Raw genomic sequence first — 57,671 nt, 5'->3', positions numbered from 1 at the left:
GAAATGTATGTCGAAAATACCGATGCGCAAACCAGCTGGACTTTACCTTTTACCAATCATAATGCTGCATTTGGTGCCTCATATTTAAAAGAAGAGCTGGACGATTACACCAGTAACCGCATTAGTGACTTAACCCATGTTGAGAACGAGCAGTGGTCGGTGTTTGCCGAAGATGAGTGGGCAGCAACCAAGCAGTTTAAACTCACTACCGGTCTTCGTTATGATCATGATGGCAATTTTTCAGGCCATTTCAGCCCGCGTTTATATGGTGTGTATACAGCAACTAAGTCGTTGACGGTAAAAGGCGGTATCTCTACAGGCTTTAGAGCGCCGAATATTCGTCAATCTACTGCAGCGTGGGGGCAAGTGAGCCGAGGTGGTAATATTTACGGTAACCCAGATTTAAGCCCTGAAAAATCTGTAAACTACGAAATGGGTATCTATTACGATGCAAACCGTGATTTATCGCTTTCAAGCACCGTATTTTACAACGAATTTGAAGACAAAATTACCCGTATTTCGTGCCCACTCACCCAGTGTACTGATGGACCAAACCAGTTTGGTTCGATGCCAACGACCTATGTCAATGTGGATGAGGCCGTTACACAAGGTTTTGAGTTATCAGTATCTTACGACATTACCAGTGAGCTTGATGTTAGTGCCAACTACACCTACACCGATTCTGAGCAAAAAACCGGTGAATACAAAGGCAGCCCACTTAACCAATTACCAAAGCATATTTTACAAACTTCAGTTAATTGGCGCCCGGTTGATAAGCTAGGTACGTGGCTGCGTGTACATTACCGTGGTGAAGAAAGTCAGCCGACAACAGGTCCGTCACAAGACAGCTTAATTGCGCCAGATTACACCTTGGCTGATATCGGTGGTAACTATGATCTAAGCCGCAGCATTAAGTTAGGGTTTGGTGTTTATAATTTATTTGATAAAGAAATCACCGAAGCTGAATACGGATATGTTGAAGATGGTCGACGTTATTGGCTATCAGTCGGGTTTAATTTTTAAGCCTACTCCTTAGCAAAAGCAAAGCCAACGAGTTACGTTGGCTTTGTTAATAAAATTAACTTTAGTTTTGAAAATAACAATAAATCCAGTGATGCTACCTTTGGGTTTTTTTTTAATGGTTGTATAGCACTATAGTTATAGTTCGCTTTTTAAATAGTTCTACTACATTGGGTTAGTCATCAACTGACAGACAACAATGATAACGACTATAAAGGCGATATATGCAAAAAGTAACACAATTATGTAAACGAAAATCAGCGTCGTTTACTCCGCTCGCAGTGCTCTGTGCTGCTATTTTCTCACAGCCAAGCTTTGCAGGGAGTTGGCAGCAAAATGTCAGCATTGGCGGTTTTAATAATGTTCATATTTACACTCCTGATACGCAATCAAGCATAGGCAATGGCCATTCTTTGATGCTGGTACTGCATGGCTGCGTACAACCCATTAATAACTACTTAACTGCGAATCTTGAAGATGCAGCCGAAGCCCATGGCATGGTAATAGCCGTTCCTGATGCGATGAATAAAGCAGGCTATAGCTGCTGGTCATATTGGCAAGGAGCAATCAATCGCAGCTCTGGCGATTATAAAAATTTAATTAATTTAGCCAATGCATTAAGTTCTGACGTGGCGCGAAAAATTGATCCCAAACAAGTGTATATTGCAGGTTTATCATCTGGGGCTGCAATGGCTGCACAAACGGCTTGTGTTGCGCCTGATGTATTTGCCGGAGTTGCACCAAGCGCTGGGCCAACCATCGGCACAAGTTCAAGTGGGGCAATTTCGACCTGTGAAACAGTGTCTGAAAACACCTTTGTATCCCGCTGTGAAAGCTATGCTGGCAGTTATAAAGATCATTTTGCCACACAAATAGCGGTGATTGGTCACGGCACTGCCGATACCACAGTGAATACTTGTTATAACCAGCAAAACGCAGATGGCTTTGCTGCCCTTTATGAGGTTAATCAACTTTCAGGCACAACGACCATAAGTGATGATGCAACACGTACCGCTGAGCAGTCACTTTGGCAAGACAATCGGGTTGCTATGCTGTGGTTTAATAATTTGAATCACTCGTGGTCGGGCGGACAAGGTGCGTCTGGCGATTATGTCGCGGCAAACAGTATTAATTTTGCAACCTATCTCGGTGAGTACTTTGCGGCTAATAATAAACGAGTTGATCGTAATGCAGGCCCTGAAATTAGTAATTTAACTGCCACAGACAGTAATAACCAGCTCACTATTAGTGGCAGTGCAGTCGACCCAGAAGGCAGTGTAACCAATGTTGATATTAACGTGTATAGCCTAGCCGGTGGCGCGGCAAGCTTAATTGAGTCACTGAACGTGCAAGTCGATGCGAATAATACATTTAGCGGGGTGACAAGTGCACTCAGCGATGGACTTTATGAAGTGCGTGTCAGTGCCACAGATGACGAAGCGAAACAAGGTGATGAAGCTAATCTTACGGTACGCGTTGGGCCAGAGCCTGCGGCTACAGCACCACTACTGAGTGATACTGCGGCAAGTGTAAACGGGCAGTGCGCTTCAGTAACTGGCACGGTGATTGATGATAATCAAAACTTAAGTACTGTCGTGGTCAGTTTTAGCAATGGTGATGTGACAGCTACAGTGAATGGGCTTGAGTACTTTGCTGAACAATGCAATCTGGCTGGTGGCAATAATAGTGCAGTGATCACCGCAACTGATGATACTGCGCTGACATCAACAGATAGCATTAGTTTTGTCATCGATGCTGGTGTAACAGGCGATTACAATCTTCATATCAACGAAGGCCATATTAGCTGGGGCGAAGGTTACTCTGCCTGTTATTTAGCGTTTGGAACTGCTGCCTTTACTATGCGCGAGTATTCAGCGGGCACCAATCAATGTCAGTGGATTGCTGATGATAATTCAAGTTGTGCAGGGCCATTACAGGCATGCAAAACCACCACTGAACCGACTAATGACGCAGACAACGACGGTGTGCTCGACGGCGCAGATAATTGCCCAAATGTAGCGAATGCTGATCAAGCTGATAACGATAATGACGGGATTGGTAATGTGTGTGACAGCACTCCTGATGGTGAAACGAGTGACTCTGACAGCGATGGTGTTAGTGATAGCCTAGATAACTGCCCGCTGGTGGCCAATAGTGATCAACTGGATAGTGATGCAGATGGTGTGGGTGATGCGTGTGACTCAACACCGAATGGTGATTACCAATGCACTGAAACCACCTCAAGCAACTATGCACATGTGCAAGCAAATCGCGCAACCACGAATGGCTCTTACGCCTATGCTGTGGGCTCAGGTGATAACCTAGGTCTTTATAACACCTTTTATACCAGTACCTTAGCGCAAACTAGTGCTGGGTATTATGAATTAGGTAATTGCCCTAATTAATAAATGTGTGTCGCCCATGTGGGCGACATAGCTTTAGTTACTCTTATATTTAAACCATTACCGCCTACGTTAAAAATGATTACAGGGTTACCAGTGGAATTGTTGAAACAACTAGTCACGACGCTTTTTGCTGTTTTCAACAATATTTAAATGCTTCAAATTTGTTTACTAATTTAAGCTGGTTGGCATGATTGGTCATAAAGATGATTTTAGTGTTCTTACCAATTTTGTGTTTTTATGTTGCACGCTCATCTCAAAATTTTCTCAAACTTATCAATTCCCGTAAATAATCAAATAAAATTAACTAATTAAGTTTGTAAAGAATTTTACTTGATAGCTTTTATTTTTATCGGGACAGACTTTTTGAATATTGGTCAATATTCTTTTCTTTTTTTGTAACGCCAATTGGTTGACAATACAATTTATTGGTAATAACTTATGTTGTTATTGGTAACCTTGTTGTGCCAGTTTGTGTAAGTGCTGCTATTAAGATGTAGTGCTGTGAGATTTAAAAAATTTAACTAGGCGCACTTTTCGAAATGGTTAACTTCATTCAAAAGTGTCAATTTATTTAGGAGTTCTACATGTCAAAACCAACGATCGGTTTTATCGGCCTTGGCCTAATGGGTGGCAATATGGTCGAGAATCTACAAAACAAAGGCTATCAGTTGATTGTGATGGATCTTAATAAAGAAGCCGTTACAAAATGTGTAGAGCGAGGTGCTCAAACAGTATCGACAGGTAAAGAGTTAGCCGCTGCTTCAGACATTGTTATGCTTTGCTTAACAACATCAGATATCGTGGAAAAAGTAGTTTATTCAGATGAAGGTTTATTGGGTGGATTAAAAGAAGGATCTGTTTTAATAGATTTTGGTACATCAATTCCTGCCTCAACTAAGAAAATTGGTAAAGACCTTGCTGCAAAAGGCGTAGGTATGATTGATGCACCTTTAGGGCGTACTCCAGCGCATGCAAAAGATGGCTTATTGAATATTATGGCTGCAGGTGACTTAGAGACGTTTAATAAAGTGAAGCCTGTATTAGATGATCAAGGTGAAAATGTGTTCCATTTAGGGGAGCTTGGCGCAGGTCATACAACAAAGTTAATTAATAACTTTATGGGTATGACAACGGTATGTGCGATGTCTCAAGCATTTGCTGTTGCTGATCGTGCCGGCGTAAATCGCCAACAACTTTTCGACATTATGTCTACGGGACCATCAAATTCACCTTTTATGCATTTTTGTAAAAACTATGCGGTGGATGGAGTGAGTGATCTTGGGTTTTCAATTGCAAATGCAAATAAGGACTTAGGTTACTTTTTACAGATGGTAGAGGATCTTGGCACTGTGTCAAAAATTGCTGAAGGCTCATCGGCGAATTTACAAGCGGCATTTGATGCGGGAATGGGTCAAGGCAATGTGCCTGAGATTTTTGATTATTTCAAAAGCTTAGTTAAGTAAAGCCATTTGCCAAAGCGCTTCACATCGTGAAGCGTCTGAACACACATAATAAAGCTGATGGCGTTTTTCGTCGAAATATCAGTAAAAATGAGTTAACTATGCGATTGATTAAACTAAATATAATAAAGCTTAGCCTAGTTATTCTTGGTTGTTTTTCGACAACGATTGCAGCCAAAGACTACTTAATAGACAACAAACAAGCTTACGCAAAAATAGCCAACACGTTACAAGCAGGTGATACCGTAATTTTACAAAATGGGGTGTGGCATGACTTCGAAATTGTTTTATCTGGTCAAGGCTCTAAACAATTACCGATTAGATTAAAGCCGCAAACTAAAGGTAAGGTTATTTTATCTGGGCAGTCAAACCTTCGTTTAGCAGGGCAGTATTTGCATGCCAGCGGCCTTGTATTTAAAAATGGTTATACCCCGACATCCGCGGTTATTGAGTTTCGTAATGGTAAAGAACTCGCATTTAATTCGCGTGTCTCTGAAATGGTAATCGATAATTATAACAACCCAGATAAGCGCGAATCTGATTATTGGGTAGCGCTTTATGGTCAGCATAACCGTTTTGATCACAACCACTTGGAAGGTAAACGAAATAAAGGAGTAACAGTTGCGGTTCGGTTGAACTCTGAACAAAGTCAGCAGAATTACCATCAAATTGACCATAACTATTTTGGCTATCGTCCTGTATTTGGCTCTAACGGTGGAGAAACGTTACGTATTGGGACGAGCCACTACTCGTTGTCCGATTCGCACACATTAGTTGAGAACAACTATTTTGAACAAACCAATGGTGAGGTCGAAATCATTTCGATTAAATCAGGTAAGAACCATATTCGAAATAACGTTTTTTATGAAGCTCGCGGCACACTTACACTGCGTCATGGGAATGGAAATATCATCGAAGAAAATATTTTTTTCGGTAATGGTGTAGAGCATACTGGCGGCATTCGCGTTATCAACAAAGATCACATTATTCGTAATAATTATCTCGAGGGATTAACGGGATTTCGTTTTGGCAGTGGCTTTACGGTGATGAATGGTGTGCCTAATTCACCCATTAACCGCTATCACCAAGTTGAAAACGCGCAAATTGAAAACAATACCTTTATAAATGTTGAACATATTCAGCTTGCTGCTGGCAGTGATGCTGAACGCAGTGCTGTACCAATTAATAGTGTGATGAACAATAACCTGATCATTAACGACTCGCAGCAACCGTTCACAGCTTTTGATGATATTAGTGGCATTAAGTTTAGTAACAACATTGCCAATACAGCCGTATTACCATCGCTTAGCAAGGGAGTAAAGCAAAAGCAAGTTAAGTTAAAGCGTAATAAAGCGGGCTTACTTTACCCTGTTTCAGAGTCAGTTTTTGCGGGTGCTAAGGCTGATTTAACTGTACTGAAAAAAGCAGACACAGGAGTGAGCTGGTACCCTAAAAGCCCTGCAATTGTGGCTTTTGATTCGGGAAAAACCCATCGAGTGGAAAATTCTGCGAAGGATCTCCTGCTTAAAATTGAACAAGCGCACTCTGGTGATGTACTTGAACTATCAGCAGGAGACTATGACCTCGCAAAACTGGTCGTGATTGATAAAACCCTTTCTTTTAAGGCGGCTCAAGATGGCGCTGTGAATTTGACTTTTGAGCGCTCTAGTTTGTTCGAAATTCATGATGGCGGCAGTTTAAAATTAGAAGGGTTAGTTATATCTGGTAAAAACAGCCCAGACTCAGCGGGTAATTCGGTTATTCGTACTAAAAAATGGGGCATGGTTGAAAACTACCGTTTGATTATGGAGCGTTGCCAATTAATTAATTTAGATATTAATCATACCTTTGATTTTTTTAAAACGGGTAAAGGTGCACTAGCGGATGAAATCACTTTAATTAATAACCAGTTTAGTCAGGTTACTGGTGATATCTTGCGCCTTGACAGCGAGATTGAAAACTTAGGTGTGTATAACGCAGAGTATGTCACCTTAACAAATAACCATTTTGATAATGTTAGCGGTGCGCTAGTTAAGCTTTATCGTGGCGGCACTGATGAAAGTACGTTTGGTCCACACTTTTTGTTAAATAATAATACACTGAACTCAGTGGGTTTAGGGAAGCGAAATCAAACTAATGCCAGTGTTTACTTACATGGTGTGCAAGTTACCGAAATCGCCGAGAACGCGTTTACCAATTCTGCGCCGATTGTCGTTGAACATACCGTTGGTGAACCGCAAACGCGTATTATCTCAAACACGTTCACTAATACAGCAAAACCACACATTAAAGAGCTAAATATTGCAGGCTCGCATACGGCTATTTTAAAAAATAACCAAGTGATTCAGAAGTAGGGAGCAAGCATGAAAATATTTAAATTTTACACAGGCTTAAAAATAGTGGTAACTGCTCTGGCTATTACCACATGCAGTGCTTTTGCGACGCACCCAAATTTAGTAATCACCCAATCTGATGTTGAGAAGATGCGCAGTGCGCTTAACCAATCGGGTCGCTTTAATGATCGGTATCTTGAGCTAAAGCACCAAGTAGATCAGCAACTTGCTTTTGGGGTTGTTGTGCCGTTACCTAAAGATGGTGGCGGTGGTTATAGCCATGAGCGTCATAAAAAGAATTATCAGCTGATGTATGGCGCTGGCATAATTTACCAGTTAAGCCAAGAGCAAAAATATGCCGATTTTGTGCGCGATATGTTACTTGAATATGCCGCACTCTATCCAACGTTAGATGTGCACCCCAAACGTAAAGTTAAGTCGCAAAACCCAGGAAAATTATTTTGGCAAAGCTTAAATGAAGCTATGTGGTTGGTATACACAATTCAAGCTTATGATTTGATCATTGAGACACTAACAGATCAAGACATTAATGACATTGAGCATAAGCTATTAAGACCTGTGGCACTCTTTTTATCACAAGGACAGCCTTCTACTTTTAATAAAGTACATAATCACGGCACTTGGGCTACAGCTGGAGTTGGCATGGCAGGCTACGTGTTAGATGAGCCACAGTGGGTTGAAAAGGCGCTGTATGATTTAGATAAATCTGGTAAAGGTGGCTTCTTAAAGCAGCTTGATATGCTTTTTTCACCCCAGGGGTATTACAACGAAGGCCCCTATTACCAGCGCTTTGCGTTACTCCCTTTTGTTACGTTTGCCCAAGCTATTGCACATAACGAACCTGAGCGAAAAATTGCACACTATCGTGATGGTATTTTGCTAAAAGCCATAGATACTACAATTCAACTAAGCTATAACGGTTTGTTTTTTCCGATTAATGATGCAATTAAGAGTAAAGGGGTCGACACCATTGAACTTGTGCATGGTGTGACGGTTGCTTACGGTTTAACGGGTGATACAGGCTACTTAGATATTGCTCAACAACAAGGGCAAATTATTCTTTCGGGAGATGGTTTAGAGGTTGCAAATGCGTTAGATGAAGGATTAGCAACACCCTATCAGTTCAGGTCCGTCGCATTTGGAGATGGCAGCCAAGGAGATGAAGGGGCGCTTGTGATCATGCGCAGCAAACCCAATGGCGAACAGGCATTACTCTTTAAACCTGCTTCTCAGGGATTAGGGCATGGCCACTTCGATAAGTTAACCTGGCAGTTTTACGACAAGGGACAAGAAATTGTTTCTGATTATGGTGCTGCGCGTTTTTTAAATGTTGAAGCCAAATTTGGGGGTCGTTACTTACCGGAAAATAACACCTATGCAAAACAAACCGTAGCGCATAATACAGTCGTTGTGGACGAAATCAGTCATTTTAATTCAGATGTAAAGCAAGGAAACAAACATGCTCCAACGCTAAATTTCTTTGAAACCTCGGAATACGGCAGTGTATCGAGTGGTCAAATAAATACAGCTTACGAAGGGGTTGAGCTTGAGAGAACGCTTGCTTTGGTCGAACTTAAAGAACTAGGTAGTACTATTGCTATTGATTTATACAGTGTCAACGCATCACAACCTCACCAACTAGATTTGCCTTTGCATTATAAAGGGCAATTTATCGATAGTAATTTTGATTTAAATACGCAGAGTCAACAGATGACGGCGCTGGGTAAAAAGAATGGTTATCAACATCTTTGGTTAAGAGCCCAAGCTCGTCCTGAGAAGGGGTTAGCTAAGGTCACATGGTTAAATGAAAATGGCCGCTTTTATACTTTATCAAGCTTAGTGAATGGCGAAGAGTCGTTTTTATTCACGCAAGTTGGTGCAAACGATCCTAATTTCAATCTACGCAATGAACATGGTTTTATCCGCCGAGTGAAAGGTGTAAATAGGCATCAATTTATTTCAATACTAGAGCCTCATGGTGAATATAACCCGAGCAAAGAATATACCCTCGTTGCACAAAGCCGATTATCTGCCTTGTCACACACACAACTGGGGGAGCTTACGCTTATTGAGTTAACTGTGGCAGATAAGCCTTATTTAATTGCCATTAATAACAACAAAGGCGCTAGTAAAAGATCATTTAAATATAAAAATCAATCATATTCATTAGACGGCCACTTAGGCGTTTATTTGATGACCAACATTTAGGAATAGTTGCCATGACTAAACAAAGTGAACATTTTACATTTGCAAGCGACGCTGAAGTTGAAGACCTAGGGAATGGCCTAAAACGTCAAATGCTTGGTTATAACGAAGAACTAATGGCCGTTAAAATTTGGTTTGCACAAGGTGCTATTGGCTATAACCATGCTCACCGTCATTCACAAGTTACTTATGTTGTTGAAGGTGAATTTCATTTTAATATTGATGGTGTTACCAAAGTATTAAAAGCAGGTGATAGCTGTTTTATTCCTCCTTTTGCAGATCACGGTGCAACTTGCCCAACGGGAGGTATTTTAATTGATACCTTTAGCCCAGCTCGTGAAGACTTTTTAGAGGATGAATAATATGAAACTTCAAGGTTTACGCTGGTGGGTAATTGCTCTAATAGCACTGGCAACTATTATCAATTATATCGATAGACAAGCGCTTAGTGTGCTATGGCCTGATATTGTTGAAGAACTGTTTCCTGATGAATCAGCTTTAGAGCGAAAGCAAATTTATGCCAATATTTCGATTGTTTTTGTATTTGCTTATGCATTTGGGCAAGCAATTTTTGGCAAAATTTTTGATTGGGTTGGTACGCGTCTTGGTTTTGTTTTATCAATAGGTGTGTGGTCGCTAGCAACCGTGGCTCATGCATTTGCCCAAGGAGTAATGAGCTTAAGTCTTTTTCGCGCTATTTTAGGCGTTGCAGAAGCTGGGAATTGGCCGGGAGCTGCAAAAGGCAATGCTGAATGGTTTCCAACTAAAGAACGTGCCTTAGCACAAGGAATTTTTAACTCTGGTGCTGCAATTGGCGGCATTATTGCAATCCCTCTTATTGCTTATTTGACTGTCTACTTTAGCTGGCAAATGGTGTTTGTTGTGGTAGGTGTTATGGGCTTTTTATGGCTAGTGCCTTGGCTTATTCTAGTGAAAGCTCCACCAGGCTCTCACCCATGGATCAGCGAAGAAGAAAAGCAATACATCTTAACCGGGCAACGTCAGTCTACAGCCGATAACGCCAATGATGAAGAATACAACCCAAGCACGACTGAGCTTTTAAGTCGTAAACAAAGCTGGGGCGTTATCATTGCATCAGCAGCAATTGACCCTATTTGGTGGTTGTTTGTTTTTTGGATCCCAATTTACCTCAATGAAGTCTATGGCATGGATGTTAAGTCAATTGGAATTTATGGTTGGGTGCCCTATGTAGGCGCTATGTTTGGTGCATGGTTTGGTGGTTTACTTGCGCAAAACCGTTTAAAAGCCGGATGGAGCACGGATAAAACACGTAAGCTCACCATTACATTAGGCTGCTTAATTATGTTGCCAGCCTTAATTGCCATGGCAAACCCAGGCGCGCCCGTAGTAGCTGTATTGATTATGGCTGTGATTTTATTCGGTTTTCAAACAGCGATTGGTAATGTGCAAACGCTACCGAGTGACTTATTAGGGAAAAAAGCCGTCGGCACCTTATCGGGTATTTCTGGTATGGCTGCAAAACTAGGTGCTGTAGGTCTAACGTCATTGGTGCCTTACTTAACTGCCGGCGGTAATTACACACCTGCATTTGTGATTGGCGCATCGCTTGCGATTATTGCGATGATGGCTGTTTGGCTATTGATCCCAAAAATTGAACCACTAAGCAGTAAAAAGTAACCCAAATAAAGGCTTTTTAGATTCTCTAAAAAGCCTTTTTAATTACAGGATAAAATAATGAAAAAAATCTTCTTTTTGGGTGAATGCATGGTTGAGCTAAAAGCTATTTCAGATAGCACGCTAAATCAATCATTTGCTGGCGATGTTTATAATTCAGCGGTGTATTTAAAGCGTTGTTTTAGCTCATTTGAATGTGGGGTTATAAGTGCTATCGGTACGGATGCGCTCAGTATTAAAATGCGGCAGCGATTTGTCGAAGAAGGCCTCGCGACACAGCTTGTCTTCAAACATGCTAATAAAGTCCCCGGTATTTACTACATTGAAACTGATGAGCAAGGGGAGCGCAGTTTTACCTACTGGCGACATGACTCAGCAGCCCGTAAAGTGGTGGATTTTTTTAACCCAAGTGTTGAAGAAGAATTAGCCAGTGCAGATATGCTGTTTATCTCGGGTATTTCATTGGCTGTCATTGAACCAGCAAGCCGAGATTTATTTTGGCAAATCGTGCAGCGGATAAAAAAAGCGAGCGTTAAAATCGTTTTTGATCCCAATTATCGAGCCCGGTTGTGGCAGGGTGAGCAAGAAACTAAAGGGCAATACACTATTGCATTCGAACTAGCTGATATTTGTCTACCAGGTATTGAAGATTTAACGACACTTTATGAGCTTCATAGCGCACAAGCCGTTATGGACTATTTAGCGCAATTTAATATCGCAGAAGTCGTTGTTAAAAATGGCCCAAGCTCTGTCTTTACAAAAATAAATGGTCAATTGTTTGAGCATCAAATTATACCAGTTACGCATGTTGTCGACACCACATCAGCAGGCGATGCATTTAATGGTGCTTACCTAGGTGCCAGAATGGCAGGTATGGATGAACATAAAGCTGTACAGCTTGCTGCAAAAGCCGCTGCTGTGGTGATCCAGCAGCCAGGAGCAATAACACCAAAAGAACACTTTGTGAAGGCCATGCAGAGTACTTAATTTCAAAACTACCTTTTAACTGCTCGTTAGCAGCAACTTGATCTTTACCAATTAATTTAAAGAGAGAACGAACATGATCCGCTTTTCTGAACTGATGTCAGGGCAAACACTGCTGCCTCTTATTCAAGCTGAGACACCTGAACAAGGGGTAAAAATAGCCAAAGCAATGGCTGATGCAGGGCTAGGGCTGGTTGAAGTTGTACTTAGAACGAAGGCTTCATTAGCGACTATTTCAGCGATAAAACAACAATTGCCCCAACTCACGGTTGGTGCAGGGACGGTTATCAACGAAGGTATTCTGCAGCAAGCAATTAAAGCAGGTGCAGATTTTATTGTTACACCTGCTGTGTCAGCAAACTTACTTCAAGCGTTAAAAAAATGTGGTTTACCGGTTGTTCCCGGTGTGTCTAATACTGCAGACATTTTACTGGCATTAGAGGCCGGCTTTACTGAGCAAAAGCTATTTCCAGCTTCTCTATCAGGAGGGCCGGCGTTTATAAAAGCTGTGTCGAGTGTGTTCCAAGATGTTCGCTTTTGCCCAACAGGTGGCGTGAATGAGCATAATAAAGATGAATATTTAGCATTAGATAATGTGATTGCAGTAGGAGGCACGTGGATCGCTAAACAACAATGGGTTGAGCAACAAAACTGGCAAGCGATTACCGATGCATGTATTGCAGCGAATAAAGCATAACGGAGGCTGAAATGTCGTTGTTAGATACAGCTGTTAAAGCAGGGGTGGTTGTTGGTAGGGATGTTGCAAAATTATATGATGATGCTAGAGAAAACCACTATGCCTTACCGGCAGTGAATGTGGTGGGTACATCATCAATCAATGCAACACTGGCAGCTGCAAAAAAGGTGCAGTCTCCGGTTATTATCCAGTTATCAAATGGGGGCGCACAATTTTTCTGTGGTAAAGACTGTGGCTTGGAACCGCAACATGCTGCGATTTTAGGTGCTGTCAGTGCCGCACACTATGTGCATGGTGTTGCAGCGCATTATGGTGTGCCAGTTATGTTGCACACAGATCATGCCGCCAAATCATTACTACCTTGGATAGATGGCTTACTAGATGAGGGAGAACGTTACTTTGCAAAAACGGGCAAACCTTTGTTTAGCTCTCATATGATTGATTTATCTGAACAGTCTTTAGAGGAAAATATCGAAACATGTGAACGTTACTTAGTTCGTATGGCAAAAATAGGAATGACACTTGAAATCGAGCTGGGCTGCACTGGGGGCGAAGAAGATGGGGTTGATAATAGTCACCTTGATAGTTCAGCGCTTTACACCCAACCAGAAGATGTTGCTTATGCCTATGAAAGACTCAGTAAAATTAGTCCTAATTTTATAATTGCCGCCTCGTTTGGCAATGTGCACGGCGTGTATAAACCGGGCAATGTGGTATTGACCCCGCTTATCTTAAAACAATCTCAGCAGTTTGTAGCCAAGAAATTTAATTTGCCACATAACAGTTTGAACTTTGTGTTTCATGGCGGGAGCGGTTCAGAACCAGCAAAAATTACTGAGTCGCTAGGCTATGGTGTGGTAAAGATGAATATCGATACTGACACACAATGGGCATGTTGGGATGGGGTGTTAAATTATTACCGCCAACATAATGCCTATCTGCAAGGTCAAATTGGCAATCCAGACGGCGACGATAAGCCAAACAAAAAATATTATGATCCAAGAGCTTGGTTGTACCAAGGCGAGCAAGCAATGACAAAGCGTTTATTGCAATGTTTTAGTGATTTAAATTGTATCAATAGGTACTTACCATGCAACGATTGATCCCCGTATTAAAGAAAGATGCTGTCGAGACTGAACTGATTTTGTTGATCAGAACTATTTTAGCGGCATGTAAAGAAATTGCTTTTCGCGTGAGTCAGGGAGAGTTGGCTGGGGTACTTGGCTCCACCTTGGATGAAAATATCCAAGGTGAGGTGCAAAAGAAGCTCGATGTAATCGCAAACCAATTACTTAAAGACATGTTACTTGAAGAAGCATCGGTTGCGGCTATTGCATCTGAAGAAGAAGATCATGCCGTAGCTGGTAACGCTAAAGGCCACTATATCGTTGCTTTTGACCCCCTTGATGGCTCTTCAAATATTGATGTTAATGGCCAAATTGGCACTATTTTTACTATTTATCGCAAACGTGATGATGTTCCCTTTGATAGCGATGCACAATTCTTACAGGTTGGTGAAAGTCAGATATGCGCAGGTTATGTTTTATATGGAGCATCGACGTTATTAGTTATGAGTACGGGCGGACCAACTCGCTGCTATACCTTGGATTTAACCCATGGAGGCTTTTTGCTAACAAAACAGCAGATGCAGGTTGCAAATACACGTAATGAGTTTGCTGTAAACATGGCTAATTATCGCTATTGGCATGCTACGGTACAGCATTACTTTGACCAGCTTCTATACGCTGATGAGCAATTTGACAAAAGCGCTATGCGTTGGAATGCAGCCATGGTAGGAGATGTACACCGGATTTTAACGCGAGGTGGCGTTTTTATGTACCCAGCAGATCGCCGAGTGGGTAATGAGAATGGTAAAATACGACTACTATATGAGGCAAACCCATTGGCAATGTTAATTGAAAATGCACAGGGACAAGCCACTACTCAAGGGCAGAGAATTATGTCGATAATACCAACTAATTTACATCAACGAGTACCCGTAATTATTGGCTCACCTGGGCAAGTAAAAGGGTTTAATCAGACTGTTTTTGAATAAACTGATTTAGGGAGTAGATTATGTTAGGACTCATTCGCGGATTAGCACTAGGGGCTTGTTAGTCTATTCGAACTGACTAAACCACCTAATGATAAAAGCGCTTTGTATTGTTTGGAAAAATTCATTATTTATCGTTGGGATAACTGAAGTGGAATTAAGTTAGGCTACTTTTACGCTGATGCAAACATTGAGTTTGAAGGTAGCACTTGTTTTGATACTTTTATTACCGATGAGAATGGAAACACAATTAACTAAGGCAACCATGGTGTCGTAAATAAATATGGGTTTCACTTATTTGCTGGAGTGATATTTAAGTATTAACCTATTATTTAAGGGTAATACAAGCCTGCACTAAGACATGTTATTTTGAGGTATAAAACTAGTCGCTTCTTGCGTTAAAAAATACTATCAATGGCCACGTAGGTATAAAAAGAGCGTATATTCGCTCTTTTTTTTGCTTTAATTTATTGGTTAACCAATTTTGGGGTGTTTTTACACGGAGAACACATTTAAATTGTTATTGATATGTGTTTTCATGTATATTAAAGGTGTTTAAGTTTTTGTTTTATATGTTTTTATTTGTTTTTGATGGTTGTAAAAGTTATTGGTAATAATTTTTGTTGAATATTTTTTAAATAAAGTTATTACCAAAAGGTTGATCTTTTTTGTGGTGGGTGTAATTATTTGGTTAACCTTTTGTGGGGCGGTTAGCAAATTTACAACAACAATCATTTACATTATGCGTTTGAATACACAGGAAACACTATGAAACACACACTCTCTAGTATTACGTTAGCGATACTCTCAGCAAGTACACTCAATGTTGCATTTGCGCAGCAAGAACCAAGTCAAACAAAAACGGAAGAAGAATTTGAAGTGATTGAAGTCTCAGGTATTAGACAGTCACTTACTAACGCACTAGCGGAAAAGCGCTCAGCGGACAGTTTAGTTGAAGTCATTCAAGCCGTAGACATAGGTAAATTACCAGATCAGAACTTAGCTGAAGTGCTAGAAAATGTTACTGGTGTTCAAATTACTCGCCAAGCAGGTGTTGGTACAGGTGTTCAAATTAGGGGAACTAATGCTAATAGAACAGAGATAAATGGTGTCTCTACTGTTGGCTCAGGTTCAGGTCGCACGGGCATTAGCTTTGAAGATGTGTCTGCCTCAATGATTTCTGCTGTTGAAGTTATTAAGTCACCGGAGGCGAAGACCATCGAAGGCTCGGTAGGTGGAACAATTAATCTACGTACAATTCGCCCTCTACAACTCAATGAGACACTTGCTGCAATTCGTGTTCAAGGTGAAGATAGTAGTTTATCTACCGATGGTATGAAGCCTAGAGTCTCAGCATCATGGGGCGATAATTGGGAACTATCTTCTGGTGGTGAGTTTGGTGCTGTTTTTAGTGCAAGTTATGCGGAGCAGGATGTCACGGCTTTTAGACCTCGTGCAGATAGAGATAACTCTGTAGCTGCCGAGAGTGGAGCTCAAAGCGCTCAATCATTTGACTTTCTACCAATTCAGTTCTTGATCCAAGATTACGATAATTACGAGTCCGAAACCGTAAACTTTGCAGGTACACTTGAATGGGCGCCAAATGATAGTACTAAATTTTTCTTTGATGCTGTTGTAAATGATCAAGATCGCCGTCAAGAAAGCTCTCGTGTTCAGGCTTCTGGTGTGAGTGATCTTAGGAATGTATCTGTTCCAACGGAATTTGAAACGATTCATTTTGGCACCTTAGACGGTCAAGACCTTGGTAGTATTGAGGCTGCTCTAAAGGGCGTTATTCCAGTAGAAGATGGCGGAGCAGATCCAAATCTTCGATTCTCAAGTGATACAAACTCACGTCAAACTGATAGTCAGATTTTCCGTTTAGGCGGCCAGTGGCAAGGAGATGATCTATTTGTTAGCGTTGAAGCATCTACATCTCGTTCAGATTCAACGACTCCAAGTTTCAATACAACATTGAATTTTATTAACCCGAATGTTGCTACAAATGACTCTAATGAAAATGGAACCCCCTTTGAGTATGACTTAAGTGGTGGCGCTCTATCCTTTGGTATAGCCCAAAGTGAAGCGAATGCGCCAACCAGCTCACAGTTACTCGACCCTGCAAATGTCGTCTTACGTGATGTAAACCAAGGTCGTGACACAACTGAAAATCAAGAAGATGCATTTCGCACTGATTTTGTTTATTACCTCGACGGTATCGTTACATCAGTTGATTTTGGTTATCGTTACAACAAATCTACAAGTACTTCAGACCAAATTCGCAACAATGTTGGTCTTCGTAAAATGGCTGACAGCCCATCGGGTGACCTATTCGCAGAACTTTTAGTTGCTGGCCCAGATAATTTTAATGCTGCAGATGGCCGCAAGCTATACATTAAAGATTTTTTACTTATTAACCCTGAATTAGCAGGTTCAAATCCAGACTACGTATTAAGCGTTTTAAATGATGCAATTGCGGCTAATAATGCCATTACCGGTTCTGATCGCGCACCAATCAGCTCGCCAACTTCACAAGTAAGTGCGTTTTTTGATATTGAAGAAGTTACTCATGCTTTGTATGCACAAGCTAATTTTGAGTACGAAATGTTTAGAGGTAATATCGGTGTTCGATATTTACAGACAGATATTACCTCTGTAGGTAATTCTGTCACTGTCGATGATGAAGGGAACCAAGTAGTATCGCAAATTGTTTCTGAAGCAGATTATGATTTTATTTTACCGCGCCTTAACCTAAGCGCGAATGTCTCTGAGGATGTGATTGTTCGTTTAGGGTGGTCAAAGGATATTCGTCGTCCAGATTACGATGACCTATCGACTTCAGTTTCATATAGCACAAGTCCGAACAGCGCGGTGTCAATTGGCAACCCAGGTCTTGAGCCAGAGGAAGTAACTTCGTTTGACATCTCTACTGAGTGGTATTTTGCCCCTTCAGCATTAGTGAGTGTTGGCTACTTTCATAAAAAACGAAAAGATTTACATGTAACTCGACAAGTTGACCCTTATGAAGACCCAGCTACAGGCTACCGTGATACCACAGGACCTGTTTGTGAAGAAGGTGGTACTTTTAATCCGATCGCCGATATTAATGTATTTGGCCCGGAACCAGGTGTTGGGCTTTGTGTGCCAACACAAACTACGATTAATGATTCAGATACGCGAACACAGCAAGGTGTAGAACTGGCATTTCAATATGACTTGTCAGAGTTTGAGAATGATTTAGGTTGGGCTTCAGGTTTTGGCGTCATGGCTAACTATACCTATCAAAAGTCTTCTGGAGGAGAGGCTATAGATACGGCTACGAGTAGAGCTAATGCCATTTTCGCATTAACAACGGGTATTGAAGATATTACCGTTTCTGCTAAGCAGCCATTAATTGATCTTTCTGAAAACGCGTATAATTTTACTTTATATTATGAAAAATATGGGTTTTCAGCTCGTGCCCGTTACACGTGGCGTGAAGGTTATCGTTCAGAAGACTTTGGTAGTACATCAAGCTATCCTTGGGGTTTCCCAGTTGTTCAAGAAGATCGTGGACAATTAAATGCGAGTGTTAGCTATGATGTGACAGAACAACTTAATTTAGCTGTTGAAGCTGTGAATTTAACTGAGTCAGAAGTTAGCCAGTCATGTGTCAATGAAGGGGCTTTACTCTGTTATCAAGGTTTAACTGACCGTCGTATTACATTTGGGGTAAGTTATAAATTCTAACAGTTCGATTTAGAAAAAAAGCAAGCTGAGTAGCTTGCTTTTTTATATTTAATTAGGGGTGCTTGAAACTTCTAAAGAATCCGCCTTAAAGTTCTGCTTATCTTTATTGAGTTAAATGTGAGATCGAATACAAACCACGAGTCTCATTCGTTTTTCTTCTGATCTCTTCAAGTGCTTTCTTTTCACTTGCCGCAAATAGTGAGTTAATTAAACGATTAAAGTGGTTGTGCATTGCTTTACGAGCCGCAGATGAATCCTTATTCGCAATTGCCTCGTAAATACTTGTGTGCTCTTGAAGGCGTTGCTCATCACTTTGCGAACAAACATCTTCATAGGCAGCGATTATTTGCGGCTCAGAACGCCTTAATTTCCATAAGTTCTGAATAGACATCACAATGGCATTATTTCGAGTCGATTTAGCAATAATTTCATGAAAACGCTGATCAGCTTCAATTGCCATATCGGGCACTTTCATATCTTCTAAACTTTGCTTTAGCGCAGCAAGTTCTGGTTCTTGAATTGTCGCAGCTGCTAATGCTGCTGCTTCAGCTTCAACCAAAGCACGAGCTTGGGTTAGCTCAAATGCACTGATTGGTTGATCTACAGTCTCTACTTTGCAGTTATCGGTAACAAATACACCAGAGCCAGTTTTAACTTCTACACGGCCACGAACTTCTAACGCGATAATTGCCTCACGTATTGTTGGTCGGCTTACTTGATGAGTGTCGGCTAATTCGCGTTCTGCAGGTAAGCGACTCCCTACAGGGTAGATCCCACGATCTATCTGAGACTCTAATTTATCAACAACGGTCCAAAAACGTCTCCGTCTTTTCATTATATCTCTCCCGATCTTCAAATTAGTCATATCTATAAAAACGATTTTGAGTCTTAGATAACTAATGCGAAGAACGCTTATTAATTGGTAAGTTTTCTGGTAAAACAATAATTATAATTGGTAAATTACATACCTAAGCTAATCTTGTCAATTTGCTTTTATAAATAACTGAAAGTGCTGATAGGTAGTGGACTTTTCAATACACAAACTGATTCTAAATTTTAGTAATTGGCAATAATAAAACCGGAGCAATCAATGCAAAACTATGAAGGGTATCTTTTTGATATGGATGGCACATTGGTTAATTCTGAGCCGCTTAAAGCAAAAGCTATAGCAATGACATGCTTAGAATTTAACGTAAAAATCAAAGCTGAAATATATAAAGAAGTAATGGGGCAAAGTTGGCAAGCTGTACTTGAATATATTTTTAGCCACGCAAAAATTAGCAAAGTACCAGAAAGCTTCAACCCGTGCTTTGAAAAAAACTACAAAACGTTATTGAGAGCAGAGCTAAAATTAAATAATGGAGCTAAAAAGCTCTTAAACGATGTTAAGAAAAATGAAAAAAAATGTGCCTTAGTAACCTCAGCGTCGCAGTGGATGGTCGATACTGTTTTATCATTAATAAATTTAGAGGATGTTTTTGATGTGATAATTACTAATGAACAAGTGACAAATTTAAAGCCTCACCCAGAAGCGTATCAACTCGCATTAAAAAAATTAGCTATAACCAGTAAACAAGCCATTATTTTTGAAGATTCTAGGTCTGGAGTAATTGCAGCACAAGCAAGTGGCTGTGAAGTAATAGGCTTTCTGCACAACTATAATCAAAAGCATAATCTTGTGGAGTTAGTCCCGTGTATTGATAGCTTTAACAACTATAGTTTGACTGACAGATAGATAAGTGTCGCCTACGAAGACGACACTGTTCTAAATAAGGTTTAAAACTTATAAGTCAGGGTGAGGCTACCGTTTGTTGGTGCGCCATAATAACCTACAGTTTGCAAGCTATTGATGTACTGCTCATCAGTAATATTATTAACGTTAGCTTGTATTGCTACTTGGTCATTAATATTCCAACGCGCGAAGGCGTTTAGCAGCGCGTAACTACCTTGCTTAACATTGTAATCAGTACTTTCGATTTTAGATTGCCAACGGCCATTTAAACCAACCACCACTGCATCTGTTAGTGCATAATCCACTGTTACACCGACAACATCGCGAGGTGCCCATTTATTCGTGTCATCACCATTTTCATCTGTAACATCAATATGTGTATAAGATCCGACGATATTCATAGCGTCGGTGATTTTACCTGTGACTTCAAATTCATAGCCTTCTGACTCAATAGACACGCCTTCATAGTAATAAATACCATCTTCAGTGAGGCCCGCATATTGCGCAAAGTTATCTTGCTCAGCAGTAAAATAGGCAAATGTTGTCATTAGAGCATCATCAAACCAAGAAGCCTTAACACCGGTTTCAAAGTTAGTGCCTTTGGTAGGTGCTAAGTATTGGCCGTTGTAATCAGCTTGCTCTTGCGGCTGATAAATGTCTGAGTAACTAGCATATAAGTTTAAATCATCGTTTAACTTATAGGTAAAGCCGATATATGGGCTTGTTTCGCTTTCGTCATTATCGATAGATGCACCGGCATTCATGCCTGAGCGTTCAAATTCAATAGCGTTAAAACCAACCACGGTAAATAATTTATCAGTAATATTTAACTGAGCAGAGCCAAAGTAACGGGTTAGCTTTTGTTCAATATCTGAATAAAGAACCGGTGTTAACCAATCCGGTTCTGGAATCGCATCTAAATCGTACGGAAACGCAGGCGTTGGTCCATAAGCCGGTGTATTGTCAAAATCAAACGGGTGTTGATACATCACATCATCACTTTTTGCATGGCTTACACCAAAGCTTGCTTGGTGCTCTTTACCAAACAATTCAAAGGCACCAAATGCTTTGATTTCAAATAAATCAGCATCTACTTCGCTGTCGTAACGACCCGGCCAACCACTTAGGCCAAGGTTTGTGTCTTTATCAATGCTGCCGCTGGCATAAAACAGTTTGTCTTGCTCTTCAAAGCCACGGAAGTTGTAGCTCGCTTGGAGTTGCCACGCGTTTGCAAAAACATAGTTGTATTCAACAAATGCAGAGGTGTTAATGGTGTCCCACATTGTCCATTCTTGGGTGGTTGTGTCGCTGACATCCCATTTAGCTTGTGTGCCATCTGTGTAGTTATAAACAAGGCCGCCCCAAGTATTGCCATCGGTGTCTGCATCTTGATATGAATAACCAATAGTAACCGTTGAGTTATCTGTAAGCTGACCATCTACTACCGCAGAGAAAAACTCGCGGTTGTTCTCAAGTCCATCGAGATATGACTCTTTATCTTCTGCGGCAGCCACAAAGCGTGCAGCCCAACTACCTGATTCGGTTAATAATAGTGAATAGTCAGCTTGTAAACGTTTAAAATCCCAAGAGCCAACAGAGACACCGATTTCGCCGCCGTTTTCGTTTTTAGGGCGTTTGCGCACATAGTTAAGCGTACCCGAAGCATTACCTACACCAGTAAGTAAGCCATTAGCACCACGAATAACTTCAATTTTTTCATAGCCGTACGCTTCCATTGCGCCAGTGACAATACCCCAGTCATTCGGTAAGCCAACCCCATCGATTTGTGTATTCTTAATTTCAAAACCACGTGATGTATAGTTAGTACGGTTAGTTTCCCATTCTTCAACATTGATACCAGGTGCTAAGCGTAAAGCATCATTGACGTTAAAAGCAGAGTAATTTTTTAATTGCTCAGCAGAGATCACACTAATTGATTGCGGAGTTTCATCAATTTCGAGTGCTAAACCTGTCGCGCCTTCACTAATACGGTTCTGACGTATGCCAACAATTTCGATTTTTTCGACATTGGCCTCTATGTCAGTCGTTTGTTCTGCAAAACTGATTTGAGGGTACAATGCACAAAGAATAGCGGTTGCAATAGGCAACTGAGTGAACTTCATTATGATCTCCAAGGGGTTATGATTTTTATTATTTTAATTGGTATTCAATACGGCATTTTGCTTACGATACGAATTAAAATAATAGTTTTATTTGTAATACAATAACTTTGCAAAATGTATCACAAGTGATAACTATTATCATTATTTATTTGCGGTATTTTTGCGTTTTTTGGGAAGGTGGGTGAGGGCTGCTATTACGCAGCCTTCACTAAAACTTACTGTGCCTTTCCAAGGCATAGTGCAGTTAATAGGCCTGTCAGGAGGAAGCTTGCAATGGCGATGAAAACACCTGCAACTACACCATAAATGAGTGTTAGTAATATTGTTGCAATAATTAGTAAACACGGTGATAAGAGGTTATAGGTTCTTATTGTGCTTCTAAGCAGTAAATTACTACCTAAAAGTAATATTATTGCGGCAATAAGGAGAAGTAAGTTCATACTGTTAACTCCCGTTCTAACTTTTTCGTTTTAGAGATATCTTGAATATTCACTTTACAAAAAGCGCCATATAACACGGTAACGCCGATTACAAAAAAGCTCATATCAACGACACTCACTAACAGGTTAGCTGCGCTAAAAGCGTGACTAGATGAAAGTATTAGATTAAGAGGTAAGATGGCCGAACATGCTACACCAATGACAATAAGCGTGATTTGTAAAAAACGCTGATAGTTTAACGGTAATAGAGCCAATAAAGACCATACTAACCAGCTATAAAAGAATAATGGAGCAAATACCTTGTTATGCAAGGTACTATCGACCAGGTTATTTAATAGTATTTGAGCAGGGAATAAAATAGCACACGCTAATACAAGGCCACCGCAAGTACCAATGATAACTCTGTTCCAGCGCTGATACGCTTGTTGACTGAGTGTGGGGTTATTGCCCCGGCTGCGTTTGGCAAGCCACATCATCATACCTGAGAGCGGTAACAACGCAGTGCTCAGCCCTAGCAATACCCAAACTAATTTAACAAACACGCCTGCAAAATTACCAAAATGAAGCGGAAACAATAACTCTAGTACTTTAATTGATGCCCCTGGTATATCGCCAAAACTGCTCATTGATTTTACAAATTCACCAGAGCCATGGTATTTCAACAATTGTGAAGCCACTTGCTCACCACCAATTAGTCGCATGTAGACTTCTGCATTTGCATCATTATGCGCCATTATAGTGAGATCAATTATCTTTGCTTTTGGGTAGCGTACTTGTGCATCTAGCAAAATAGCATTTATATCTGTGGCTTGAAATTGTTCGCTGATAATGGGTTCTGGAATGGCGGTGAACTTTTCAATCAATTTCTCTTGATCGCCGCCAAAGCTAACAAATGCCGCTGCGGGTAGCAAAATAACGGTAGCAAGCCCTAAAAAAGCACCTGTAAAACCAATGACTGCATGGAATAAGCTGCCCCAAATCCCCATAATTTTATGGCCATCGTTAATAATGACATCAAGCGGTTTTTTGCGCCTAAATGTGAATAGCTCCTTAAAAAATTGTCGATGTATAAATAAACCAGTCACTGTAGAAACAAGCAACGTTAACCCTAAGAATCCGGTTAAAATTAAGCCTATAGGCCTACTTAAATGTAGGTCTGCATGAAAATGCCCGATAAATGATGGGGCATCTGTTTTTCTGTGTTCGTAAAAGTAACTCGTTGCCCCATAGTATTCATTCACTAATTGATAATTACGCGGATCAAACTGATAAGCATAAGCAGCCGCTTCGCTGTAGTTTTCATCTCCATGGTGTGATTCAAACAATACGGTTAGTAAATGTGTATTGTGCCCCGTTGGTAAATACACATGAATATTTTCGCCAAACTCTTTCGGTACAGTTTTATGGTATGTATTTATTATATCTGTGATTTTTTCGCTTGGAAGTGTACTGAGTTGATGTAGCTCTGGATTTGCCCAAATCTTTAGTTCTGGGCGGCTTAACACTGCTAACGCACCAGTGAAGCAAACAATAAACAGCAAGATGGCAGTCACTATACCGACCCAGCTATGCATTAAGAAAAGTTTTTTCAAGCTGATTGATTTCATGACTGCCCCCCAGTCAATGCTAAGTAGCTCAGACCACCATGACTTATCAAAATAAATAACATCAATGCAAAAGGGTGCCACGCTTTTTCAGCCATATAGGCATAGATAAACAAGGCTGTCCAAATTAAAGGAAACAACATTATTGGAATAAGTATTTGTTCTTCAATCGCAAATGGAAGGTATGTTGTCATTCCTGGGATCATTACAATCGCAGTCAGCAAGGCAAGTAAACAAGCCATAAAATGGCGCCGCTTAGTTGCAGAGAAGGTGTGGTTTTTAGTCATTTTTATGCCCCTCAAAAAGGCGGCCTTAGCCGCCGCATTTTATTAAAAGTTTACTTCGAAACGAATACTCGCGGTTCTTGGTGAGCTTAATGTTTGATTGTTAAAACCAGCTGGTTCAAGTGCAACGTATTGTTCATCAAGTAGATTCTCGATTAGTGCATAAACGCCATAATTATCCCATTGATAACCAACTCGCGTATTTACTAACCAGTAGGCTTCATTTCGTGGATCAATAAAAATGCTGTCACTTGTTTCTTTGGGAATAGACAAGCGTTGTGAGCTTCCTGTATAGCTTGCATTGATATTTGCAACGAAACCTTGTTCGTTAAAGTAATCTAAGCCGACAAGTGCAGTCCACTCTGGTGCCCCAGCGAAAGGACGGCCTTGGTAATCTTCGTCTGAGCCATTGACGTCAGTAACAAACTCATCAATTTTGGTTTTTGAATAACCTAACCCACCATAAAAGTTAAGGTTATTTGTAAGTTCATAACTAATTTCTGTTTCAAAGCCTTGAACGTGTGATTTACCGACATTGCGAGTTTCTCTATCGTATTGATTACCTGATAGATAAACCGCAATTTGTTGGTCGGTCCAATCAAGGTAGAAAATATTGGCGTTGACTACTAACTTTTCATCTAACCAGACTGAGCGAAATGCAAGTTCATAATTCCATGTATACTCAGGATCAAAAGTAAATGGTGTCGCTTTTGCTACATTGGTGCCGACACCGCCTGAGCGATAGCCTTTTTGTACTGTGAAGCTTGTAGAAATATCTTGATTGAAGCGGTATGTTGCCCCTAACTTTGGTAGCCATGAGTCAAAATCAGCATCCTCTACAGGCTCATCCCCTGATGCGCCATCTGTCATTGCGAAAAGCTGCTGGTTAATACTGGCTACCAATTGGGCTAGCATAGGGTTGGTTGCGAAGTCTTCTGGGTTTGGCAGTACAGCTTGAGTTTGCTCTGTGATATAGATGTCTGCAATTGTACCGTTGGCTTGCTCTTCTTTGTCGTAACGAAGTCCGGCAAATATATCCCAGTTGTCGTTAACTTCATAAGTAAAATCAGCAAACAATGCTTTAGTTTTTACTTTTTGAATGTAATCAGAGTTTTGGCCAATAAAAACAGGATCTGCTGCGGCATAAAATTGCAGTACTTGATCAGCTAATGCTGCAGGTAAACCTAGACCACCGAATTCAGCCGGTGCAGTTAATAATGAACGCACACCTAAATCTGCAAATGTAATGCCTCGCTCACCACCACTACTATCAAAAACATCAAGATCTGAATAATAGAAGCCAATCAAACCAGAAAGTTTATCGCCATCATAAGTAAATCGTAGCTCTTGTGTTTTTGTTTCGTCTTTTCTTACATCTGTTAGAGTCGATTTTGGTGGATTCATACTCGCATCACCATCCCACTCATAACCATAGGCAGCGTCAGAGTAAGTAGTGATAGATGCAAATGACCATTGATCATTAAGATCGTAATCAAGGTTTAAAATGTATAAGTCAGTATCTGTCCATTCATAAGTCGGAGAATCTAAGTATACGTACCTGTCTTTGTAGATATCATTAATAGGGTAGTCTTGATGACCACTTTCAACCATAACCCAGTCGATACCTTTGTCATTTTCGCTGTGCATAAAACTAAATTGTGCTTCAAATTCAGGTAATGCAGAGGGGGTATAACGCAGCTTCGCACGATAAAATTCGTTGTTATCAAAGTCAGATTCTTTGCCTGTTGCAACATTAGTATTGTAGCCATCAATGTCACGTTTTTCACCGCTAACACGAAATGCTAACTCGTCTTCAATTAAGCTGCCACCAAAAGCAACAGCGGCCTCTTGTGTACCATACTCGCCAACCCCTAAGCGACCTTTAAAATCAAATTCATGCATAGCATCACGAGTTTTCATTACCACTGCGCCTGCTAAAGAATTACGCCCTTGCAAAGTTGATTGCGGACCTCGTAATATCTCAACTTGGCTAACATCCCATGTTGAGAAGCCGCCTTGTTGCATCATTCGATAAGGGACAGGGGCACCATCAATATAGACACTTGCTAGCCCACCAGAGCCGCCGCCAGTGACATTAAATGCATCGATTCCACGAATATTAAACCCAGCACCATCGGTGCCTGATGTATTAGGTGTTCGCGCTAATACATCGTAAAAATCATTTAAGTTTTCACGCTCTACTGTTTGACCCGTTATCACGGCAACACTTGCTGGTGTTTCTTGTAAGGTTCGGTCTATTTTTTGCCCTTTTACAACAATTTTTTCAATGTCAGCGTCATCAGCTAAAGCTGTTTGCGCACATAATGATAGGGTTAAAAAGCTCGCTATGGCTGCAGCTATCTTTGATTTTCTTACGATAAGCATTCTAGTTCCGTTATTTGCATGGTAATGAGAATGGTTTGCATTATACAAATAAGTTTCATTATTAACAATTTTAAATGGCTTGTAAGTTAAATTTAAACTTGTGGATTAAATAAAATGAAAAAGGCGCATTATGCGCCTTTAAATAAAGATAGGTGGAGAGTTTATTCGTCGTTTTGTTGGGTTGACATCGAACTGCCAACCGAAGCGGTAATCACTAATAAAATGGCCAGCCATTGCCATACACTTAAAAATTCAGAGAGAATTATAAAACCAGCCAATGCTGCGATCGCAGGCTCTAAACTCATCATGATGCTAAAGCCTTGTGCGGGCATATTGCGAAGTGCCACCATTTCTAACGTATAGGGTAGCGCGCTAGACATAATAGCCACTAAAATACCAAGTGGTAATACTTCCCAACTCAATAATGCAGCGCCTTGCGAAACGGCGCCGTAAGGCACAAGCACAATCGCGGCGACGCTCATCCCCATGGCTACAGTCATCCCGCCAGAGCCTTGGTTTCCAGTTTTTTTGCCAAACAATATATAAAACGCCCAACATGCACCTGCTGCAAGGGCTAAGATCACGCCCACAGGATCGAGGCTGTCTTCGCCTTTCATGTCAGGTAGCAATAAAATAATGCCAACAATGGCGCAGGCTACCCAAAACAGATCGCGCTTTTTACGAGATGAAAGTAGGGCAACAGCAAGGGGGCCAGTAAACTCCAGAGCAACACCAATGCCTAAAGGAATGCGCTCAATCGCGTAATAGAACAGGATATTCATGCCACCTAAACTCAGTCCATAAACGATGATCGGCATGCGTTGCCCTATCGGCGGAAAAGCTCGCCAAGGCTTAAAAACCAGGCACAAAATAGCAGCTGAAAAACCTAATCGAAGTGCTGTGGTACCTTCAGGGCCTATTAAAGGGAATAATTGCTTTGCAACAGAGGCACCAGATTGAATGGTAACCATTGCAAGAAGCACGCAAATAACAGCAATAAAAAACGGTGGAATGGTGCGCTGCATCACTGTCCTTATGAAAGTTAATAGTTCAAGTTTGCGGCGATTCTACTGATGTTTTGAGGGAGAAGAAATGTTTTTCGTTAAACGGACACAGATTTTCGATAAAGCAAAATTATGGGTATCAAATTGCTTTGATACCCATAAAGAGAGTGCTTAACTTTGTCCTGCTTGTTCAAAGGTCGGCATGATGGTTTGCGTGGCCTGTTTTTGCTGCTGGCGTTTTGCCACTTTAAAGAAAGTAGCCGCAAAAATAGCAGCGACAATATCAACTAAATAGCTTGAGTAAAATAGTGAATTGGTGTCGCTGGCAAGTTTTACTAGCGTAGATAACACCATTAATGCACACAGACTTGCGAGTAAATAAAACCCAACCGTGGTTGCCTTTTGCACAGGTTTTAAGAAGCTATATATTACAAAAACAAAAAAGGCTGCATAGTAACTGTATAGGGTAGCGTAGTTTGTGTTGCTAACAAATGCAGGTAGCCATTTGGCAGCGACGAGTGTAAAAGCAACGGCAATCATAGACCCTAAACAAACGCCAATGGTGAGTTTTGCCATAAACAAGGTACTGCGTTTATTAGGATTTTTTTTGAAGCGTTTGTCTATCCACAATAAATTACCTGAATAGAATAAGAAGGCGCCAAGTAATCCCATAATGAAGTAACCCCAACGACCCCAGTCTCCTCCATAGGTGCCAAAATGAAGTGAGAAAATACTGGCAACCATGTTACCCCACACTGCATCTTCGCCTTGCGGGTAGCTTGAGTTAACCACTTCTAGTGTGTACGGGTTCATGAATAGGTAATCAGTATCTGGTCCACGCACTACCGCATTATTGTTACTCATCATAAACACCGCAGAAGGTGATGCTGAATTTAAATTACTATAGTGAATATGGATTGGCTCATAGCCGGGGGCATAGTTTTTCGCTGCGAGTACTTGCTCATCAATGCGTGGCAAGTTTTCAATATGAAAACTTTGCGCCGCAGGCGTAGGGCGCTGAAATAGCGGCTTACCATCATAAAATTGTGCTAAACCACCATAAATAAAATCATGAAATGCAAATACCACCACGGTAAAAGCAATGACTAAATGAAATGGTAAACTGGCTATACCGACAAGGTTATGGCTATCAAGCCAAAATCGACTAGGCCCTTTTTCTTTTCGCAGTGCAAAAAAAGTTTTAACTAATGTCGGCAGTAAAATTATCACCCCAGAGACTAAAGCTAAAAAGTACAAAACACAGGCAATACCAAGAATATACACCCCTGATTGGTCATGGCCAATTTCGCCTATGAAGCCTGCTGTACGGTGTAAATAGTCTACTAAATCAGCAAGTTCATTTTCGGTTTGTACGCTGACGTTTAAACTGCCATTAACATTTAAGTGGGCGAAGTTGAGTTGTTTATCAAGCTCCATGCCTCGGGCATTGCCTTTGATATACCACGAAAGAGGTGCATTTGGGGTATGTAAATCGAGGTTAAAACCTTTGGCCAGTTGCTCACTATGTTCATTAATTGCCGTATCTACCAGCGTTTGGTAGTCATAATTAGAGCTGGTGACTTTAGGAGCTTGAATGGGGGCAGCCCATTGCTGGATTTCGTGTTTGAACATGGTCAAGCTGCCAGCATAAAAACCTATGAATAGCACTAAACCTGCAATGATGCCTGTCCATGTGTGTACTCCTTGATAGGTGCGAAGAATATCCGATCTGACTTTCATAATGCGTTCCTTAGCATAAAAAATACGCCATAAAGCAGCACAGTTAACCCACCAAGTACAAGCCAAGCTTGCTTTGCTGAGTTGAACAAATAACTAAAACTAAAAATGGTTAGCCAAACTGGCGTGATCATCCACATGTTAAATTGCACTTTATCGCGAGCATCAATGCCTCCAGGGCCATACCAAGCAAAAAAAGCAACGAAAATAAATGAAAGTGCTAACCCTAAAATTGCACCTGCTAGCGTTTTCCCTAACCAAGTTGGTTGGCGTTTAGCTGAACTTGTCATGAGTTATCCTTTTCTTCGCAGCAGGCTCGCAAAAGGGAGCAGCATCAACATTAGCATCACACTAAAGATGATGTAGAACACGGCTGCTGTGACTGAGAATTGTTGAAGGGCAAGTATTGATGCGCAAATAGTTAACGCAATTGAAAGTAATCGCCATTGTTTTTTAATTGGTTTTTTTAAGAATCGCTGCTGTTTTCTGGTGCAATATAAAATACTGACAGCGAAAATGATAAGCAGAGTAACAGTAAAAATGAGCATGAGATTATAGTTGTAGTAAATGTTAAACCTTATTGTAAATGATAACTAAACTCAATTGCAATAATATTAAGCTTGTGTTAATTTCCTAGCGTTTTTTATCAAACGCAATTTGTTTAATTCTAATAATCTCTTACGGGGAAAGGACATTGGCTACAGCATTTAAACTTAATTCACTCACCAAAGTTATGCTTGCATCATTACTTGTTACGCAAGGCTCAGCGTGGGCCGACGATGATCAAAACAGTCGAAAATCAATGGATACCATTGTTGTTACAGGTGAAAAAACTGAGAAGTCACTTAAAGAGACGATGTCGTCAGTGGCGGTTGTTGATAAGTCGCTATTAGAAAACGGCCAACTTGCATCTATATCTGAAGCGCTGTCAGAAATGGCGAACGTTGTTGTGTTAACGGGCTCGGTGCCAGATATGCGAGGTGTGTCTGGTAATGGTGGCGCAACGGGCTTTAACTCATTTAGTGGTGGTTCAAAGGCTCGTGTCTCAACCTTGATTGATGGTGTAAGCCAGCCGTTTGTAGCTGATTTAACTGGTGATACGGGTCTGTGGGATGTAGAACAAATTGAGGTTTACCGAGGGCCGCAATCAACCAGCAATGGTCGTAATAGTATTGCGGGTGCTGTCTACATGACAACTAAAGCGCCAACTCAAGATTTTGAAGGCGCTGTGCGCGTCGGTTATCGCAACCAAGATAGCTACCTAGACACTGCCGCAGTGGTATCAGGAGCGTTAGTTGAAGATGTATTAGCATTTCGTTTATCAACTCAGTACGTTGATGGCGAAACATTTTCAAATCCGCCGGTATACGAAACAAACCCAACTGATCGTGAGTTAAACAAGTTAAATACCAGTAGCACACGCGCTAAATTACTTTACACACCAAGCCAAGATTTATCAGTACAGCTAACATATTCAACTTATAGTGAAGAGGGTAACTCGGGTCGTAAGTACTTTTTAGCGGATGAGCCATTTGATTATGAGCCACTATATCAACGTATTATGGATACTGAATCTGACACCACGCAAGTGAATGTTGATTACAAAATTAACGATGATTTTTCGTTAGATGTTTTAGTTGCTTATATGGATTACAAATGGGGCTTTGAAGCATACGAGCCACTTGAAAGCGCAGAATCTGATGTATCAATGGATGAGAGTAACATCACTGTCGATACCAAATTGAACTTTGGTTTAAGCAATGATTTTTACTCTGGTTTTGTGGGTCTTGCCTATTTTGATCGCGACCAAGACTTTGAAAGTGTAGGTGCAACCAACTATTACGGTGACGATAGCAGTAAATCGACGGCAATTTATGGTGAAACAAGCTTTAACTTAAGTCGTGATTTCACATTAACAGCGGGTCTGCGCATTGAGCGTGAAGAACAATTACGTAATTTTAATATGGCATTTCGCGGTGATATGCTGGTTGAACAACTTGATAACTCTCACACACTGCGTTTACCAAAGCTCGCGATTCAATATGACATTAGCGACGAAACGACTTTATTTGCTAGTGCTCGTCGTGGTTACAATGCAGGGGGCGGTGCCCTTGATTTTACCGCAGAAGATTATTACTACTACGATGAAGAAACGGTTAATACCTATGAAATTGGCTCACGCAGCGTTTTAAATAATGGCGATATTAATATTAGTGCCAACGTGTTTTACAATAACTTCAACGGTTATCAAGCGCTAAGCTCTGAGCGTAAAATCACTAATATCGAAGATGCTCATAGCTATGGTTTAGAAGTTGAAGCTTACAGCATGCTGGGCGAACAGTGGCAATTACATGGCGGTTTTGGTTTATTGAAAACTAAAATAGATGAATCAATTGCGTTCCCAGAAGCCGTTGGCAATGAACTAAATTCTGCGCCGGAGTTAACCGCGAGTTTGGGTGTATCTCACTGGTTTACTGATAGTTTAAAAGTAAATTTAAGTGCTAATTATGTTGATGAGTTTTATGGCGATTTAACGAACACTGAAGAGCGCGTTGCAGGTGATTACACCATTACGCGTTTATCGATGAGCTACGATACCGAACAGTGGCTGATCAGTGCTTTCATCAACAACGCCTTAGATGAAGAGGCGTATACTGCAAAAGAGCCTGCTAGTGGCCGTTACCCACAAGGCTACGTTGCAGTTGTAAACCCACAAACAATCGGTGCATCTGTTACTTACCGATTTTAAATAAACTAATCGCTAGTCGCTGAGCAGAACCAGCGACTAGCCCAATTTAAAGCGGTTAATCTGCCCGTTTAAGTTATTTGCTAAGTTAGCCAATTTGCTTGAAGAATCTGAAATACTTTGTGTTTGTTGCTGCGACTGACGACTTGTATCTTGGACTTCGTTTAAACGCTGGGCTATTTCTTCGGTCACTTGAGATTGCTGCTCAGATGCAGAAGCTATGGTCATATTGGCATCAGAAATCGCTTTTGCTTGAAGGCTAATTTCATCAAGCATATGGCCTACTTTTTCTGAATTGAGCACCGCCTCTTTAATTTGCGCATCGCTTGAACGGATCCTTTGCGTTACTGCATTGGTTGCAGATTGTAATGAGTCAATTTTATCTTGGATCTCAAGGGTTGAGCTCTGTGTGCGGCTAGCCAATGTTCTTACTTCATCAGCAACCACTGCAAACCCTCTGCCTTGTTCACCCGCTCTTGCGGCTTCGATTGCAGCATTCAGTGCTAGTAAATTAGTTTGTTCGGCAATGTTACTTATTACACTTAAAATAGCAGTGACTTCATTTACTGAGGCTTCCAGCTGATTAAGATCTGTTAGCGATTTGGTTAAGGTGCCGGCCACTGACTCAACAGAGCTTACCCCTTGTTGGACAACCTGTAGGCCTTCTTTGGTTTTTTGATTAGCAGCGGTGGCACTGCTTGCCGCTTCTGCACAGTTTTGAGAAACCTCTTTTACGGCCGTTGAGTTTTCATAGACTGAGCTTGAAATTACCTCAATAGCTTGGCTTTGAATATCATTAAGTGTTTTAGCTTGCTGTGATATTTCATCTAAACTTTTCGCTGCCACTTGTGCTTGCTCTGATTGATTATGTATTGCTTTTAGAAGCTGGGAGAGCTTATCAACCATAATGTTGAAGCTGACCGCAAGTTGGCCTATTTCATCATCAGCTTTATGGTCAATATAGCGAGAGAGATCTCCTTCAGAGATACGCCTGGCCTCATTAATTAAAGCATGAGTTGCTTTAATCACTTTTTTCTCTAATTGCCAATAACACACTATCAAGGTAGCAATGATGGTTAGAACTAAAGCGGTGCTAACTAGGCTTAAAGTTACCACACGGTCATGATTATTTTTTACCTCTGCTGCACTTTTTTCCTCAATTGAATTTAAAAAGGCCTTTACAGGCTGCTGAATTTTCTCAACTTCGGCCATGTAAGCATCGTTGGTTAAAAGCGTAATAGCTTGCACCCATCTTTTATGCTCGCTGACGGTTAAGTTGTTAGTATCTCGACCAAGTAAATCACTTACTAAGCTAAATGCTTTTTCTTCTGTTTCGACTAGTTTGAGTGATAAATCGTTGGATTTTTGTAATAAAGCCAAATCATCGGTAGCGACATTAAAGGTTTTTAAGCGCTGCACATAGTTTTTTTTCTGACCATTGAGCCAAGTTGCTTTTCCTTGAATTTGGTCAACAAGATGATGGTATTCAACTTCATAGCGAGGATCTAAGGTTACGACATGTTGACGAGCAAGCTCAGTAAGGCGAATCGAATTTGAAGATGAAAACTGAGCAAGATGGCTTAGCTCATAACGCTGTTGAGCCGACTCCATACTCTCATCTTGGCCTGATTGTAAAAATAAAATAATGAAGAGAAGTCCGGCTGCAAGGGTAATGGTTGCTGCGAAAACGGTTCTGAGTAAAAAGCGTATAGTCAAAGTATTACCCTTCATATTGAAAGTAAGTACTATTAACCATAGTACAAAAATTTTGTTTCAATAAAAATTACGGGTAAGTTATTTAGAGGTGGTCATTTAAGCTTATGTTGAAAATGAAAAGGGCAGAGTCAACCACCCTTGAGTAATGCATTTATTGGTCTGCTGGATACACAACGCCAAGCTGATTTCGTGCTTCATCAAGTACAGCCATAACTTGTTTTGACAGTGTATGAGTATTAACAGATGACTCAATTTGTCCTGCATTCGCAGCTTGAATAAAGTGGCTGACCTCATGGCGCATAAAGTGATCATCAAATGGCTCAGACAGTTCTTCAACCGTGCCATCGTTACCAATAAATTGCATGCGCTTTAATAATGACACCGCTTCAATACGTATTCGGCCTTTCTCACCTTGAATTTCAGTAAAATTATCGCCTTGCGAGATTTTCGAATAGCTGATCACCGCTTGCTTATCAGCGTAATTTAAAAGCACATCGCCAGCGCCATCAACACCAGTTTCAAGCAACACACCACTGGCTTTTACACTCTGAGGCGCGCCCCATAATGCGAGTAAAATATACAGCGGATAAATACCTAAATCGACTAATGCACCGTTAGCAAATTCTGGCAAGAAGGTATTTGGGCGTTCGCCGTTTTTATATTTATCGTAACGCGATGAGTACTGACTATATTGGCCAATATATTTGCGGGGTGTGCCAATCTTTGCCATGGCACTTTTTAAGCGTGCAAAGTTTGGTAAATGGGTAGTCATCATCGCTTCCATGTATAAGCGTTGATGCGTTTTGGCCGCCTGAACGATGGCCTCAAGCTCTTTGCTATTAGCAGCCGAAGGCTTTTCACCTAAAACATGTTTACCAGCTTTTAAACACATTACAGCATAGTCTTTATGTAAGCTATTTGGTGCAGCAATGTAGACGGCATCGACTAATGGGTCTTCGCATACTTGCTCAATATTGGTAAACACTTTAGCGTTTTGAGCATCGTGCTTTATAAGGAAAGCCTCGCCTGTTTGCTGCTCTCGAGAGCACACACCATATAAGGAGAAATGTTCAATTTCTTTAGCTGCACTCAGTAGTGTATCGCTTATAAAATTGGTACCTACAATCACAAAGTTCATGGTTACTCCTCGCTGTTTTGTACAAGCCATGCTTGCCAATTCTGTTCAAATTTTTCCATTTGTTTATGTTTTTTGCTTAACAAATGTTTGTCTTCATCTTCTTGGGCCATATAAGGGCCAACGCGGCATAATGCACAGTATTTTTCACCTAAATAAGCAGGAAAACTAAGCTTAGGGGTAATTTCATTGTTAGTTTTTTCGCTAAATACATAGGTAATGCCGCTAGTATCTTTAACGTGTTTATCGCGATCAACATTGCGAATTTTATAGCCCGGGAACACGCTAATATCGAATGGCATTTGGCCAAGGTATTGGCAATTAAGCCCTTGATTTAAGCTGCCCTCAATATTCCATTCGCGGTAAGGTTTTACATCTTTAGAGGTGATGTAACATAACATCGGGCCGTTTTTATCTAATGCAAACTGGCTAGCGTAGTCTAGGTAGCGATGCAACAAAGCACGGTTTAATACATTCATACCCCCTTGTTGGGTGTGTGCTTTAAATGCGGCTTCACCTTTAAATGCAGGTATCAGCGGAAATTGAAAAATAACCACATCGAAACAAGCGCCATCTAAGCGCTGCCATGAGTCTGGCCTTGTTACATCAAACTCAGTGAGTGTTTCAATATTAAGTTGTTGCAAGGCGCTAAGTGCATTGTCGGCATATTTTTGTTCTATGGTGTTTGCATCATCATAAGTTGAAGCAACAAGCTTGGCTGGTTTTATATAACGAGCAACAGAGTGTGAAAATGATAAATCACCATCGCCTACCGTTAATATGCGCCAACTAGGGTCTAAATACATGGGGTTATTTGCCTTGTTCTGGCGCTATTTCAACTGAAATTTTAGGGCAAAGGGCTAAGCGAGTTTTAAGGCCTTCTATGGCTATTTGCTTAAAAATTAGATTGAAACTAATTAAAACAGCAATAACGATATGAATAGGGCCATGGGTAAAACCTGCTTCTGTATCAAAAAGCATTAAGCCGAATAACAAGAACATGGTAGCTAAAAATATTTCAATCAGCTGATTTGAGTATAGCTTTAAGTTGCCTTGGTTTTTATGATCTTTTTTGATGTGAATTGCACAAAAAAATGGGATCACTTTTATTTTAAAGTGAGCGTTTTTTTCTACGTAATTTTCACCTAAGTGATCTAGTTTAGCGCGCAGTTGATCTATCATAGCAAGTCCTTAAAAAACTGAGCCGCGGATGTTACCGCAAACGCAAGAAAAGGGCTACTCAGGATAGATATTCATGCCAATTACAAATATGTGGCATACAAACACAACCGAGGTTAAAACGAATCGCATTTTTTGATAATCAACGTGATAGGTTTGCCACTGCGGTGTGCTTTTCTCAAACAACAGCACTAACCAAAAGCTCGCAGCAAGCCAAGCCAGTATCCAGCTTGACGGTAAAAAGCTTAAAAAGCCAATCGGTAAGATAGGAATAATTGCTTTGATGGCATCAGCATGCGTTTGCTGGCCTGCATGCCATAAATTGCCAGCCATAAAGGCTAAAATGGCGATGCTATAAAAAGTGAAAAAGTCTAAGTTAACGGCATTACTACCTGCTATAAGCGGCCAGCCTACACAGCCTAAAAAAGGCAGTAAACCTAAGTAACCAAGTTGAATGTGATTAATAAACTTTTCCATAATGACCTTTAAACTACCTAACTGGTATAAAATAACTCGTAGTTATTTTATACCAGTTAGGCGGCTAAAACGATCGCTTTATTGCTGACGTAACTCTCGACGTAGAATTTTGCCAACCGTCGATTTAGGCAATTGTTCCATAAAAATGATTGATTTAGGCACCTTATAAGCACTTAAGTTTTCGCGGCAGTAGTCACTCACTTGTTGTTCATCAACCTGCTCTTTTAAAGTAATGTAGGCACACACACGCTCACCGGTTTTTTCATCTTTTGCACCAATAACAGCCGCTTCGCAGATAGCCGGATGCTGACAAAGTATGTTTTCAACTTCGTTAGGATACACGTTAAAACCAGAGACAATAATCATGTCTTTTAATCGGTCTACAATTTTGTAATTACCACTTGGTAGCTTCAGACCCACATCACCGGTTTTGAAAAAACCACGTTTCATGCATTTACCGGTTTCATCTTGGCGTTGCCAGTAGCCCATCATTACTTGCGGGCCTTTAACAACTATCTCGCCAGACTCACCGTCTGCAACGGGCTCGTCGTTTTCATCCCAAATTTCCACGGTGGTGTTTGATAGTGGGCGACCAATGCTGCCTATTTCTTCATTTTGAAAATCGTTTAATGTCACAACAGGCGAGGTTTCTGATAAGCCATAGCCTTCTGTGATTGTACAACCTGTGGTGCTCATCCACGCATCAGCTGCAGCATGCGTTAAAGCTGCTCCTCCTGACACGGTCATTTTTAGGTTTGAAAAATTTAGAGCTTTAAACCTTGGGTGCATACACAGACCAATAAACAAGGTGTTAATCCCTGAAAAGTAATTAATATCAAAAGGTTCGATTTGTTTAACTAAGGCATCTAAATCACGAGGGTTTGGAATAAGTACATTAAATTGCCCCATGGCAAATAAGCTAACCATGTTCACCGTAAAGGCATATATATGATAAAGCGGAAGCGGGCAAATACCGGTTTCTTGACCAGGCGTTAAAATGTTGTCAAAGCGCTCATTCATTTGCTCGGCATTGGCTAAGATGTTGCCATGACTAAGCATCGCTGCTTTGGCAACTCCTGTGGTACCACCGGTGTATTGTAAAACAGCAATATCGTCACGACTTGCTTGATGAGCGTCAAGAGGGGCAAGTCTTTCACCTTGGCGAATGAGTTCGTTTAACGAAAATTGATTCTCTTGTAATGCTGGCTCAGCTAAAGCGGCTGCAACAATAACGGTTTTAATGGATGTATCATTAATAATTGTTGCTAATTTTTCGCTAAGGGCATCAAGAATAACAATGGCTTTTACCTCTGCATCATTAAACTGGTGTAGCATTTCACGGGCAGTATAAAGCGGGTTGGTATTGACTACGATTAATCCTGCACGAAATGCTGCATAAGTTACGATAGGGTAATCAACAATATTAGATAGTTGAATAGCAATTCTGTCTCCTGCAACAAGACCACTTTGCTGTTGAAACCACTGGGCTAAATAGCGAGATTGTTGTTCTACTTGAGAAAAAGTGAATGTTCTTCCCACACTTGTGTAGGCAGGAAAGTCAGCATAAGTCTTACAACTATGCTCAATTAATTGCGTGAGGTTATCATGTGTGTTCATGGTTATTCCTTAGCTTGTTTGACTAATGAATATATACAATTTGTTAACGTGAAACTTAGCTTTAAACGACTTGTTTTTGACTTTTTACGCCATTAATGGGAATGAAACTTGCGGTAATCTCTAGGTGGAATACCATACCAACGTTTAAAAGATCGAGTAAATTCGCTGTAATTAGAAAAGCTCAAGATATCTGATATGTTTGATAAAGTGAGGCTAGATTCAATTAAATATTGATGTGCCAAATGACAGCGTACATCATCGACTAATTCACGAAACGTTGTGCCATGCTTTGTTAAGTGGCGCTGTAAGCTACGGGTACTCATCGATAACTTTTCGGCTACAAGGTTTACCCCAAACTCCTCGTGTAGTAAGTACTGCTTGATCATCACTTCAACATGATCTGAGATATTTTCACGTTTGGTGTTTTGAATCAGCCCAAGCTGTTGGCTGAGTATAGAAAACAACTGCTTATCTGAGTTCTTAATAGCGAGTTTAAGGTATTTTTTTTCAAACACGACTGCTGTGTGTGCACAATTAAACACAGGAACTTGACCTAATGCTTGGCGATAAACACTCGGATTTTCATTACAACTATGGGGAAGTTCCAAACGGTGCAGTTTTATTTGATCATCGGTTAGTTTCTTTAATAAATTAACCCCAACACTTAGGGCTAGATCAGCGCCATGATAGACACTCACTTTTAAGCTACTACGAACTAAAAATGATAGTTTTACATAGTTTTGGTCTACTTCAAGGAGTAAATCAGCGCTATTTTGATGAATGTGATAATACTTAGTTAAATTTTTAAGTGCCAATTCAAGGGTGTCGCAATTACCCACCAAATAACCAACAGAGCCCAAAATGTTCAAGCTTTGCCAACGCCCTAATTCTAACCCAAAATAGGGCAGGTTTAGTTCTTTCGCCGTGGTCTCTAACAGTTGAATGAGTTGCTGATACTGCACAAAGCTATTGGCATCTTGTAGTTGTTTTCTGTCTAAACCAACGTGTGATAAAAGTATATCAGGGTTCACCAATTTGCTTTCGATCAGCTCAATATAGCCATGTAGAGCAGATACTCTAATTAGATCAGGTGCTTGTGTTAATCGGGGCATAGTATGCTCTTTTTTGTGCTCTGGCGTAAAAAGTAAAAAAAATTGCGTACAAAGTAAAGTAATACAGGTCAGTAAAGTTTAACAATGTATTAACGTAAACAATACGCTGATTTACTAACACGCATTAAAGAGGGCACACACATGGCATTACCAGATATTATTAATCATCAAGATTTTTTACTCACTATTCATACCAATGATGAAAAGCTAATTAAAAACGCTTTACCAGGCGTGCACATTTATCCACTCATGCTGGATTCTGAGAATGGGGTATGGGTTTTACGCGTTTTATTTGAACCGGGTACAGTTTTGCCAAAGCACTTTCACACTGGTGTTGTGCATTTATATACCATGGCGGGCAGCTGGCACTACACTGAGTACCCTGACGATTTACAAGTAGCGGGTAGCTATTTATTTGAACCAGGCGGTTCGATTCATCAATTTCAAGTCCCAGCAGACAACACTGAAGTGACCGATACCTTTATGATAGTAATGGGAGCCAATATTAACTTTGACCCAGATGGCAACTATATGAACATTATGGATGCAGGTTGGATTGAACAAGTTATGTTAGCAGCTGCAAAAGAGCAAGGAATTGAGCCTAACTACATAAAACCAAAGAGTTTATACGGTTTTAGTAAGTAATTTTATTCCCTGAAATGAAGGCCCTTGATTGCGTAAGTTATTGAGGGCTTTGTAGTTTTTGCTATTTCCAATCTTTCAATCTAAAAAATAAATCAATTTAATCTAAACAATCAATTTTATTTTAATCGCTCAGGCCTCTATTGTATTAATCAAGCAGACGCAAGGCTGCGTTAATTAAACTTTTTAAATACATCAATGAGGAATATTATGAGCACTTCATTAATTAACACAAAACTACAACCATTCAATGCAACAGCTTACCACAACGGTGACTTTGTAGAACTAACAGAAAAAGACGTGCTAGGTAAGTGGTCAATCTTCTTCTTCTACCCAGCTGACTTTACTTTCGTATGTCCTACAGAGCTTGGTGATGTTGCTGATTACTACGAGCAGCTTCAAGAAATGGGTGTTGAGGTTTACTCAGTATCAACTGACACGCACTTCACTCACAAAGCATGGCACGATACGTCTGACACAATTGGTAAAATCAAATTCCCAATGATTGGTGACCCTACAGGTCGTATTACTCGTAACTTCGGTGTGATGATTGAAGACGAAGGTCTTGCTCTTCGCGGTACATTCGTAATGAACCCTGAAGGCGAAATCAAAGTAATCGAAACTCACGACTTAGGTATCGGCCGTAGCGCGAAAGAGTTAGTACGTAAAGTACAAGCTGCACAGTACATTGCTAACCACGACGGTGAAGTATGTCCTGCATCATGGCAGCCAGGTGAAGAGACACTTGCTCCTTCACTAGACCTAGTTGGCAAAATCTAATTTGTCACAGCATTAAACGATAGCAAAGCTTTGCTTTGCTATCTCAATGCAACCTTAATTGCCCTTCACAACTCATATTAAGCACATTAGCGGGTGATGGGCAGTTATCCCTAAAATTTTTCTAGATTATTGATTCTGAACTCAAGGGCTAAGCCATGTTAGATACGAATATCAAAAACCAATTAACAAGCCACTTTGCTTCTATTACCAGCCCTGTTGAGCTGCTTATCGCCTTGGATGACAGCAATAAATCAACAGAACTTAAAAACTTAGCGAACGATTTAGCATCGTTAAGCGACAAATTCTCGGTGCGAGATAACCCTAACCAAGACGTACGTCGTCCGTCTATGGTGGTATCTTCACCTATTAACAATACGCAAATCACATTTGCGGGTGTGCCTATGGGCCACGAATTCACAAGCTTGATCCTTGCACTTCTTCACACTGGAGGTCATCCAAGCAAGGCATCAGAGACTGAAATTGAACAAATTAAATCATTGCCTGGGCCACTCAACTTTGAAGTATATATTTCATTAAGTTGTCAAACATGTCCGCAAGTAGTGCAAGCACTTAACTTGATGGCGGCACACAATGAAAATATTACGGCGACTATGATTGATGGCGCCTTGTTCCAAGACGAAGTGAACGAGCGTAATGTGTTAGCAGTACCAGCTGTGTACTTAAATGGAGAGTTATTCAGCCAAGGCGCTGTTAACCTGACCGACATTCTAAATAAAGTAGATACCAAAGCGGCTGCACGCCAAGCCGAAGCACTGAACGATAAAGAGTTATTCGATGTACTTGTTGTTGGTGGTGGTCCGGCAGGGGCTTCTGCGGCAATTTATTCGGCGCGTAAAGGCTTAAATACCGGTGTTGTGGCAGAGCGTTTTGGTGGTCAGGTTTCAGACACGTTAGCAATTGAAAACTTTATCTCAGTAAAAGCGACCGAAGGTCCTAAATTAGTTGCTCAACTTGAAGAACACGTAAAAGAATACGACGTAGATGTGATGCAAAACCAACGTGCGGCATCGCTTACTAAACAAGGTAATTACCAAATCACGCTAGAAAATGGCGCGGTGTTAAATGCTAAGTCAGTGGTATTAGCAACTGGTGCACGCTGGCGTGAAATGAATGTACCCGGTGAAAAAGAGTATCGCGGTCATGGCGTTGCTTACTGCCCTCACTGCGATGGCCCGTTATTTAAAGGTAAAGCGGTTGCGGTTATCGGTGGTGGTAACTCAGGTATTGAAGCGGCAATCGACCTTGCAAACATTGTTGAGCATGTCACTGTGCTCGAATTTGCTGATACCTTACGTGCTGACGAAGTACTTATTCGCAAAGCAAATAGCTTAAACAACATTACGATTATCAAAAACGCGCAAACAACAGAAGTTGTAGGTGATGGTAAACGAGTAACAGGCTTAAGCTATATTGACCGTATCTCTGGCGATGAAAAATCACTTGAGCTTGCAGGTATCTTTGTGCAAATCGGCTTGGTGCCAAACACTGAATGGTTAAAAGATTCAGAACTAGTACTGACTCGCTTTGGCGAAATCGAAATAGACAGCAAAGGTGCAACATCATTACCGGGTGTTTACGCGGCAGGTGATGCAACAACAACGCCGTTTAAGCAAATCATTATTGCCATGGGCAGTGGTGCAACGGCAAGTTTAGGTGCATTTGATTACTTAATTCGCCACAGCGATGAGATTCAAAACACCGAAGATGCAGCTTAATTAGCGACTCTTGATTAGGCAGCTCACACCCATAGCTGCCGCTTTAAAGCCGCCCTCTCCAAAGGCGGCTTTGTTTTATTCATCGAGCTACTGATACTGTGCTGCAGTTATAAATTCCTCAAAACTTTCACACCAAATAATCACAGTATTGTAATCTCTGACATCAATACCTTGTGGCACAACTAATTTAAAGCCGTTGAACGAACGCACCCCTGCAACACGCTGCATGGTGCCTTTTTGTGCTAAAAAATCGGCTTCGTTATCAATAAAGTTTCGCGATAGATAAAGTTGATAGTCAGGCCCTGGTGATAACGTGCCTTGCATAGAAATAGCATCATTCGTTAGATAAACCATACCATCACCATAATGAAGGCGATCTGAGCCTTTAAGATCAGGTTTAAACTCTGCACTAAACAGAGCTCTCGTTTGATGTTGTTCAAGAGTCTTGATTTCAGGGGCTGGTTGCTCAGTTAAAATTGGCAAACTGTATATCCCAGCCATAAAGCCCGCAGCAAAAATAGCCAATGCTATGATGAAAATTAACAGTGCTTTTAGCATTATTATTCCCTATTTTTTAAGTTTATGATGTGGCGTTGACTTAAAGAAAATTGCTTTTCAACATCACCAAAGTGTTGTAAATAAAGCTGCTCAAGTTCACCCGATTGCTGTATCTTTTGCATGCCTTGTTCTAGCAAATCCCTAATATTTTGATTTTCTTTACTTAAGTAAAAGTAATAGTCATTGGGGTATTGCAACATAATGTCTGGCGCAATGACAAAGTTTGTTTGTTGTAGTCGCTGAAGTTCTACACCTATTGCTAATGCAGAACGAGGAAAGTAATCTGCTAGACCACTTTCAAGTGCTTTGACCATTCCTGCGTAATCAAGCTCTCCATTTACAGATAAACCATTTGCTTTTAGCACATCATAATCTGACCAGCTTTGTTGCTGCACTGCAAGTAGCGGTCTTAATTGTTCCAAGTTTTTGATAGCTTTAAATTTTAGTTGCTCTTTTTTATGAATAATTAGTAGCCGTTTACCGTGTAAGCCTTTATAAATAGGAATAGTTGTTTTTACTAAGGTATTACTTAACTGAGAAGGTAATGACAGCCAGGCGAGAGTTATGGCTTTGTTGTGGCTAAGTTGCTCTACTATTCGTTTATCATTCATTGGTTGCGAATCATATCGGATGATAATATCAGCATTTACCGCGGCAAAGCTTTTCGTAAGTATTTTATGAATGTATTGCTGTTTGACTGCATCAGTATAAATAGGTTTAGCAAGTTGGATTACAATTTGACTTTGCGCGATTGCGTAAGAACAATGTAAAGCTAAAAATAATAAAAACAGGCGCCAAATTGTAGTCATTTATTAGGATCTCTGTGTGCAAAGTAATCAGTTGCCCATCATACTTTGAATACATGGACCTGTTGCTGTAATCGCGACGCTAATGAAGCTAATTCTTGACTTGCTTGAGCGTTTTGCTGCGAGCTTTCGCTAACTAGTGAAATACTACTGCTAAATTCATTGATATTACAACTAAGTTCGTTGGCAACGATTGTTTGTTCATCTGTTGCGGTAGAAACTTCATTGTTCATATCGGCAATAAGTGCCATTTCTTGAGTGATTTCAGTCAGTAATTGTGATGAGCGTTCTGCGTATTCAACACTTTGTTTAGCACTTTCGTCGGCATTACCCATGGCGGTCACTGCTTGCTGCGCCATTGCTTGTAGTTTACTGATCATTTCGTTAATACTCGCTGTGGCTTTTTGCGTGTTGTGCGCAAGTTGCCTTACTTCATCAGCCACCACAGCGAAACCGCGACCCGACTCACCTGCGCGTGCTGCTTCAATGGCCGCATTTAACGCAAGTAAATTTGTTTGTTCAGCAACCCCTTGAATCATCATTACCACTTGGTTGATATCTGTTGATTGTGTATTTAACTCATTGATAAGTTGAGTATTGGTATTAACTATATGCGACAAGTGGTTAATTGCATCGATATTTTCTTGTACAGACTGTTGGCCAAGCTTCGCTGTCTTATCTGTGTGGGTGGCTTTTTCTGAAGTCGCAAGCGCATTAGCTGCAACTTGTTCAATAGCACTGCTCATTTGCGTAATAGCAGTAGCAATCATTGCCGATTGTTGTTCTTGTTCAGTGGCAGTGCTGGCAACTTGGTCGCTAATTGAGTTCATTTGCTCAGCGGCAGATGAGAGAGTAAGTGTTGCGCTGGTTACATCATTTACAAGAGCATGAATGCGCTCCATCATAGCGTTAAAGTGGTTTGCTGCCTGAGCTATCTCATCATTACCATGGGTTTTTGCGCGGAGCCGTAAATCAGCGTTTTCAGAGATTGATCCTATTGTTTCGCTCAGCGATAACAGAGGGTTGTGAATAGAACGATAAATAACAAAAGCGATAAACAACAAGATAATAATTAAAATAGTTATCGAAGCTGTCATTGCGATAGTGACTTGGGAAAAGTCTTTATCTGCCGCATTTTTAAATTTGTTGGCTTCATTGATCTGTAAATTAATCAGACCTTGATAACTTTCACTGAGAGGGTCAAACACGTCGTAAAGTTCTTTTACAAACACCTCATTAGGGATCGCTTTTAGCTGGTTACTGTTAACTTGGTTTAAAAACCTGCTAAGTTCACTTTCGACTACAGAGAGATTCTTTTCAACAATATTAACTAAGCGTTGTTCTTCGGAAGTGAGTTTTGTTGCTAAATAGCTTTTCCATTTATTGTCAGCAACATTCTTTGCGTTTTCAACTGCGGCTAGAAAGTCAGCTTTGGAGATTTGATCAGCGCGGTATTTATGAAATAAATCAACAATGTTAACAGCGTAATTGTCCGATACTGTTTTTATTTGCTCTAACGGAAGTACTCTGTCTCTATACAAACTATCAATTCCTTTGACCATATTAGACATCATCGACATCGTGAAAATAGATGTGATCACAAAAACAGCAACTGGTAACAAAGCTAAGACAGCTAATCTCGTACGAACAGTGTAGTTATTTAACATGAGCGAGCAAACTTTTGTAGGGACTTATTATTAAAACTAATAGAGAAATGGTTTTAAGCAAGTTTTTGCAATTGTTTGATGGGTTTTTCTTTTGATAGACCTCATTTAGTTAGTAAAGTCACCATATGCAGACTTTATATTGTAGGCAACAAAGCCAATTTTCACGTTGGCTTTGTTTTGTTCCTATTTTTACATTAATGGCCGCGATTAGGCATTTGCCTTGGTATCTGTCTTTGTGTATTGCGGCGCATTTGTTGGCGTTGCATTCCTTGCTGACGTGCTCTATTCGCCCTATTTAATTGCTGCATACGATTTTGCTGCCTGTTTTGCATATGCTGACGCTGCTGTAATGCTTGTTTCGCTTTACTTTTATCTATGCTTTGCAATTTATTTTGCACTTGCTGGCGGTCAATGTTTTGTGCCCGATCTTTGATTTGTTGCTGTTTATCAGAAGGTAATGTTTGCCATTTTCCCTCAACACGTTGTTGCCATTTATCGGCATCATGCTTGAGCACGTTTCCATTTTTATCCGCAAACACGTTGTTTGCCTTATCGCGTTGGCTGATGGCGGTTTTTAAATCGCGTTTCACTTGCTGCTTTGAAGCAAGACGAGATTTACTTTTATCGCGTTTATAAATGTTATGTCTTGGCTGTTTATTAAGATGACCTGGTTTATGGCCGATATTAATTTTGTTACCAATATTGATGTTGCCATTATTAATAAAAACTGGGCCGCGGTAACCACCGCCATACCAGCCATTACAGCAATGATAAGGTCGGTAATTTGTTGGCCAGCCGACATGCCAATTCATACCTAGATTCAAAAAGCCATTGCTCCAGCTCAAGCCAAACGACCAACCTGTCCAGTTGTTATAGCCAATATTAAAACCCCAAGTCGGTGGGCGAGGGTAGTAGTAGCCACCGCCCCAGTATGGCGGGTAATACCAACCCGTTCCATACACTGGCACGCCATAATAAGGGTATGACCACATGTAACCTGGGTAATAACCAACATACACCACCTCAGGAGTTGACTCGTATATCTCGACGTAAGTGACGTTGTAAACGGGGGAGCTTGGAGGAATTTTTGCTATGTCTTCTTTTGGAATGCTATCAGCAACAAGCCAAGGCCCTTGTGCGGAATCTGCCTTAAACCACACCGCATTATCGACTGCATAATATTTGCCTTTAATTTGCAGCACTTGTGCGTCGGTATTAATAGCATAAGAAACTTGCGTGCCCGGGATTCGTTCAAACTTAGGTTTGCCATCATAGTACACAGTTAAACTGGTATCTTTACGGCTGATAGCCGCTGTTTGCGGCACTTTTGCATCTAATACTGCTTCGTCAGCTTCTTCTGTGCCGGCAACCGAAACTCTGAGGCCAGCTAAATCTGATTCAGGTGGAATATTGGCAAAGCTTTCGGGTAGTTCGTCGCCGCGTACAAATGTCCATGGGCCTGTTTGTTGTTTTGCGCGATACCAACGCCCAGATAACAAGACATACATGTTATTCGTTTGCATTTCACGTAGCCACGGGGTTTCAGTGTTAAACACATACATGAGCTCGCCACCGGTTAAGCTTTTCCATTTAGCTGCGCCATCAGTGGCAATAAGTTCGGTGGGTTTAGTGGCTACAACAATGGCTGGTGGCGCACTAAGACCTGAACTTTCAGTATCTTTAGGGAGCATTTTTACAAGTTCGGTAGGTGGCGTTTGAGTGAATTCATAAGGCCCTTTGGCTTGTTTTGCCTGATACCAAAATTGCCCATCGGTGAGATAACAAAGTTTGCTTTTGCTATCTTTAATCACTGTCATGGCGGTGTTTAAAGCACGCTCATATTGGCTGTTTTCAACTTTACTAAACTTAGGTTCACCATCAAAACTCAGCAGTACCGACAGTTGCTCTTTGAATATAATCGTTGGAGGGTCGGTTTTTAATTGCGTTAAACTCTGCTCTGCTGCTTCTGCACTTTCAAGGCTGGCGGTGAGTTGCGAAAGCGAGGTTTCGAATTGGCTGGCTTTTATTGCTTCATTAACGACAGCAGTAAATTTTTGTTCTCCAGCATCTTTTGATTCAGGCCAGCGTACATCGGTGACTGTCATATTGCGAACGATGACGGTATCGTTTTCGCGGTCAGTATCAAATTTAGCTCTAAACCAAAACACGCCGAACACTGCGTCATTACCGGAAAGCGAAAAAGACATTGCTGCACGGGCTGTTAAAGTATTACCGTTTAGTTTCTCGGGTTGTGGCTGGTAAACAATGAGTGTGCCTTGGTTTGTTTTTACTTGTTGAGGCCACTCAATAGCTTTGCTAAAAAATGAACATAAACATAAAGAAGAGAGTATTAATACCCTGAAGGCAGTGATAAAAGGTAGGAAGAGTTTCATGGTCAATCCTTGGCTAACGTAACTCTTTAAAGTATAGCCAATGGCATCGAAAACGCTTGAAAACAGCGCCTATTTTTAAAGCGTTAGCTTAGGCGCCTTGAGTTAAAAATTGCGAGCCCGCATTTAAGCCCATTTCATAGCCTGCACTGAGTTTTTCAAATGATTTCGTTGTTCGACCAACAGCAAAGTCGGGTGGTGGTGCAATAATATTAATTTTACAATCGCTTGGTGGGTTGGCAATAAAATCAATACTTTGATTGTAATTTTCTGCACGTCTTAAGGTGGCTTCTGCTAATGCCGGGGTGTTCTTATAAAGACGTTTTACAAACCACGGCGCTTTTGAAGGCTTTTTCTTATAGCCAAGAGGCTGAGATAAAATCACGGTGATTTCTTTATTGCCCATTTCGTATGCTTTACGAATTGGAATCGAATCTGCCACGCCGCCATCAGTGAGTTGTAAATTATCGATAACGGGGAATTCTCGATAAGCAATGGGTAGTGCGCATGAGGCTTTTAATTGCTCTTCAAGAAGTGTTGTACTTGCTTTTAAATACTCAGCCTGACCAGTTTTTATATTGGTTGTGACAATATAAAACTCACTGGCTTGTTTTTCGAAAGTGTCGAGATCAAGGCGAATATCACGCATGGTTTCTTGCCACAGCCAGTCTAAATCAAATAGGTGGCCACCTTTAATAAAACGAACAAAGTCGATGAACTCAGGTCTGCAAGAGTAATCGGTGATCACCGCATGGTTACGTTTGTATTGCGCACACAAATAAGCGGCAATGTTAGTGGCTCCGGCAGAAACACCATAGCATTGAGTAAAAGGTTGGTAATTAGCTTGAATAAAAGAATCCAGTACGCCAGTGGCAAAAATACCACGCATTGCGCCACCTTCTACAACGAGAGCCCTGTTATTGTTCATTTTCGCAACCTTGCTTGTAACCGTGAATGCTTCTAACCATAACAAACACGGTTACAAAACGAAATAGAGTTTTGACTCTAAGTGAAGTTTGACGCTAGCTGAGTTATATCGCCTCTACCCAAAGTACACCGACTTGTTTATCGGTGACTTTTACTGTGCTACCCGCCGCAATGGGAAAGTGACTTTTTAATTGCCATGTAATCCCCGAATACTGATGCGTGGTTAAACCTTTATCATCAACATCAGCGTTAACGACAAAGGTAAGTTCAGCAAAATCGCTATGTATTGGTGTTGTATCGGTTTTATCTTGCATGCGTTTGAGTGGTTTCCAAAGCACGAGTGCAAAACCAAGAGTAAATACAATATTGCTCCAAAGCGCGGTGGTGTAACTTGTATCAAGTAGGCCTATATTCATTAGTAAGCCACTGGCAAATAAAGATAAGCCTAAAAACAGTAATACATAAGTACTCATACCTAGTACAGCAACTTCAACAATGAGCGCGATAACACCTATAATCATCAGTGCTTCGGCTAAATGGGTATCTAAAAATGCCATTAGCTCACCTAACTTTGTTGCTTTTTATTCAAAGAGTTAATAATAGACATGCCTTGAGCTACAAGCGAGCTTGCATCTGTGCCACTCTCTGGCAGTAATACTACAGATGACTCACGGGCAATGGCCTCTTTAGCAGCAATAGCTTTAGTAGCAAGGTCAAGTTGAATTGCTTTTTGGCCTTGCTCTGTATCGGCGGCTTCACCTACTTTACGTAGTGCATCTGCTTGTGCTTCAGCAACGGCGATAATCGCTTTTGCTTCACCTTCAGCGCGTAAAATTTGCTCGGCTTTTTCAGCTTCTGCTGCAAGGACTTGGGCTTGCTTTTTACCTTCTGCCACATTGATAGCAGACTGACGATCACCTTCTGATTCTAAAATTTGTGCACGTTTTACACGTTCTGCTTTCATTTGTGCTTCCATCGCTTCCATGACAGAGTTAGGTGGCACAATATCTTTAATCTCGTAACGTAAAACCTGAATACCCCAAGGCTCAGAAGCTTGGTTAATCGCGGTAACTATGTTGGTGTTTAACATGTCGCGCTCTTCAAAGGTTTTATCTAGCTCCATTTTGCCAAGCTCAGAGCGCATTGTTGTTTGTGATAGTTGAGTAACCGCAAACACATAGTCATCAACACCATACGTAGCTTTATACGGGTCAAGCACACGGAAATACAGCACACCATCGACGATGAGCGAGATATTATCTTTCGTGATCGCAGACTGCGAAGGTACATCTTGCGCTTGTTCTTTTAAACTGCGATCAGCGGCTATACGGTCAATAAATGGCACAATAAAGTTTAAGCCGGCTTCTTTAGTTGAATGGTACTTACCAAAACGCTCGATTAACCAAGCACGGTTTTGTGGTACAAATTTAACGCTGCTTTTTAGTAGCACTAAAACAAAAATTAGAAGAAAGACTTCTACATTTAACAACAGGTCTAAAACGCTAGAAATGGGATCCATGTACTTTCCTTAGATACAATTAAAATTATTTTTCACAGCTCAGATTACCACCACAAAGCAACCTGCGCCAATGATTTATAAGGCTAAATTAGCGAGTAATAGTAACAGCATATGTCACTACATTCAGAAAGCTATACATCAGATAGATAGATTTTAAGCAGTTTATAGTCATTAACTACATTGGTACTTTGCTCGCATATCTGCCACAACTTTAATTAAGAATTGCTCAAGCGCATTTAGATCTATATCGCTGAGTTTATTAATGTAAAGGCAAGATTTAGCGTGCTTTGTTTTGCCTAGCGTTAAAAGTTCATCGCTGTAAGTGCTAAACCCTTGCATTACATATAGGGTTAAATTGCTTTTTCGTGGTGAAAAGCCAGTCATCAACCAGTTGTATTCCCCTTTCGAGTTTCGATAACTGTAGTTACCAAAGCCAATGATTGAGTCGCCCCACATGACGGGAGTTTGTTTGGTTACTTTACTAAATAGTTCGAGTAACACCTTTGCATCTGCCTTTCTGGTTGGGTGTTCAATACGGCTAATAAATGTATCTACATTGGCATCATTGGGTTATTACGAATTCATCCCCGCCGATGCGCGCTAAACAGTCTTTGTCGCGAACGACCGCTTTCATCCTGTTAGCAACTTCTATAAGGTATGCATCTCCAATGAGATGACCATATTGGTCGTTTAACTCTTTAAACTTGTTAAGATCGATAAAGATGACAGCACCATAGTTTAGGTCTTGTTTACTAACTTGTAACGCAAGTGATAGGCGAGAATAAAAATATCGGCGGTTTAAGAGTTTTGTTAAAGGATCTGTAGATGCATCATAGAGGAGCTGTTTTTCAAGTTGTTTTCGTTCAGTAATATCTGTCGAAATACCTAAAATCCCAATAACCTTATTTGGCTCTGTGTCACAAAAAATTGGAGTTTTTACTTCCCAAAAAATATATTTGTTTCCATCAGGGAAATTTAACTCCACTTCTTCTCTTGTGCGCTCTCCTTTGATCACACGCGAATCGATTTTAGCTAGTTTCTTAACATCATTAAGCGCAAAGAAATCTTTATCGCTTTTGAATTGAAGTTCCTGTTCTGTGCACGCCAGTAGACTGAGTGTAAGTTTATTAGCATATACATAATGGGATAGTTCGTTTTTTATATAAACGTATGCAGGTACGTTATCAAGTGCAAACTTTAATTCAGCAATATGGACAGGCAATTTAGTGTTAGTAAGTTCGGCCACAATATGTCCTTATATGACAAGCCATAAATTGATAGTGAATGAAAAAATGCTATTAAACAAGACTGACCACAGTGTTAATCTCACAACTAATAATTTAGGTATAGTTTTGAAAAATAAATAGAAAGTTATTAGTTAAGATGGTTGATGAACTTTGTTATTACTTTTGGGGGATGTGCTCTTCATGCTAAAAACATCCTTGTTTTTAGTCATCACTTTTGGCTTTTAAGCTTTGTTGAGAATGGCAAGGTGCTTTGTATGATGCGCGCTAAATAAGCGACAAAAAATATAGCCCGTTACGAACATAGATAAGCTATAGGTTGCACCAGGAATGGCCATAGCTGCATTGTTGATTAAGGTGCTCGCAATTAAAATGGCAAGGGTGCCATTTTGTAGCCCAACTTCAACCGCAATGCTCATTTGTTGCTTGTGATCTAAGCCCGATATTTTTGCAAAAAACAGCCCAAGTAACAGCGTGCTGAGGTTTAATGTCAGCGTTGCAATGCCACTGGTCGCAAAAAAGCTCAGCATTTGGTCAGCATTTTTATGAATAATGCTAAGTACTATCACAATTAAGAATACACTCGAAAAACGACGAATAAAGGGTTCTATTTTCAAGCTCAAATGGGGTTTAAAGTGATTAAATACCATTCCTAAGCAAACAGGAAGTACCGTTATCATTAGCATTTGCACTATGGTTTTAATCACTGGCAAAGCGAATTCGTGGCCCGGCACACTCATTGTTTGCATGGCAAAATGCATAATTAGTGGCAAGGTAAACGGTGAGATAAATGTTGCTAGCGTTGTTAGACTTATTGACAGCGCAACATCCCCTTTGAATAAATAGGTATAGAGGTTAGAAGTCACACCACCCGGGCAGCAAGCCACTAAGATCAGGCCTATAGCGAGCTCAGGGGTTAGGGTAAAACTCATTGCTATTAAAAACGCAACGCTTGGCAATAACAGTAGTTGGCAGCTTAAGCCTATTGAAAGTGCTTTGGGGCTAATAAATAATGCCCCAAAGTCTTGCTTTTTAAGCCCTAACCCCATGCCAAACATGATGATAAATAGTGCTAAAGGCAGCACTATTTTAGTCATGATATCAATTTGCATGGTGTATCCTTATTGATCGTAACCCGGGCTTTTATTGTCGAGTAAGCGCAGTAAGGCAGGCCAAACAATTGCGCCACCCAATCCCTTTGTAGCAACCTCAGTTTGCCCTTTGATACCATCAATAATCGCGCTAGGTACTTGTACGAGTTGTTCGGTATTCTGTGACGTACGAGTTTGTACAGCGCATGCCGCTTCAAAAACATACATAAACAAAAATGCATCAGCGACCGTTTTACCCACAGTTAATAGGCCATGATTGCGCAGCATTAGAAAGTTGTTCGTGCCGAGATCATTAACTAAACGGTCTTGTTCTGCAGGATTAAGAGCAATGCCTTCGTAGTCGTGATAACCCAGACCTGAGTGCACAACAACAGCTTGCTGAGAGATAGGCAATAAGCCGTCTTTGTTGGCAGACACTGCCGTGCCATTGAGTGAGTGGGTGTGAATAACGCAATGGGCATCATCTCGCGCCATATGAATACAGCTATGAATATTAAACCCCGCAGGATTAACTGGGTATTCGCTGTCATGCAGCTTATTACATTGTTGATCTACTTTGATAAGACTTGATGCGGTAATTTCGTGAAACATCATGCCATACGGGTTTATCAAAAACTCGTTGTCTGTGCCGGGAACGCGCATTGAAATATGGGTAAAAATTAAATCATCCCAGCCATATAAAGCCACTAGGCGATACGCGGCAGCGAGCTCAACACGGGCTTGCCATTCTTGTTCTGATACTGTGTGTTTCATGGTCATGGTGTTTTCCTAAAATGGTACTTTGCGAATAATAATGTCTTTAAACATCACCCAATCACCAATAAAGCTATAAAAAGGGTGTGTAAAAGTAGCAGGGCGATTTTTCTCAAAAAAGAAATGACCAACCCAAGCAAAGCCATAGCCCACAACAGGGCATAAAATTAACCAGCTATATTGCTGCTGATAAATAGCGGTAAACAAAATAGCCAAAACAACCCAACTGCCAAAGAAGTGTAAGCGTCGACAGACTTTATTTTTATGTTCTTGTAAGTAGTAAGGGTAAAACTCTTTAAAGCTCGCGAACTCGCGTTTACTTGCTACAGTGCCCATATTGTTGTCTCCGTTGTTAATTACAGGTTAACAATAGGCTTTTATTCTTTTATTTACTTGATAGTATAGGTCATTAAATTGTTTGTTTAGGACGCGCATGAGAACCTTATCAAGCTGGTGGCTTCGTGCTATGGCTGAGTCGTTTAAATGGCAGGGCTTACCAATTAATGAGTTGTTTGCAGCGGCAAATATTCCTTTAGCAGAATTAAGTAGCCAAACAGCCCGATACCCGCAAGCGAGTGTCAGTAAGCTTTGGAAGCAGGCGCAAGCGATGTTACCAAACACGCATTTAGGTCTTTATGTTGGCAGTAACATGAATGTACGGGCTATTCCGGTAGTAGGTATGGCTATTATTCAGTCAACACAGCTATTGAGTGCTTTTCGGTTGATATTGCGTTATCAAAAATTGATGGGCGATACACATAATGTGTCTCTAATCGATCACGGTAGTGAATATGAACTTCGCTTTAACTTTAGTGATGGTGAGCGGGATATGTCACTGCTAAGCTACGAGGCACCCATGGCGTTTTGTGTGAAAATAGCGCGCACTGTGAAGGGAAAAGATTGGCACCCAACGCGAATTTGCTTGCAACGTAAAGAGCCTCATAGTGAGATTAATGCGCACTTTAATTGCAAAATTGAATACGGCGCTACGACCCATAGCCTATTTTTTAGCGAAAATACCGATAGTGAACCTGTGTTATCAAGCCAGATGAAACTGGTGACGCAAACGAATGTGACGCAGGTGCTGAGAATTTTACTTGAAGAGCATTTAATTCAAGGCCAAACCACCAATAAAGCAATGGCAAAAGCACTTAATATGAGTGAAAAAACGTTGCAACGGCGTCTTGCAAAAGAGGGCACAAATTTTAGTAAAGAATTGGCAAGATTAAGACAGCTAAAAAGTGTGTCATTGTTAAACGAAACAGACTTATCAGTCACAGAAATAGCTTTTTTATGTGGCTACTCTGAAATTAGCGCATTTCATCATGCATTTCATCGCTGGTATGGCATGTCGCCAAAAGTGTACAGGCAAAAAAATTAATGCCATAAGTCGAGTGCATTGCTGCACTCGACAAGGTTTTAAAAACTAATTAGAAGCTATAACTAATGCTTGCAGAAATACTACGACCAGAACTTTCGAGCCCTTCTAAGCTATCTGATGCAGAGTGGTTCGCAAGGCTGCCATGCTGATAATAAGTTTTGTCGAACAAGTTGCGAATAGCTAAGTTTAGATTAGCTTGACCAAAGCTTGCTCGTGCTAACCAATCAACCGTACCATAGCCTGGTGTTTCGTAATTGCCTTCGTTCACTTTGGTCATTTTTTTAGCAAAGTTCACGATTAAATCACTACCAAATGTGTCACCTTGGAAGCTCACACCCAAGTTACCTGATAGAGGGTTGATTGAGCTGATGTATTCATCGGTTTCGTCATTTTTACCGTCTTGATAACTTGCATTCAAAAACACAGAAATAGCATCTGTTGCATAGTAAGTTGTCGAAAACTCTGCGCCTTTGATGGTTACTGAGTCAATGTTCTGATACTGATATTTATCGTGGATATATCCAAATGAGCCGTCGTCATTAAATACAGTTTCACGATCTATTAATTCGGTTGCTAAAAAGTCATCAAACTTGTTGTGGAATACCGCTGCTGTAACAATAAAATCGCCTATGTGGCCACGTAAACCAAGCTCGAAAGTATCGCTTTTCTCTGGATCTAAATCATCCGCAGGTAATACTTCATAAATGTATTCAGCGGTAGGTTGGTTATAATGCTCAATGTAAGCTAGGTCATAAGCAGGTACTTTAAAGCCTTGCCCGTATTGCGCATAAGCGCTCAACATATCATTGATATAATATAAGCCACCTAAATTAAATGAGAGGTTGCTTTCATCAATTTTAGCGTATTCTTCACCATCTGTTTTTAAAGCGCCGTTTGGATCCATGCTGTAATAATCAAAACGAACACCTGGCGTTACCACCAGTTTGTCGTTTAGTAATGAGATTTCGTCATTGATGAATAAACCAGCACGAAGAGTATCATTTTTAGGGAACTTATTGGTGGTATCATCTTTGGTTGTTTCGCCTTCAACTTCACGATATTCATGCACAGTGCGTAAGCTTTCGGTTGTTTCAACATCAATACCATAACCAAGAGTGTGATGTTTATTTAAGGCTTTACTAGCATGGGAGATCAGGCCATAGGTTGTTTGCTCATAGGTGCCTGTTTTCCACATGTCACGCATTTCAACGGTACCAAACATTGGCGCATTGATGTCTAATAACGCATATTCTTGGTCGTCTTGGCGGTTATTAGTGTAGTAAAGGTTAAACTGAGCGCTATCCCATAAACGATTGGCTGAATTATTGTTGTAACTAAAGCGATATGAGTCGCTGTCTTTTTCGGTTTGCGTGTTTTCGGTGGCAATATTGTAGCCATATTCTGCTAAGCCACGGAAATAGGTAAGTAGGCCATCAGCACTGTCGCCATTGACATCTTGGCGCCACAGATCAGCAGAGAAGTTAATGTAATCTTTATCGTTTATGTTGTATTTAAGTTTGTAAAGAAGGCTTTGTGAATCAATTTCGAATGGCGCATTGCTTTGGTGTTTATTTTGCTCTTCCTCGCCATCACGAGCGGTTACACTTAATAGGTGATCAAAGTTACCATGCTGAGCATACAGTGTTGCACCTAAACTGGTTTGATCATCTAAGTCGCTGTAACCTAATTTCACACGGCCGCCAAACTGCTCACCGTCTTGTAAATAGTCGCTTGCATCTTTAGTTGTAAACACCACGATTCCGCCCAGTGCATCTGAGCCATAAAGCGAAGATGCAGCACCCTTTGCAACTTCAACTTGCTTTAAAGTATCGGTATCAATAAAGCCACGACCCACAATATCGTTCAAGCCGTTTGCACCGTAGCCTTCGTTCATTCGCATGCCGTCTTTAATCATCAGAATACGATCAGAACCCATACCTCGTACTTGAATGTTTTGTGCACCGCCAACACGGCCAGTTACCTGAATACTTGGGTCATATAAGAATAATTGACTCATATCAGTAACAACTTGTTTTTCAATATCGTCACTTGTTATTACAGAAATACTCGCAGCAACATCTTTTAATGGTTTTTCAGTACGCGAGCCACTAACAACAATTACTTCTAAATCGTCAGCTTTGATTGATTCATCGGCAATGGTAGGTGTTGCAGAAGCTGCAAGAGTCGCAGCGATTAAAATGCGTAAAGAATGTGTTTTAGCTAGGCGCATTATTGGTTTCCTTAGGAGCTTTATATTATTTGTGTACAGAGAACTGTTTTATTTTTGCCAGAATAATACGCC

At 40.7% G+C, this 57,671-nt stretch carries 46 protein-coding genes (1 of these 46 running past the window's edge); 18 read left to right on the top strand and 28 right to left on the bottom strand.

The annotated features are described in order from the left end of the window. The 12 genes from AOG27_RS15875 to AOG27_RS15815 form a co-directional block, all read left to right on the top strand. Nucleotides 1-1,023: the 3' portion of a ligand-gated channel protein gene (locus AOG27_RS15875; protein ID WP_054553987.1), read on the top strand. Its footprint begins 954 nt before the window's first position; only the last 1,023 of its 1,977 coding nucleotides appear in the window; the start codon falls outside the window, past its left edge; its stop codon occupies nucleotides 1,021-1,023. A gap of 221 nt (nucleotides 1,024-1,244) precedes the next feature. Next, nucleotides 1,245-3,425 carry a PHB depolymerase family esterase gene (locus AOG27_RS15870; protein WP_054553986.1) on the top strand — a complete coding sequence of 727 codons (2,181 nt, stop codon included), beginning with the start codon at nucleotides 1,245-1,247 and terminating at the stop codon, nucleotides 3,423-3,425. Nucleotides 3,426-4,009: 584 nt separating this feature from the next. After that, the gene (locus AOG27_RS15865; protein WP_054553985.1) at nucleotides 4,010-4,888 is read left to right on the top strand and encodes an NAD(P)-dependent oxidoreductase; all 879 of its coding nucleotides are present in this window, start codon (nucleotides 4,010-4,012) and stop codon (nucleotides 4,886-4,888) included. Between the two features lie 98 nt (nucleotides 4,889-4,986). Further along, nucleotides 4,987-7,239, top strand: a complete 2,253-nt coding sequence (locus AOG27_RS15860; protein WP_054554084.1) for a polysaccharide lyase 6 family protein — start codon at nucleotides 4,987-4,989, stop codon at nucleotides 7,237-7,239. A gap of 9 nt (nucleotides 7,240-7,248) precedes the next feature. Further along, the gene (locus AOG27_RS15855; RefSeq protein ID WP_054553984.1) at nucleotides 7,249-9,447 is read left to right on the top strand and encodes a heparinase II/III domain-containing protein; all 2,199 of its coding nucleotides are present in this window, start codon (nucleotides 7,249-7,251) and stop codon (nucleotides 9,445-9,447) included. 11 nt (nucleotides 9,448-9,458) lie between these two features. Then, nucleotides 9,459-9,806, top strand: a complete 348-nt coding sequence (locus tag AOG27_RS15850) for a cupin domain-containing protein (protein ID WP_054553983.1) — start codon at nucleotides 9,459-9,461, stop codon at nucleotides 9,804-9,806. Nucleotide 9,807: 1 nt separating this feature from the next. Then, nucleotides 9,808-11,103 (top strand): MFS transporter, encoded by a 1,296-nt coding sequence (locus AOG27_RS15845; protein WP_054553982.1) that lies wholly within the window; start codon nucleotides 9,808-9,810, stop codon nucleotides 11,101-11,103. Between the two features lie 57 nt (nucleotides 11,104-11,160). Then, nucleotides 11,161-12,087 carry a sugar kinase gene (locus tag AOG27_RS15840; protein WP_054553981.1) on the top strand — a complete coding sequence of 309 codons (927 nt, stop codon included), beginning with the start codon at nucleotides 11,161-11,163 and terminating at the stop codon, nucleotides 12,085-12,087. Nucleotides 12,088-12,160: 73 nt separating this feature from the next. Beyond that, entirely contained in the window at nucleotides 12,161-12,781 is a 621-nt protein-coding gene (gene eda, locus AOG27_RS15835; protein ID WP_054553980.1) for a bifunctional 4-hydroxy-2-oxoglutarate aldolase/2-dehydro-3-deoxy-phosphogluconate aldolase, read from the top strand. An 11-nt stretch (nucleotides 12,782-12,792) separates the two neighbouring features. After that, entirely contained in the window at nucleotides 12,793-13,884 is a 1,092-nt protein-coding gene (gene fbaA, locus AOG27_RS15830; RefSeq protein ID WP_054553979.1) for a class II fructose-bisphosphate aldolase, read from the top strand. Continuing rightward, the gene (locus tag AOG27_RS15825) at nucleotides 13,872-14,837 is read left to right on the top strand and encodes a class 1 fructose-bisphosphatase (RefSeq protein ID WP_054553978.1); all 966 of its coding nucleotides are present in this window, start codon (nucleotides 13,872-13,874) and stop codon (nucleotides 14,835-14,837) included. The genes fbaA and AOG27_RS15825 overlap by 13 nt, the downstream gene beginning before the upstream one ends. Before the next feature lie 765 nt (nucleotides 14,838-15,602). After that, nucleotides 15,603-18,563 (top strand): TonB-dependent receptor, encoded by a 2,961-nt coding sequence (locus AOG27_RS15815; protein ID WP_054553976.1) that lies wholly within the window; start codon nucleotides 15,603-15,605, stop codon nucleotides 18,561-18,563. Between the two features lie 103 nt (nucleotides 18,564-18,666). Here the strand turns inward: AOG27_RS15815 and AOG27_RS15810 are convergent, their stop codons facing one another. Next, a complete protein-coding gene (locus AOG27_RS15810; protein ID WP_054553975.1) occupies nucleotides 18,667-19,398 on the bottom strand; it encodes a FadR/GntR family transcriptional regulator in 732 nt (243 codons plus the stop codon). A gap of 255 nt (nucleotides 19,399-19,653) precedes the next feature. On the opposite strand from AOG27_RS15810, the gene AOG27_RS15805 reads away from it, so the two are divergent. Beyond that, nucleotides 19,654-20,298: an HAD family hydrolase gene (locus AOG27_RS15805; protein ID WP_054553974.1), complete on the top strand. Its 645-nt coding sequence runs from the start codon at nucleotides 19,654-19,656 to the stop codon at nucleotides 20,296-20,298. Nucleotides 20,299-20,339: 41 nt separating this feature from the next. Here AOG27_RS15805 and AOG27_RS15800 read toward each other — a convergent pair whose 3' ends face one another. From AOG27_RS15800 to AOG27_RS15770, 7 genes are all read right to left on the bottom strand, one after another. Then, complete coding sequence (locus AOG27_RS15800; RefSeq protein WP_054553973.1) at nucleotides 20,340-22,418, bottom strand: TonB-dependent siderophore receptor; 2,079 nt, start codon at nucleotides 22,416-22,418, stop codon at nucleotides 20,340-20,342. Nucleotides 22,419-22,854: 436 nt separating this feature from the next. After that, on the bottom strand, nucleotides 22,855-24,465 hold the full coding sequence (locus AOG27_RS15795; protein WP_054553972.1) for a PepSY-associated TM helix domain-containing protein: 1,611 nt from the start codon (nucleotides 24,463-24,465) through the stop codon (nucleotides 22,855-22,857). Next, the gene (locus AOG27_RS15790; RefSeq protein ID WP_054553971.1) at nucleotides 24,462-24,749 is read right to left on the bottom strand and encodes a hypothetical protein; all 288 of its coding nucleotides are present in this window, start codon (nucleotides 24,747-24,749) and stop codon (nucleotides 24,462-24,464) included. Before AOG27_RS15790 ends, AOG27_RS15795 begins: the two co-directional genes overlap by 4 nt. Before the next feature lie 42 nt (nucleotides 24,750-24,791). Continuing rightward, on the bottom strand, nucleotides 24,792-27,131 hold the full coding sequence (locus AOG27_RS15785; RefSeq protein ID WP_054553970.1) for a TonB-dependent receptor: 2,340 nt from the start codon (nucleotides 27,129-27,131) through the stop codon (nucleotides 24,792-24,794). Between the two features lie 161 nt (nucleotides 27,132-27,292). Then, on the bottom strand, nucleotides 27,293-28,156 hold the full coding sequence (locus AOG27_RS15780) for an EamA family transporter (protein ID WP_054553969.1): 864 nt from the start codon (nucleotides 28,154-28,156) through the stop codon (nucleotides 27,293-27,295). A 150-nt stretch (nucleotides 28,157-28,306) separates the two neighbouring features. Then, nucleotides 28,307-29,875: a PepSY-associated TM helix domain-containing protein gene (locus AOG27_RS15775; protein ID WP_054553968.1), complete on the bottom strand. Its 1,569-nt coding sequence runs from the start codon at nucleotides 29,873-29,875 to the stop codon at nucleotides 28,307-28,309. Beyond that, nucleotides 29,872-30,162 carry a hypothetical protein gene (locus AOG27_RS15770; RefSeq protein WP_054553967.1) on the bottom strand — a complete coding sequence of 97 codons (291 nt, stop codon included), beginning with the start codon at nucleotides 30,160-30,162 and terminating at the stop codon, nucleotides 29,872-29,874. Before AOG27_RS15770 ends, AOG27_RS15775 begins: the two co-directional genes overlap by 4 nt. Before the next feature lie 443 nt (nucleotides 30,163-30,605). On the opposite strand from AOG27_RS15770, the gene AOG27_RS15765 reads away from it, so the two are divergent. Continuing rightward, nucleotides 30,606-32,621: a TonB-dependent receptor gene (locus AOG27_RS15765; RefSeq protein ID WP_054554083.1), complete on the top strand. Its 2,016-nt coding sequence runs from the start codon at nucleotides 30,606-30,608 to the stop codon at nucleotides 32,619-32,621. Between the two features lie 36 nt (nucleotides 32,622-32,657). Here AOG27_RS15765 and AOG27_RS15760 read toward each other — a convergent pair whose 3' ends face one another. The 7 genes from AOG27_RS15760 to AOG27_RS15730 form a co-directional block, all read right to left on the bottom strand. Further along, complete coding sequence (locus AOG27_RS15760; RefSeq protein ID WP_054553966.1) at nucleotides 32,658-34,334, bottom strand: methyl-accepting chemotaxis protein; 1,677 nt, start codon at nucleotides 34,332-34,334, stop codon at nucleotides 32,658-32,660. 151 nt (nucleotides 34,335-34,485) lie between these two features. Further along, entirely contained in the window at nucleotides 34,486-35,472 is a 987-nt protein-coding gene (locus AOG27_RS15755; RefSeq protein WP_054553965.1) for a Gfo/Idh/MocA family protein, read from the bottom strand. A gap of 2 nt (nucleotides 35,473-35,474) precedes the next feature. After that, nucleotides 35,475-36,275 (bottom strand): class I SAM-dependent methyltransferase, encoded by an 801-nt coding sequence (locus tag AOG27_RS15750; protein WP_054553964.1) that lies wholly within the window; start codon nucleotides 36,273-36,275, stop codon nucleotides 35,475-35,477. Nucleotides 36,276-36,279: 4 nt separating this feature from the next. Further along, nucleotides 36,280-36,651 carry a hypothetical protein gene (locus AOG27_RS15745; RefSeq protein ID WP_054553963.1) on the bottom strand — a complete coding sequence of 124 codons (372 nt, stop codon included), beginning with the start codon at nucleotides 36,649-36,651 and terminating at the stop codon, nucleotides 36,280-36,282. A 54-nt stretch (nucleotides 36,652-36,705) separates the two neighbouring features. Next, entirely contained in the window at nucleotides 36,706-37,125 is a 420-nt protein-coding gene (locus AOG27_RS15740; RefSeq protein ID WP_054553962.1) for a DUF3429 domain-containing protein, read from the bottom strand. A 78-nt stretch (nucleotides 37,126-37,203) separates the two neighbouring features. Further along, nucleotides 37,204-38,742 (bottom strand): AMP-binding protein, encoded by a 1,539-nt coding sequence (locus tag AOG27_RS15735; protein WP_054553961.1) that lies wholly within the window; start codon nucleotides 38,740-38,742, stop codon nucleotides 37,204-37,206. 92 nt (nucleotides 38,743-38,834) lie between these two features. Beyond that, nucleotides 38,835-39,854: an AraC family transcriptional regulator gene (locus tag AOG27_RS15730; RefSeq protein WP_054553960.1), complete on the bottom strand. Its 1,020-nt coding sequence runs from the start codon at nucleotides 39,852-39,854 to the stop codon at nucleotides 38,835-38,837. A 141-nt stretch (nucleotides 39,855-39,995) separates the two neighbouring features. Here AOG27_RS15730 and AOG27_RS15725 point away from each other — a divergent pair, with 141 nt between their 5' ends. The 3 genes from AOG27_RS15725 (at nucleotide 39,996) to ahpF (ending at nucleotide 43,012) form a co-directional block, all read left to right on the top strand. Continuing rightward, on the top strand, nucleotides 39,996-40,499 hold the full coding sequence (locus AOG27_RS15725) for a 2,4'-dihydroxyacetophenone dioxygenase family protein (protein WP_054553959.1): 504 nt from the start codon (nucleotides 39,996-39,998) through the stop codon (nucleotides 40,497-40,499). A gap of 207 nt (nucleotides 40,500-40,706) precedes the next feature. After that, nucleotides 40,707-41,276: an alkyl hydroperoxide reductase subunit C gene (gene ahpC / locus AOG27_RS15720; protein ID WP_054553958.1), complete on the top strand. Its 570-nt coding sequence runs from the start codon at nucleotides 40,707-40,709 to the stop codon at nucleotides 41,274-41,276. 155 nt (nucleotides 41,277-41,431) lie between these two features. After that, complete coding sequence (gene ahpF, locus AOG27_RS15715; protein WP_054553957.1) at nucleotides 41,432-43,012, top strand: alkyl hydroperoxide reductase subunit F; 1,581 nt, start codon at nucleotides 41,432-41,434, stop codon at nucleotides 43,010-43,012. Between the two features lie 87 nt (nucleotides 43,013-43,099). Here ahpF and AOG27_RS15710 read toward each other — a convergent pair whose 3' ends face one another. The 12 genes from AOG27_RS15710 to AOG27_RS15655 all read right to left on the bottom strand — a co-directional run bounded on the left by AOG27_RS15710 (nucleotide 43,100) and on the right by AOG27_RS15655 (nucleotide 54,324). Then, nucleotides 43,100-43,570, bottom strand: a complete 471-nt coding sequence (locus AOG27_RS15710; protein ID WP_054553956.1) for a DM13 domain-containing protein — start codon at nucleotides 43,568-43,570, stop codon at nucleotides 43,100-43,102. A 2-nt stretch (nucleotides 43,571-43,572) separates the two neighbouring features. Then, nucleotides 43,573-44,379, bottom strand: a complete 807-nt coding sequence (locus AOG27_RS15705; RefSeq protein ID WP_054553955.1) for a substrate-binding periplasmic protein — start codon at nucleotides 44,377-44,379, stop codon at nucleotides 43,573-43,575. A gap of 38 nt (nucleotides 44,380-44,417) precedes the next feature. Then, nucleotides 44,418-46,043, bottom strand: a complete 1,626-nt coding sequence (locus AOG27_RS15700; protein WP_054553954.1) for a methyl-accepting chemotaxis protein — start codon at nucleotides 46,041-46,043, stop codon at nucleotides 44,418-44,420. Nucleotides 46,044-46,237: 194 nt separating this feature from the next. Further along, nucleotides 46,238-48,436 (bottom strand): hypothetical protein, encoded by a 2,199-nt coding sequence (locus AOG27_RS15695; protein ID WP_054553953.1) that lies wholly within the window; start codon nucleotides 48,434-48,436, stop codon nucleotides 46,238-46,240. A gap of 88 nt (nucleotides 48,437-48,524) precedes the next feature. Beyond that, nucleotides 48,525-49,361, bottom strand: coding sequence for a patatin-like phospholipase family protein (locus AOG27_RS15690; protein WP_054553952.1), 837 nt, complete (start codon nucleotides 49,359-49,361; stop codon nucleotides 48,525-48,527). A 103-nt stretch (nucleotides 49,362-49,464) separates the two neighbouring features. Beyond that, nucleotides 49,465-49,917 (bottom strand): NfeD family protein, encoded by a 453-nt coding sequence (locus AOG27_RS15685; RefSeq protein WP_054553951.1) that lies wholly within the window; start codon nucleotides 49,915-49,917, stop codon nucleotides 49,465-49,467. 8 nt (nucleotides 49,918-49,925) lie between these two features. Next, nucleotides 49,926-50,879 (bottom strand): SPFH domain-containing protein, encoded by a 954-nt coding sequence (locus AOG27_RS15680; RefSeq protein ID WP_054553950.1) that lies wholly within the window; start codon nucleotides 50,877-50,879, stop codon nucleotides 49,926-49,928. A 171-nt stretch (nucleotides 50,880-51,050) separates the two neighbouring features. After that, complete coding sequence (locus tag AOG27_RS15675) at nucleotides 51,051-51,380, bottom strand: DUF1801 domain-containing protein (RefSeq protein WP_200909113.1); 330 nt, start codon at nucleotides 51,378-51,380, stop codon at nucleotides 51,051-51,053. A gap of 61 nt (nucleotides 51,381-51,441) precedes the next feature. Then, nucleotides 51,442-52,125, bottom strand: coding sequence for a PAS domain-containing protein (locus AOG27_RS21920; protein ID WP_054553948.1), 684 nt, complete (start codon nucleotides 52,123-52,125; stop codon nucleotides 51,442-51,444). 222 nt (nucleotides 52,126-52,347) lie between these two features. Then, complete coding sequence (locus tag AOG27_RS15665) at nucleotides 52,348-53,235, bottom strand: bile acid:sodium symporter family protein (protein WP_082389296.1); 888 nt, start codon at nucleotides 53,233-53,235, stop codon at nucleotides 52,348-52,350. 9 nt (nucleotides 53,236-53,244) lie between these two features. Further along, nucleotides 53,245-53,994: a class II aldolase/adducin family protein gene (locus tag AOG27_RS15660; protein ID WP_054553947.1), complete on the bottom strand. Its 750-nt coding sequence runs from the start codon at nucleotides 53,992-53,994 to the stop codon at nucleotides 53,245-53,247. A 9-nt stretch (nucleotides 53,995-54,003) separates the two neighbouring features. After that, complete coding sequence (locus AOG27_RS15655) at nucleotides 54,004-54,324, bottom strand: DUF962 domain-containing protein (RefSeq protein WP_054553946.1); 321 nt, start codon at nucleotides 54,322-54,324, stop codon at nucleotides 54,004-54,006. Nucleotides 54,325-54,421: 97 nt separating this feature from the next. Between AOG27_RS15655 and AOG27_RS15650 the strand changes: the two genes are divergently transcribed. Then, nucleotides 54,422-55,369, top strand: coding sequence for an AraC family transcriptional regulator (locus tag AOG27_RS15650; protein ID WP_054553945.1), 948 nt, complete (start codon nucleotides 54,422-54,424; stop codon nucleotides 55,367-55,369). 49 nt (nucleotides 55,370-55,418) lie between these two features. On the opposite strand, the gene AOG27_RS15645 is transcribed toward AOG27_RS15650, so the two are convergent. Beyond that, nucleotides 55,419-57,599 carry a TonB-dependent hemoglobin/transferrin/lactoferrin family receptor gene (locus AOG27_RS15645; protein ID WP_054553944.1) on the bottom strand — a complete coding sequence of 727 codons (2,181 nt, stop codon included), beginning with the start codon at nucleotides 57,597-57,599 and terminating at the stop codon, nucleotides 55,419-55,421. Between the last annotated feature and the right edge of the window lie 72 nt (nucleotides 57,600-57,671).

The organism is Pseudoalteromonas lipolytica, from assembly GCF_001306915.1.
Taxonomy (GTDB): Bacteria; Pseudomonadota; Gammaproteobacteria; order Enterobacterales; family Alteromonadaceae; genus Pseudoalteromonas; species Pseudoalteromonas simplex.
This window is presented reverse-complemented; position numbering and strand designations above follow the sequence as displayed.

What these genes read in the sequence shown, in the direction of transcription:
- AOG27_RS15870 (WP_054553986.1), top strand. Translation starts at nt 1,245, where the DNA reads ATGCAAAAAGTAACACAATTATGTAAACGAAAATCAGCGTCGTTTACT.
- AOG27_RS15865 (WP_054553985.1), top strand. Translation starts at nt 4,010, where the DNA reads ATGTCAAAACCAACGATCGGTTTTATCGGCCTTGGCCTAATGGGTGGC.
- AOG27_RS15860 (WP_054554084.1), top strand. Translation starts at nt 4,987, where the DNA reads ATGCGATTGATTAAACTAAATATAATAAAGCTTAGCCTAGTTATTCTT.
- AOG27_RS15855 (WP_054553984.1), top strand. Translation starts at nt 7,249, where the DNA reads ATGAAAATATTTAAATTTTACACAGGCTTAAAAATAGTGGTAACTGCT.
- AOG27_RS15850 (WP_054553983.1), top strand. Translation starts at nt 9,459, where the DNA reads ATGACTAAACAAAGTGAACATTTTACATTTGCAAGCGACGCTGAAGTT.
- AOG27_RS15845 (WP_054553982.1), top strand. Translation starts at nt 9,808, where the DNA reads ATGAAACTTCAAGGTTTACGCTGGTGGGTAATTGCTCTAATAGCACTG.
- AOG27_RS15840 (WP_054553981.1), top strand. Translation starts at nt 11,161, where the DNA reads ATGAAAAAAATCTTCTTTTTGGGTGAATGCATGGTTGAGCTAAAAGCT.
- eda (WP_054553980.1), top strand. Translation starts at nt 12,161, where the DNA reads ATGATCCGCTTTTCTGAACTGATGTCAGGGCAAACACTGCTGCCTCTT.
- fbaA (WP_054553979.1), top strand. Translation starts at nt 12,793, where the DNA reads ATGTCGTTGTTAGATACAGCTGTTAAAGCAGGGGTGGTTGTTGGTAGG.
- AOG27_RS15825 (WP_054553978.1), top strand. Translation starts at nt 13,872, where the DNA reads ATGCAACGATTGATCCCCGTATTAAAGAAAGATGCTGTCGAGACTGAA.
- AOG27_RS15815 (WP_054553976.1), top strand. Translation starts at nt 15,603, where the DNA reads ATGAAACACACACTCTCTAGTATTACGTTAGCGATACTCTCAGCAAGT.
- AOG27_RS15810 (WP_054553975.1), bottom strand. Translation starts at nt 19,398, where the DNA reads ATGAAAAGACGGAGACGTTTTTGGACCGTTGTTGATAAATTAGAGTCT.
- AOG27_RS15805 (WP_054553974.1), top strand. Translation starts at nt 19,654, where the DNA reads ATGCAAAACTATGAAGGGTATCTTTTTGATATGGATGGCACATTGGTT.
- AOG27_RS15800 (WP_054553973.1), bottom strand. Translation starts at nt 22,418, where the DNA reads ATGAAGTTCACTCAGTTGCCTATTGCAACCGCTATTCTTTGTGCATTG.
- AOG27_RS15795 (WP_054553972.1), bottom strand. Translation starts at nt 24,465, where the DNA reads ATGAAATCAATCAGCTTGAAAAAACTTTTCTTAATGCATAGCTGGGTC.
- AOG27_RS15790 (WP_054553971.1), bottom strand. Translation starts at nt 24,749, where the DNA reads ATGACTAAAAACCACACCTTCTCTGCAACTAAGCGGCGCCATTTTATG.
- AOG27_RS15785 (WP_054553970.1), bottom strand. Translation starts at nt 27,131, where the DNA reads ATGCTTATCGTAAGAAAATCAAAGATAGCTGCAGCCATAGCGAGCTTT.
- AOG27_RS15780 (WP_054553969.1), bottom strand. Translation starts at nt 28,156, where the DNA reads ATGCAGCGCACCATTCCACCGTTTTTTATTGCTGTTATTTGCGTGCTT.
- AOG27_RS15775 (WP_054553968.1), bottom strand. Translation starts at nt 29,875, where the DNA reads ATGAAAGTCAGATCGGATATTCTTCGCACCTATCAAGGAGTACACACA.
- AOG27_RS15770 (WP_054553967.1), bottom strand. Translation starts at nt 30,162, where the DNA reads ATGACAAGTTCAGCTAAACGCCAACCAACTTGGTTAGGGAAAACGCTA.
- AOG27_RS15765 (WP_054554083.1), top strand. Translation starts at nt 30,606, where the DNA reads ATGCTTGCATCATTACTTGTTACGCAAGGCTCAGCGTGGGCCGACGAT.
- AOG27_RS15755 (WP_054553965.1), bottom strand. Translation starts at nt 35,472, where the DNA reads ATGAACTTTGTGATTGTAGGTACCAATTTTATAAGCGATACACTACTG.
- AOG27_RS15750 (WP_054553964.1), bottom strand. Translation starts at nt 36,275, where the DNA reads ATGTATTTAGACCCTAGTTGGCGCATATTAACGGTAGGCGATGGTGAT.
- AOG27_RS15745 (WP_054553963.1), bottom strand. Translation starts at nt 36,651, where the DNA reads ATGATAGATCAACTGCGCGCTAAACTAGATCACTTAGGTGAAAATTAC.
- AOG27_RS15740 (WP_054553962.1), bottom strand. Translation starts at nt 37,125, where the DNA reads ATGGAAAAGTTTATTAATCACATTCAACTTGGTTACTTAGGTTTACTG.
- AOG27_RS15735 (WP_054553961.1), bottom strand. Translation starts at nt 38,742, where the DNA reads ATGAACACACATGATAACCTCACGCAATTAATTGAGCATAGTTGTAAG.
- AOG27_RS15730 (WP_054553960.1), bottom strand. Translation starts at nt 39,854, where the DNA reads ATGCCCCGATTAACACAAGCACCTGATCTAATTAGAGTATCTGCTCTA.
- AOG27_RS15725 (WP_054553959.1), top strand. Translation starts at nt 39,996, where the DNA reads ATGGCATTACCAGATATTATTAATCATCAAGATTTTTTACTCACTATT.
- ahpC (WP_054553958.1), top strand. Translation starts at nt 40,707, where the DNA reads ATGAGCACTTCATTAATTAACACAAAACTACAACCATTCAATGCAACA.
- ahpF (WP_054553957.1), top strand. Translation starts at nt 41,432, where the DNA reads ATGTTAGATACGAATATCAAAAACCAATTAACAAGCCACTTTGCTTCT.
- AOG27_RS15710 (WP_054553956.1), bottom strand. Translation starts at nt 43,570, where the DNA reads ATGCTAAAAGCACTGTTAATTTTCATCATAGCATTGGCTATTTTTGCT.
- AOG27_RS15705 (WP_054553955.1), bottom strand. Translation starts at nt 44,379, where the DNA reads ATGACTACAATTTGGCGCCTGTTTTTATTATTTTTAGCTTTACATTGT.
- AOG27_RS15700 (WP_054553954.1), bottom strand. Translation starts at nt 46,043, where the DNA reads ATGTTAAATAACTACACTGTTCGTACGAGATTAGCTGTCTTAGCTTTG.
- AOG27_RS15695 (WP_054553953.1), bottom strand. Translation starts at nt 48,436, where the DNA reads ATGAAACTCTTCCTACCTTTTATCACTGCCTTCAGGGTATTAATACTC.
- AOG27_RS15690 (WP_054553952.1), bottom strand. Translation starts at nt 49,361, where the DNA reads ATGAACAATAACAGGGCTCTCGTTGTAGAAGGTGGCGCAATGCGTGGT.
- AOG27_RS15685 (WP_054553951.1), bottom strand. Translation starts at nt 49,917, where the DNA reads ATGGCATTTTTAGATACCCATTTAGCCGAAGCACTGATGATTATAGGT.
- AOG27_RS15680 (WP_054553950.1), bottom strand. Translation starts at nt 50,879, where the DNA reads ATGGATCCCATTTCTAGCGTTTTAGACCTGTTGTTAAATGTAGAAGTC.
- AOG27_RS15665 (WP_082389296.1), bottom strand. Translation starts at nt 53,235, where the DNA reads ATGCAAATTGATATCATGACTAAAATAGTGCTGCCTTTAGCACTATTT.
- AOG27_RS15660 (WP_054553947.1), bottom strand. Translation starts at nt 53,994, where the DNA reads ATGACCATGAAACACACAGTATCAGAACAAGAATGGCAAGCCCGTGTT.
- AOG27_RS15655 (WP_054553946.1), bottom strand. Translation starts at nt 54,324, where the DNA reads ATGGGCACTGTAGCAAGTAAACGCGAGTTCGCGAGCTTTAAAGAGTTT.
- AOG27_RS15650 (WP_054553945.1), top strand. Translation starts at nt 54,422, where the DNA reads ATGAGAACCTTATCAAGCTGGTGGCTTCGTGCTATGGCTGAGTCGTTT.
- AOG27_RS15645 (WP_054553944.1), bottom strand. Translation starts at nt 57,599, where the DNA reads ATGCGCCTAGCTAAAACACATTCTTTACGCATTTTAATCGCTGCGACT.